Source organism: Bacillus sp. S14(2024), from assembly GCF_050473785.1.
Classification (GTDB): Bacteria; Bacillota; Bacilli; order Bacillales; family Bacillaceae_G; genus Bacillus_A; species Bacillus_A yunxiaonensis.
Genome location: NZ_JBFLUP010000006.1, coordinates 1,422,077 through 1,479,747, shown reverse-complemented (window position 1 = coordinate 1,479,747; position 57,671 = coordinate 1,422,077). Strand labels below are relative to the sequence as shown.

General features: G+C 36.0%; 65 protein-coding genes (1 of these 65 cut by a window edge). 19 read left to right on the top strand and 46 right to left on the bottom strand.

Annotation, left to right across the window (positions count from 1 at the left end):
* Positions 1-365 carry the 5' portion of a CAP domain-containing protein gene (locus AB1279_RS08000; RefSeq protein WP_429758363.1) on the bottom strand. Its footprint begins 667 nt before the window's first position, so 365 of the gene's 1,032 nt are visible here — the first part of the coding sequence; it begins with the start codon at positions 363-365; its stop codon lies off the left edge, out of view.
* 213 nt (positions 366-578) lie between these two features.
* On the opposite strand from AB1279_RS08000, the gene AB1279_RS07995 reads away from it, so the two are divergent.
* The gene (locus AB1279_RS07995; RefSeq protein WP_336483215.1) at positions 579-944 is read left to right on the top strand and encodes a YugN family protein; all 366 of its coding nucleotides are present in this window, start codon (positions 579-581) and stop codon (positions 942-944) included.
* 204 nt (positions 945-1,148) lie between these two features.
* Here AB1279_RS07995 and ctaG read toward each other — a convergent pair whose 3' ends face one another.
* The 6 genes from ctaG to cyoE all read right to left on the bottom strand — a co-directional run bounded on the left by ctaG (position 1,149) and on the right by cyoE (position 7,044).
* Positions 1,149-2,054 (bottom strand): cytochrome c oxidase assembly factor CtaG, encoded by a 906-nt coding sequence (ctaG, locus tag AB1279_RS07990; protein ID WP_429758362.1) that lies wholly within the window; start codon positions 2,052-2,054, stop codon positions 1,149-1,151.
* Positions 2,055-2,117: 63 nt separating this feature from the next.
* Complete coding sequence (gene ctaF, locus AB1279_RS07985; protein WP_429754119.1) at positions 2,118-2,456, bottom strand: cytochrome c oxidase subunit IVB; 339 nt, start codon at positions 2,454-2,456, stop codon at positions 2,118-2,120.
* A 3-nt stretch (positions 2,457-2,459) separates the two neighbouring features.
* Complete coding sequence (locus tag AB1279_RS07980) at positions 2,460-3,083, bottom strand: cytochrome (ubi)quinol oxidase subunit III (protein ID WP_429754118.1); 624 nt, start codon at positions 3,081-3,083, stop codon at positions 2,460-2,462.
* Positions 3,083-4,945, bottom strand: a complete 1,863-nt coding sequence (ctaD, locus tag AB1279_RS07975; RefSeq protein WP_429754117.1) for a cytochrome c oxidase subunit I — start codon at positions 4,943-4,945, stop codon at positions 3,083-3,085. The genes AB1279_RS07980 and ctaD overlap by 1 nt, the downstream gene beginning before the upstream one ends.
* 33 nt (positions 4,946-4,978) lie before the next feature.
* The gene (gene coxB / locus AB1279_RS07970; protein WP_429754116.1) at positions 4,979-6,028 is read right to left on the bottom strand and encodes a cytochrome c oxidase subunit II; all 1,050 of its coding nucleotides are present in this window, start codon (positions 6,026-6,028) and stop codon (positions 4,979-4,981) included.
* Between the two features lie 92 nt (positions 6,029-6,120).
* Complete coding sequence (cyoE, locus tag AB1279_RS07965) at positions 6,121-7,044, bottom strand: heme o synthase (RefSeq protein WP_429758361.1); 924 nt, start codon at positions 7,042-7,044, stop codon at positions 6,121-6,123.
* Positions 7,045-7,558: 514 nt separating this feature from the next.
* On the opposite strand from cyoE, the gene AB1279_RS07960 reads away from it, so the two are divergent.
* Positions 7,559-8,506 carry a COX15/CtaA family protein gene (locus tag AB1279_RS07960; protein ID WP_429758360.1) on the top strand — a complete coding sequence of 316 codons (948 nt, stop codon included), beginning with the start codon at positions 7,559-7,561 and terminating at the stop codon, positions 8,504-8,506.
* 184 nt (positions 8,507-8,690) lie between these two features.
* Here AB1279_RS07960 and pyc read toward each other — a convergent pair whose 3' ends face one another.
* The 4 genes from pyc to AB1279_RS07940 all read right to left on the bottom strand — a co-directional run bounded on the left by pyc (position 8,691) and on the right by AB1279_RS07940 (position 14,061).
* On the bottom strand, positions 8,691-12,137 hold the full coding sequence (gene pyc, locus AB1279_RS07955; protein WP_429758359.1) for a pyruvate carboxylase: 3,447 nt from the start codon (positions 12,135-12,137) through the stop codon (positions 8,691-8,693).
* Positions 12,097-12,240 carry a hypothetical protein gene (locus tag AB1279_RS07950; RefSeq protein WP_429758358.1) on the bottom strand — a complete coding sequence of 48 codons (144 nt, stop codon included), beginning with the start codon at positions 12,238-12,240 and terminating at the stop codon, positions 12,097-12,099. Before AB1279_RS07950 ends, pyc begins: the two co-directional genes overlap by 41 nt.
* 230 nt (positions 12,241-12,470) lie before the next feature.
* The gene (locus tag AB1279_RS07945; protein ID WP_429754113.1) at positions 12,471-13,637 is read right to left on the bottom strand and encodes an FtsW/RodA/SpoVE family cell cycle protein; all 1,167 of its coding nucleotides are present in this window, start codon (positions 13,635-13,637) and stop codon (positions 12,471-12,473) included.
* Between the two features lie 139 nt (positions 13,638-13,776).
* The gene (locus AB1279_RS07940; protein WP_429754112.1) at positions 13,777-14,061 is read right to left on the bottom strand and encodes a YlaN family protein; all 285 of its coding nucleotides are present in this window, start codon (positions 14,059-14,061) and stop codon (positions 13,777-13,779) included.
* Between the two features lie 153 nt (positions 14,062-14,214).
* Here AB1279_RS07940 and AB1279_RS07935 point away from each other — a divergent pair, with 153 nt between their 5' ends.
* Complete coding sequence (locus tag AB1279_RS07935) at positions 14,215-14,712, top strand: peptidyl-prolyl cis-trans isomerase (RefSeq protein WP_429754111.1); 498 nt, start codon at positions 14,215-14,217, stop codon at positions 14,710-14,712.
* Between the two features lie 278 nt (positions 14,713-14,990).
* Here AB1279_RS07935 and AB1279_RS07930 read toward each other — a convergent pair whose 3' ends face one another.
* Together AB1279_RS07930 and AB1279_RS07925 are read right to left on the bottom strand one after the other, a co-directional pair.
* Entirely contained in the window at positions 14,991-16,319 is a 1,329-nt protein-coding gene (locus AB1279_RS07930; protein ID WP_336483227.1) for a PhoH family protein, read from the bottom strand.
* 314 nt (positions 16,320-16,633) lie between these two features.
* On the bottom strand, positions 16,634-17,089 hold the full coding sequence (locus AB1279_RS07925; RefSeq protein WP_429758357.1) for a pyridoxamine 5'-phosphate oxidase family protein: 456 nt from the start codon (positions 17,087-17,089) through the stop codon (positions 16,634-16,636).
* A 257-nt stretch (positions 17,090-17,346) separates the two neighbouring features.
* On the opposite strand from AB1279_RS07925, the gene AB1279_RS07920 reads away from it, so the two are divergent.
* Positions 17,347-17,547 carry a YlaI family protein gene (locus tag AB1279_RS07920; protein ID WP_429758356.1) on the top strand — a complete coding sequence of 67 codons (201 nt, stop codon included), beginning with the start codon at positions 17,347-17,349 and terminating at the stop codon, positions 17,545-17,547.
* 372 nt (positions 17,548-17,919) lie between these two features.
* Here AB1279_RS07920 and AB1279_RS07915 read toward each other — a convergent pair whose 3' ends face one another.
* From AB1279_RS07915 to typA, 3 genes are all read right to left on the bottom strand, one after another.
* Positions 17,920-18,195, bottom strand: a complete 276-nt coding sequence (locus tag AB1279_RS07915) for a hypothetical protein (RefSeq protein ID WP_429754108.1) — start codon at positions 18,193-18,195, stop codon at positions 17,920-17,922.
* Between the two features lie 14 nt (positions 18,196-18,209).
* Entirely contained in the window at positions 18,210-18,512 is a 303-nt protein-coding gene (locus AB1279_RS07910; protein ID WP_429754107.1) for a YlaH-like family protein, read from the bottom strand.
* A gap of 174 nt (positions 18,513-18,686) precedes the next feature.
* Positions 18,687-20,531 (bottom strand): translational GTPase TypA, encoded by a 1,845-nt coding sequence (gene typA, locus AB1279_RS07905; RefSeq protein ID WP_429758355.1) that lies wholly within the window; start codon positions 20,529-20,531, stop codon positions 18,687-18,689.
* Between the two features lie 142 nt (positions 20,532-20,673).
* Between typA and AB1279_RS07900 the strand changes: the two genes are divergently transcribed.
* The gene (locus AB1279_RS07900) at positions 20,674-20,853 is read left to right on the top strand and encodes a DUF5325 family protein (RefSeq protein ID WP_336483232.1); all 180 of its coding nucleotides are present in this window, start codon (positions 20,674-20,676) and stop codon (positions 20,851-20,853) included.
* A 67-nt stretch (positions 20,854-20,920) separates the two neighbouring features.
* Here AB1279_RS07900 and AB1279_RS07895 read toward each other — a convergent pair whose 3' ends face one another.
* Both AB1279_RS07895 and AB1279_RS07890 read right to left on the bottom strand, forming a co-directional pair.
* Complete coding sequence (locus AB1279_RS07895) at positions 20,921-21,709, bottom strand: inositol monophosphatase family protein (RefSeq protein WP_429758354.1); 789 nt, start codon at positions 21,707-21,709, stop codon at positions 20,921-20,923.
* Between the two features lie 88 nt (positions 21,710-21,797).
* Complete coding sequence (locus AB1279_RS07890; protein ID WP_035429204.1) at positions 21,798-21,986, bottom strand: hypothetical protein; 189 nt, start codon at positions 21,984-21,986, stop codon at positions 21,798-21,800.
* Between the two features lie 206 nt (positions 21,987-22,192).
* Between AB1279_RS07890 and AB1279_RS07885 the strand changes: the two genes are divergently transcribed.
* Positions 22,193-22,819 carry a YktB family protein gene (locus tag AB1279_RS07885; protein WP_429758353.1) on the top strand — a complete coding sequence of 209 codons (627 nt, stop codon included), beginning with the start codon at positions 22,193-22,195 and terminating at the stop codon, positions 22,817-22,819.
* An 82-nt stretch (positions 22,820-22,901) separates the two neighbouring features.
* Here the strand turns inward: AB1279_RS07885 and AB1279_RS07880 are convergent, their stop codons facing one another.
* Positions 22,902-23,171, bottom strand: a complete 270-nt coding sequence (locus AB1279_RS07880) for a UPF0223 family protein (protein WP_336483235.1) — start codon at positions 23,169-23,171, stop codon at positions 22,902-22,904.
* Between the two features lie 566 nt (positions 23,172-23,737).
* Here AB1279_RS07880 and AB1279_RS07875 point away from each other — a divergent pair.
* Complete coding sequence (locus AB1279_RS07875; protein WP_429754103.1) at positions 23,738-25,222, top strand: aminotransferase class I/II-fold pyridoxal phosphate-dependent enzyme; 1,485 nt, start codon at positions 23,738-23,740, stop codon at positions 25,220-25,222.
* Between the two features lie 286 nt (positions 25,223-25,508).
* Positions 25,509-26,339 (top strand): protein-glutamine gamma-glutamyltransferase, encoded by an 831-nt coding sequence (locus AB1279_RS07870; protein WP_429758352.1) that lies wholly within the window; start codon positions 25,509-25,511, stop codon positions 26,337-26,339.
* Between the two features lie 31 nt (positions 26,340-26,370).
* Here the strand turns inward: AB1279_RS07870 and AB1279_RS07865 are convergent, their stop codons facing one another.
* Together AB1279_RS07865 and AB1279_RS07860 are read right to left on the bottom strand one after the other, a co-directional pair.
* Positions 26,371-26,502, bottom strand: a complete 132-nt coding sequence (locus AB1279_RS07865; protein WP_098305665.1) for a GapA-binding peptide SR1P — start codon at positions 26,500-26,502, stop codon at positions 26,371-26,373.
* Positions 26,503-26,702: 200 nt separating this feature from the next.
* Positions 26,703-26,999, bottom strand: coding sequence for a DUF3055 domain-containing protein (locus tag AB1279_RS07860; protein WP_429754101.1), 297 nt, complete (start codon positions 26,997-26,999; stop codon positions 26,703-26,705).
* Between the two features lie 136 nt (positions 27,000-27,135).
* On the opposite strand from AB1279_RS07860, the gene AB1279_RS07855 reads away from it, so the two are divergent.
* Complete coding sequence (locus AB1279_RS07855) at positions 27,136-27,528, top strand: DUF1885 family protein (protein WP_429754100.1); 393 nt, start codon at positions 27,136-27,138, stop codon at positions 27,526-27,528.
* On the opposite strand, the gene AB1279_RS07850 is transcribed toward AB1279_RS07855, so the two are convergent.
* On the bottom strand, positions 27,525-27,761 hold the full coding sequence (locus tag AB1279_RS07850) for a hypothetical protein (protein ID WP_429754099.1): 237 nt from the start codon (positions 27,759-27,761) through the stop codon (positions 27,525-27,527). The genes AB1279_RS07855 and AB1279_RS07850 overlap by 4 nt on opposite strands.
* Positions 27,762-27,978: 217 nt before the next feature.
* Here AB1279_RS07850 and AB1279_RS07845 point away from each other — a divergent pair, with 217 nt between their 5' ends.
* The 3 genes from AB1279_RS07845 to AB1279_RS07835 are packed head-to-tail and all read left to right on the top strand — an operon-like array spanning position 27,979 to position 29,304.
* Positions 27,979-28,116 carry a hypothetical protein gene (locus AB1279_RS07845; RefSeq protein ID WP_429754459.1) on the top strand — a complete coding sequence of 46 codons (138 nt, stop codon included), beginning with the start codon at positions 27,979-27,981 and terminating at the stop codon, positions 28,114-28,116.
* Complete coding sequence (locus AB1279_RS07840) at positions 28,073-28,294, top strand: DHHW family protein (protein WP_429758351.1); 222 nt, start codon at positions 28,073-28,075, stop codon at positions 28,292-28,294. Before AB1279_RS07845 ends, AB1279_RS07840 begins: the two co-directional genes overlap by 44 nt.
* Positions 28,291-29,304: an IS1595 family transposase gene (locus AB1279_RS07835; RefSeq protein WP_429758350.1), complete on the top strand. Its 1,014-nt coding sequence runs from the start codon at positions 28,291-28,293 to the stop codon at positions 29,302-29,304. Before AB1279_RS07840 ends, AB1279_RS07835 begins: the two co-directional genes overlap by 4 nt.
* A 28-nt stretch (positions 29,305-29,332) precedes the next feature.
* Here AB1279_RS07835 and AB1279_RS07830 read toward each other — a convergent pair whose 3' ends face one another.
* The 6 genes from AB1279_RS07830 to pdhA form a co-directional block, all read right to left on the bottom strand.
* Positions 29,333-29,734, bottom strand: coding sequence for a group-specific protein (locus tag AB1279_RS07830; RefSeq protein ID WP_429758349.1), 402 nt, complete (start codon positions 29,732-29,734; stop codon positions 29,333-29,335).
* A 185-nt stretch (positions 29,735-29,919) separates the two neighbouring features.
* Complete coding sequence (locus tag AB1279_RS07825) at positions 29,920-30,093, bottom strand: hypothetical protein (protein WP_429758348.1); 174 nt, start codon at positions 30,091-30,093, stop codon at positions 29,920-29,922.
* Positions 30,094-30,352: 259 nt separating this feature from the next.
* On the bottom strand, positions 30,353-31,765 hold the full coding sequence (gene lpdA, locus AB1279_RS07820) for a dihydrolipoyl dehydrogenase (RefSeq protein ID WP_429754094.1): 1,413 nt from the start codon (positions 31,763-31,765) through the stop codon (positions 30,353-30,355).
* A 6-nt stretch (positions 31,766-31,771) separates the two neighbouring features.
* A complete protein-coding gene (locus AB1279_RS07815; RefSeq protein ID WP_429754093.1) occupies positions 31,772-33,058 on the bottom strand; it encodes a dihydrolipoamide acetyltransferase family protein in 1,287 nt (428 codons plus the stop codon).
* Between the two features lie 95 nt (positions 33,059-33,153).
* A complete protein-coding gene (gene pdhB, locus AB1279_RS07810; RefSeq protein WP_429754092.1) occupies positions 33,154-34,131 on the bottom strand; it encodes a pyruvate dehydrogenase complex E1 component subunit beta in 978 nt (325 codons plus the stop codon).
* Positions 34,132-34,134: 3 nt separating this feature from the next.
* Positions 34,135-35,250: a pyruvate dehydrogenase E1 component subunit alpha gene (pdhA, locus tag AB1279_RS07805; protein WP_429754091.1), complete on the bottom strand. Its 1,116-nt coding sequence runs from the start codon at positions 35,248-35,250 to the stop codon at positions 34,135-34,137.
* A 511-nt stretch (positions 35,251-35,761) separates the two neighbouring features.
* On the opposite strand from pdhA, the gene AB1279_RS07800 reads away from it, so the two are divergent.
* Together AB1279_RS07800 and def are read left to right on the top strand one after the other, a co-directional pair.
* On the top strand, positions 35,762-35,929 hold the full coding sequence (locus AB1279_RS07800; protein WP_429758347.1) for a YjcZ family sporulation protein: 168 nt from the start codon (positions 35,762-35,764) through the stop codon (positions 35,927-35,929).
* A 108-nt stretch (positions 35,930-36,037) separates the two neighbouring features.
* Positions 36,038-36,592: a peptide deformylase gene (def, locus tag AB1279_RS07795; protein ID WP_429758346.1), complete on the top strand. Its 555-nt coding sequence runs from the start codon at positions 36,038-36,040 to the stop codon at positions 36,590-36,592.
* Positions 36,593-36,867: 275 nt separating this feature from the next.
* Here def and AB1279_RS07790 read toward each other — a convergent pair whose 3' ends face one another.
* Complete coding sequence (locus AB1279_RS07790; RefSeq protein WP_429758345.1) at positions 36,868-37,641, bottom strand: Cof-type HAD-IIB family hydrolase; 774 nt, start codon at positions 37,639-37,641, stop codon at positions 36,868-36,870.
* Positions 37,642-38,151: 510 nt separating this feature from the next.
* Here AB1279_RS07790 and AB1279_RS07785 point away from each other — a divergent pair.
* Positions 38,152-38,364: a DNA-dependent RNA polymerase subunit epsilon gene (locus tag AB1279_RS07785; protein WP_035429230.1), complete on the top strand. Its 213-nt coding sequence runs from the start codon at positions 38,152-38,154 to the stop codon at positions 38,362-38,364.
* Between the two features lie 3 nt (positions 38,365-38,367).
* Positions 38,368-40,035, top strand: a complete 1,668-nt coding sequence (gene rnjA, locus AB1279_RS07780; protein WP_429758344.1) for a ribonuclease J1 — start codon at positions 38,368-38,370, stop codon at positions 40,033-40,035.
* Between the two features lie 37 nt (positions 40,036-40,072).
* On the opposite strand, the gene AB1279_RS07775 is transcribed toward rnjA, so the two are convergent.
* The 12 genes from AB1279_RS07775 to AB1279_RS07720 form a co-directional block, all read right to left on the bottom strand.
* A complete protein-coding gene (locus tag AB1279_RS07775; protein ID WP_429758343.1) occupies positions 40,073-40,741 on the bottom strand; it encodes a potassium channel family protein in 669 nt (222 codons plus the stop codon).
* A 500-nt stretch (positions 40,742-41,241) separates the two neighbouring features.
* Positions 41,242-42,108: a cytochrome C oxidase assembly protein gene (locus AB1279_RS07770; RefSeq protein ID WP_429754087.1), complete on the bottom strand. Its 867-nt coding sequence runs from the start codon at positions 42,106-42,108 to the stop codon at positions 41,242-41,244.
* A 100-nt stretch (positions 42,109-42,208) separates the two neighbouring features.
* Entirely contained in the window at positions 42,209-42,667 is a 459-nt protein-coding gene (locus AB1279_RS07765; RefSeq protein WP_336481397.1) for a TlpA disulfide reductase family protein, read from the bottom strand.
* 75 nt (positions 42,668-42,742) lie between these two features.
* Entirely contained in the window at positions 42,743-43,291 is a 549-nt protein-coding gene (locus AB1279_RS07760) for a peroxiredoxin (RefSeq protein WP_090914271.1), read from the bottom strand.
* Positions 43,292-43,506: 215 nt separating this feature from the next.
* A complete protein-coding gene (locus tag AB1279_RS07755) occupies positions 43,507-44,637 on the bottom strand; it encodes an N-acetyldiaminopimelate deacetylase (protein WP_429758342.1) in 1,131 nt (376 codons plus the stop codon).
* Positions 44,638-44,694: 57 nt separating this feature from the next.
* Positions 44,695-45,417 carry a 2,3,4,5-tetrahydropyridine-2,6-dicarboxylate N-acetyltransferase gene (gene dapD, locus AB1279_RS07750; protein WP_429758341.1) on the bottom strand — a complete coding sequence of 241 codons (723 nt, stop codon included), beginning with the start codon at positions 45,415-45,417 and terminating at the stop codon, positions 44,695-44,697.
* A gap of 71 nt (positions 45,418-45,488) precedes the next feature.
* Entirely contained in the window at positions 45,489-46,346 is an 858-nt protein-coding gene (locus tag AB1279_RS07745; protein ID WP_336481400.1) for a LysR family transcriptional regulator, read from the bottom strand.
* A gap of 75 nt (positions 46,347-46,421) precedes the next feature.
* Positions 46,422-46,865, bottom strand: coding sequence for a cyclic-di-AMP-binding protein CbpB (gene cbpB / locus AB1279_RS07740; protein ID WP_429754085.1), 444 nt, complete (start codon positions 46,863-46,865; stop codon positions 46,422-46,424).
* A gap of 218 nt (positions 46,866-47,083) precedes the next feature.
* Positions 47,084-47,275: an antirepressor AbbA gene (gene abbA / locus AB1279_RS07735; RefSeq protein ID WP_336481402.1), complete on the bottom strand. Its 192-nt coding sequence runs from the start codon at positions 47,273-47,275 to the stop codon at positions 47,084-47,086.
* An 86-nt stretch (positions 47,276-47,361) separates the two neighbouring features.
* Positions 47,362-47,880, bottom strand: a complete 519-nt coding sequence (locus AB1279_RS07730) for a ribonuclease H-like YkuK family protein (RefSeq protein ID WP_336481403.1) — start codon at positions 47,878-47,880, stop codon at positions 47,362-47,364.
* Between the two features lie 74 nt (positions 47,881-47,954).
* The gene (locus tag AB1279_RS07725; protein WP_429754084.1) at positions 47,955-48,104 is read right to left on the bottom strand and encodes a hypothetical protein; all 150 of its coding nucleotides are present in this window, start codon (positions 48,102-48,104) and stop codon (positions 47,955-47,957) included.
* A gap of 163 nt (positions 48,105-48,267) precedes the next feature.
* Positions 48,268-48,504: a YkuJ family protein gene (locus tag AB1279_RS07720; protein ID WP_020059327.1), complete on the bottom strand. Its 237-nt coding sequence runs from the start codon at positions 48,502-48,504 to the stop codon at positions 48,268-48,270.
* 296 nt (positions 48,505-48,800) lie between these two features.
* Between AB1279_RS07720 and AB1279_RS07715 the strand changes: the two genes are divergently transcribed.
* The gene (locus AB1279_RS07715) at positions 48,801-49,040 is read left to right on the top strand and encodes a glutaredoxin domain-containing protein (RefSeq protein ID WP_429758340.1); all 240 of its coding nucleotides are present in this window, start codon (positions 48,801-48,803) and stop codon (positions 49,038-49,040) included.
* 89 nt (positions 49,041-49,129) lie between these two features.
* Here AB1279_RS07715 and AB1279_RS07710 read toward each other — a convergent pair whose 3' ends face one another.
* The 3 genes from AB1279_RS07710 to fadH all read right to left on the bottom strand — a co-directional run bounded on the left by AB1279_RS07710 (position 49,130) and on the right by fadH (position 52,011).
* Positions 49,130-49,621, bottom strand: a complete 492-nt coding sequence (locus AB1279_RS07710; RefSeq protein ID WP_429754083.1) for a DUF3993 domain-containing protein — start codon at positions 49,619-49,621, stop codon at positions 49,130-49,132.
* Between the two features lie 184 nt (positions 49,622-49,805).
* Positions 49,806-51,023, bottom strand: coding sequence for an EAL-associated domain-containing protein (locus AB1279_RS07705; protein WP_429754082.1), 1,218 nt, complete (start codon positions 51,021-51,023; stop codon positions 49,806-49,808).
* Between the two features lie 223 nt (positions 51,024-51,246).
* The gene (gene fadH, locus AB1279_RS07700) at positions 51,247-52,011 is read right to left on the bottom strand and encodes a 2,4-dienoyl-CoA reductase (RefSeq protein ID WP_098305717.1); all 765 of its coding nucleotides are present in this window, start codon (positions 52,009-52,011) and stop codon (positions 51,247-51,249) included.
* Positions 52,012-52,231: 220 nt separating this feature from the next.
* Between fadH and AB1279_RS07695 the strand changes: the two genes are divergently transcribed.
* Both AB1279_RS07695 and AB1279_RS07690 read left to right on the top strand, forming a co-directional pair.
* A complete protein-coding gene (locus AB1279_RS07695) occupies positions 52,232-53,098 on the top strand; it encodes a metallophosphoesterase (RefSeq protein WP_429758339.1) in 867 nt (288 codons plus the stop codon).
* Between the two features lie 107 nt (positions 53,099-53,205).
* Positions 53,206-53,412: a hypothetical protein gene (locus AB1279_RS07690; protein WP_429758338.1), complete on the top strand. Its 207-nt coding sequence runs from the start codon at positions 53,206-53,208 to the stop codon at positions 53,410-53,412.
* Positions 53,413-53,806: 394 nt separating this feature from the next.
* On the opposite strand, the gene AB1279_RS07685 is transcribed toward AB1279_RS07690, so the two are convergent.
* Both AB1279_RS07685 and AB1279_RS07680 read right to left on the bottom strand, forming a co-directional pair.
* A complete protein-coding gene (locus AB1279_RS07685; protein ID WP_429758337.1) occupies positions 53,807-55,915 on the bottom strand; it encodes an RNA degradosome polyphosphate kinase in 2,109 nt (702 codons plus the stop codon).
* 110 nt (positions 55,916-56,025) lie between these two features.
* Positions 56,026-57,564: an exopolyphosphatase gene (locus AB1279_RS07680; RefSeq protein ID WP_429758336.1), complete on the bottom strand. Its 1,539-nt coding sequence runs from the start codon at positions 57,562-57,564 to the stop codon at positions 56,026-56,028.
* Positions 57,565-57,671: the final 107 nt, after the last annotated feature.

Genomic DNA, 57,671 nt, shown 5'->3' with positions numbered 1-57,671 from the left:
ATACGAAATGGAGAAATATTCACTTTCTCTCCGCCAACATAAATCGTAACAATTTTATGATCCAAAATCCCAAATTGCACATATTGTGATAAATCTTGATTATATATCCACCATTCATAACCATATGCAGATGGTTCAATTCGCGCCGGTTCGCCCCACTTCACTAACAAATTTTCAGGGTCACTACCAAGTAACTGCGGAATTACTTCTGGCATACCTAGATTTTCTTTTTTCATTTTTACGATTTTATGCTCTGGTTTTGAATGCGGAGATTGTAATATATATTGAGAAACGAGTAATTTCCCGTATAAATCAATCGCTAAAATAAGAATAGTAATTACTATGATACGGAACAATTGTTTCAAATTATATACCTCCTGAATACCCATAAAATTGAGGTATACACAAACAAAACTGTTTTTCTCTATTTTGTGTGTACCACACTATGTTCACTATATCATATTTCTTGCATGAAAGTAGACATTATCCCTTTTCTCTCTATATGAATTGTATTTTCTTACTATTCGTACTATTATAAAATCGAGGGGATCTTACGTTTAAAATAAGGAGGATATTTCATGCGATTTACAAATACGAAACTTGAAGGTACAGTTGTTGACTTCACACTTCTAACTGAGGTAATGGACAAGCATCATTTTGTACTAGCCGGGCAATGGGATTACGAGCGGGTTACATACGACTATAAATTTGAAATGCTAAAAGATGTGTATTATTTACGTATACAAGGTTTTGCCATAGAAGGAGACATTGGAGGCAGACATGCCCATATTAAATTATTGACACCGCTTCTTGGTAAACATTATTATCCACATGGTGTAGAGTACGGGGAGGACGAAAATTTCCCGAAAAATGTTCTTCAAAAAAGTGAGCAGTTACTTCAAAATATCGAAAAAGAATTGCAAGATTTAGCGATTATAGAATAATAAAGCAAAAAGAAGGTGTACACAATGATACACCTTCTTTTTGCTTTGTAAATTCACCTCACTATTCGTAGACAATAAACTCCCAACTCAAGACTCAGGAAAAACAAAGAAAATATGTCAGAGATAACTACTGACATGAGCTCAATAGGTAAGAAGTCTCCATCAATGGAGGGTGACAAACCTCCCACTGAAAGAAGTTTCATTTTATTTTGTCTGCAAATACGGGGGTAATGCATGAAGCTGTTCTGCATCCTTTTTTCGTTCTTTACGTGCCCACGAGAAGAAAACATATCCAATCACTGTGCCGTTCACAATTTCTTGTATAATCTTCATTACAATACCTCCTGTTTCTTGATCCTCTAAAGCAGGAAGCCAATGCAAGAAATCAGGACCTGTAATATTTAAGTTAGATAATGTTCCAGCTGGTACACAAAGTTCCATTGCCTTCATCCATGCACTTGGATCTGTATAGGTAGCAAACAATGGCCCTGTGGCAAAAATAATAAGTGCACAAGATGGCGTTAATAACATACCATTGGCAAACATATAACCAATTTTTTGAATATCACTTAATGTTTGATATTCTGGTAATGGATTAAATATAGGCCACCATAGCATCATTGCCATAAAGAATAATAGGGCAAGAGCGACTGGATGCCCTATTTGGCTTTGCTTTACTGCATCAAATACGACAGGCAAGTGATACATAGAAAATAGCCCGTTAAAAACAAATAAAGCTACAATAGGATTTGCCCATATACGTAACATCATACGAATAAATCGAAATGATGTTATGTATTGAAACAACCAATCCGGTAATCCAAGTAATAACAGTGGAGGTACAACGATACACATGATTGCCATTTCTAACATATGTGCGCTAAACGTAATATGTCCAAGTAAATCAATTGGCCCCCCCTTAACAAAATACAAAAGGAACATACCACTTATAAAATAAAAAATTTTTCGTTTACTTACTTTTTCTCCATTCGGAAAGCGATGTCGATACTTTCCAATAATTAAAAGATAACCAATCACAATAGCTAACATAAAAAGAAAAAAGAATGGGCTCCACAGTGCTTCAAAACCGAATATCCATAAGTTGCTCACTTTTTTTCACCCTCCCTTTCATATGTAAAAGGGGATTGATGAAACATTCAATCCCCTTTCTTTTTAAAGCCAAACAATTGTCATAAAAGCTAAAATTGTAATTAAGCCGACTATCAGACCAGCATACAAGAAAAATGTAGGTGCTTCATGCCCTTTATGGCTCATATGCATAAAATAATACAATTGAAAAATAACTTGCACAACAGCTAACAATATAATAAATGGTACGGAAAAAAGCGGACCAAATGTTTTAGGATATGCGACTGCTGCAAATGCAATGACTGTTAAAAAAATCATTAATCCGAAAGTAACGACTTGATGCTTCATTTCTTCCGCACTTTTTTTTCTGCGATAAGCAAGATCGACTTTAGGATTACTTATATTTGTTTGTTTAATTGCCATTGTTTATCCCACCATTCCCATTAAATATACTACAGTGAAAATAAACACCCAAACTACATCGATAAAGTGCCAGTAAATTGATGCCACGTAAAACTTTGGAGCATTGTATAAATTTAAACCACGCTTCGCATTACGGATTACTAAAGTTGAAATCCAAAGTAATCCAAATAGTACGTGTAACCCGTGCGTACCAACTAACGCATAAAATGCAGAACCGAATGCACTACTTCTCATCGTATGTTTAAACTCATGAACATAATGATTAAATTCATAAATCTCAAAACTTAAAAATCCAATCCCAAGCAATACAGTGACAATAAGCCAAAGCTGCATTTGCTTAAAGTTAAAATTCTTCATATGATACATTGCATATACACTAGTTAAACTACTCGTTAACAGAAGCATTGTCATAATGAACACAAGCGGCATTTGAAACATCTCTTGTGATGACGCTCCACCATTTGTTGAATTTTTCAGTGTTAAATATGTTCCAAATAAGGACGCAAACAGTACTGTCTCGCCTCCTAGAAACAACCAAAATCCAATAAATTTATTCTTTCCCTCAAGGGTTGCTTTTTCAGGCTCTGCTGGAAAGGTTTCATTTGTTAATTTTTCCTCTGCATGCATTATGCCTTGCCCCCTTTATCTTCTAAATCTTCTTTATGAATATGGTATCCATGATCATCAATTACAGATCGTAAGAGCATTGCTCCAAAAGTAATAATCAGACCAATAATCGCTACTACTAGCCACATTTTCTCTTTCCCCGCATGCATATACATCGCTCCAAATGCTGCAATAAATAAGCCTAAAGAGATGACAAATGGCAGGAAAGATGCATTTGGCATGTGAATATCACCAATCGGTTCTGCTGGTGTCATTTCGTTTTTCCCTTCACGTTTTTCAATCCATAATGGATCCAATCCACGCACAAACGGTAATTGCTTAAAGTTATACTCAGGTGTCGGCGCTGGAATTGACCATTCTAATGTACGACCATCCCAAGGGTCGCGACCAGCTTGTTTTTTAGAAAAGGATGTTTTTACAACATTAGCTAGCAGTACAATTGTTCCGAGAGCCATAAATACTGCCCCTACTGAACTAATTAAGTTACCTACTTCTAATCCTTGTCCTGGCAAATACGTAAAATAGCGACGCGGCATACCCATTAAACCAAGGAAGTGCTGAATAAAGAACGTTAAATGAAAGCCAATAAAGAACAACCAAAATGTAATTTTACCAAGTGTCTCATTTAAAACTTTATTAAACATAAGTGGCCAATAATAATGAGCACCTGCAAATAAGCCAAATACAACACCACCAACAATTACATAATGGAAGTGAGCTACAACGAAATAATTATCATGAAATTGATAATCAGCAGGAGCTGATGCAAGCATAACGCCTGTTACACCACCCATAACAAATGATGGAATAAAACCAACAGCCCACATCATTGGTGTTGTAAAGCGAATACTTCCACCCCACATCGTAAAGAGCCAGTTGAAAATTTTAATACCTGTTGGAACAGCAATTGCCATTGTAGCTACAGAAAAAATTGCATTCGCTACTGGTCCAAGACCTACTGTGAACATATGATGTGCCCAAACCATGAATCCTAAAAATCCAATTAATACCGTTGCAAAGACCATAGATGAATATCCGAATAAACGTTTTTTAGAGAATGTAGCGAAGATTTCTGAGAATATTCCGAAAACAGGGAGTATAAGAATGTATACCTCTGGATGACCGAAGATCCAGAATAAATGCTCCCATATAATCGTATTCCCTCCTAGAGCTGGGTTAAAGAAGCTTGTGCCAAATAAACGATCCAACATTAACAAAGCTAGACCTACTGTAAGCGGTGGGAATGCAAATAAAATAAGTGAAGATGTTACAAAAGTAGTCCATGTAAACATCGGCATCCGCATATATGTCATCCCAGGTGCCCGCATATTAATAATAGTAACAAGGAAGTTGATTCCTCCTATTAATGTACCAATACCTGCAATTTGCAGACCAAGAACATAGAAATCAATACCGTGTCCTTTGGATGCGAGTGATAACGATGCATATGATGTCCACCCTGCATCAGGCGCCCCGCCTAAAAACCAACTTAAGTTTAAAAATACGCCTCCAAAGAAAAATAACCAAAATCCAAGAGCATTAATAAATGGAAACGCAACGTCTCGTGCACCAATTTGAAGTGGTACCGCCGCATTCATCATTGCAAATATAAGTGGCATTGCTGCTAAGAAAATCATTGTTGTTCCATGCATTGTTAACACTTGGTTGTACATATCTCCAACGAGAAAATCATTGTTTGGAATCGCTAATTGAAGCCGAATAAATAATGCTTCTATTCCTCCGATGATAAAAAATAACCCACCTGCAATTAAATAGAGAATGGCAATTTTTTTATGGTCTACTGTCGTTAAATAATCCCAAATTACAGAACCCACTCCCTGTTTTTTTGCTACAGAACTCACGTTTTCAACCTCCCCTTCGCAAATAGTTTCTCTTTACTTTTCAACTTTTAATGTTTGTAAATACGCATTTAATGCATCTACTTGATCGTCAGTAAGATTACCATACTTTCCAGCCATTTTGTTGCCTGGTTTCATGCTTTCAGGGTCTTTTAACCATTTCTTCACATTTTCTTCATTATTTTCAGCAATACCTGCAACCATATCACGATCTGCGAAGTTGGCTAAATTCGGTGCAATACGTGCAGAAGGTGGTCTGTTATCGTTTGATCCAACAGCATGACAACCGATACAACTCTTTTCAAAAATTTGTTTACCTTCCTGCTCTTGCGTAGAAGCAACAGCTTTCTTACCATCTAAGTCTTTCATACTAGCAACCCATTTTTTGTACTCGCTTTCATCAACAGCTTTCACTTTAAACTGCATTAAAGCATGAGAAGGTCCACAAAATTCTGCACAAAAACCATTATATGTGCCTGATTTATCCGCTTTAATCCACATTTTGTTTGTATTATCTGGATTTGTATCCATTTTTCCAGCTAAAGACGGAACCCAAAATGAATGTTTAATATCAGAACCCTTTAAATTTAAATACACTTTTTTACCTGTAGGGATGACTAAATCTTGCGAAGTTACTAATTTTTCATTATTGTAAGAAAATTCCCACCAATAAAGATTCGCTGTTACATCAACAACGATTGTGTCTTTATCAATATTCTTTTTCTCAATAGCACTAACGTCAGCAAGTTTAAACGTATATGTAACAGTAGGGACAGCCAATACCAATAGAAGTAAAATTGGAATGACTGTCCATATAATTTCTAGCTTGTGATTTCCTTCTACTTGCTTCGGAATATAGTTTTCCTGTCCCTTTCTTTGACGGAAACGCACAATTACATACAAGAAAATAATCGTAACAACAAGAACGACACCAATCATGATTGCACTGGCTAACAACAATAAATCGTATTGCATTTTTGCTACTTCACCTTGTGGAATCAAAGTAGATTGAAAGGCTTTACCGCATCCCCCTAACAGTAAAGCCACTAGTGAAACGAGCGAAAGCAATCGCCACTGTTTCTTCATGCAAACAACCCCCACTTTCTTTGTTAATTAGATTGTACTTTATAGTAAGTAAAGTAAATCTCAACGTAAAGAAGTCTCTTGATGTCGTTGTCTTAGAAGAATGTTACAACAATCATTGAAATAAATAAGATTGTTAAGTAATTCAAGGAGTATACAAACATTTGCACGGACCATTTGATGTCGTCTTTCTTACGGAAGCCATAAAACCCTAACGCGATCCAACCGATGTTAAGCACTGTTGCAATTACCATAAATGTTACTCCAAGCGCACTCATATAAAATGGAAGTGGCAATAAGCAGACTGTCCAAATCATAATTTGACGTTTTGTTATATCAAATCCATATACTACAGGAAGCATTGGAATACCTGCATTACGATATTCTTCAACACGTTTCATCGCAAGAGCGAGGAAGTGTGGAATTTGCCATATAAACATAATTAAGAATAACATCCAAGCAATAGGATGATCCAAACTTGGATCAATAGCTGCCCAACCAATTAAAGGTGGAACCGCTCCTGATACACTACCTACTACTGTATTAAGCGTATATGCTCTCTTTGTCCATAATGAATAAAGAACAACATATGTGAATGCTCCAATAAAACCAATAATTGCAGCCATCGGCGTTGTAAGAAGCAAGAATACGAAACCTAATAGTAATAATACAATACCAAATGTTAATACAAAACTCGGTTTCATTTTCCCGGTTACTGTCGGACGATTTTTTGTTCGTTCCATTAAATGATCAATATCACGATCAATGTAGTTATTCAAACTACATGATCCTGCCATAATAAGTGCAGAACCAACAATTGTGAAAAACATTTTATCCAGCTGATCCACAAAGTTTAATCCATTAAAATGTAGAGCCAACCAAAAACCTGTAAATACCGTTAATGTATTTGAATTTACAATTCCCATTTTTACAAGCGCTAATAAATCTTGTACACGACTTGTTTCCGGCACATCCGTTACGGTTGATTCCTCATGCAATTGACTTGTTGCATGGCTCATCGTTTCAACCCCCTCTAAAACTTTCATCATAATTACTCTGCAATGAGCATTCTCTTTGAAATAAAACGCTCTTTAGCTTCTATATAGCAATATTATTACAGTAGAAATGTTGTTTTTTGCTTCTGCTATTAATATACACTTCTCACTCGAATATATTAAAACATATTTCATGAAAAATTTGTGAAGAAAACATGAACTTTTTGTGTCTGTCATTAAAAAGTTTTTCCCTACTCTCTTCATAATAGCACGTAATTACCTTTTATAATAAACCATTTTGTCAAATTTCGCATGTATTTCCGTTTATTTATTTATAAAATCCGCTGTTTTTGTTAAAATCAGTAATTTATTTTCTGGATTTTAGTATTATTTTATCCCATCTTCCCCTTTGCCGTCCGCCTTTGCTATTTTATAAGATTTTATATATCATAGGACTGTAGTGCAGTTCAGTTTCTATAATATTTATTTCATCAAAATATTGCACAATAACTTTAGAATAGAAAGCTGGTGAAAAGGATTGCAACGTTTTATAAAATGGTTAGCAGTCATTACGAGTCTTGATTTATTCCTTGTTCTTCTTGGCGGAGCATTGGTTACTAAGACTGGTTCAGGACAAGGGTGTGGTAAATCTTGGCCGCTATGCAATGGGCAACTTATTCCCTCGGACCTATCAATACAAACAATTATTGAGCTGAGTCATCGCCTTACTTCAGGTTCTGCAGGAGTTCTTGTTACACTACTATGTGTCTTAGCTTGGAAATACTACGGGCACGTTCGTGAAACAAAAACCCTTGCCATTCTGTCTTTCGCATTTTTAGTAGCTCAAGCACTTATGGGAGCAGCTGCAGTTGTATGGGGACAAGTTCCGGCTGTATTAGCAATTCACTTCGGTATCTCTCTTATTTCGTTTGCTGCTGTTATTTTATTGACACTCCTTATCTTTGAAATTGATAAAAAGTTTGATGTCCACTCACTTAATATTGATAAGAAGATGAGATTTCATATTTACGGTGTAACAATTTACAGTTACATTGTTGTCTATACAGGAGCATTGGTGCGCCATGAACACGCAAGCTTAGCATGTCCAACTTTTCCATTATGCAGCAAAAACAGTCCATTTCCAACGCAATTTCATGAATGGGTACAAATGGGACATCGATTTGCCGCTACATTAATTTTTGTTTGGATTTTATACGCAATGATTATAGCTATCCGGCAATATAAACAACAAGCTGTTATATATTATGGATGGATTACTGCATTTAGCCTTGTGATGTGTCAAGCAATCTCTGGTATTTTAGTTGTATTCACAGATGCAAGCTTAGTCATGTCACTTCTTCATTCACTCTTTATAGCATGCTTGTTTGCTGTATTATGCTATTTAGTTATGCTAGTAACACGCAGTAAAACAAACATACAAAAAACAGAAATGAATCGTACTACACAGCAAAAGAAACTATTATAATAACTTTCCTATTACGACAAGCTATTACTTTCAAAAAAAAACAAAAAGAGCTGCTTTCATGCAGCTCTTTTTGTTTTTTGAAATAATCCTGAATGAGAACGGTGTGTAAAAAAACTGACTAACAGCTGTTCTATCCCGCATTAACGGACAGTAAGAATCCAACTGACGGAAGTTTCACTTTATATTATTGTTCCAATTCAATTAGCAAATCACCTGTTTGAATTGCCTCTCCATCTTTCACATATACTTTTTTCACAGTACCAGTAAATGGGGCTTGTACAGTTGTTTCCATTTTCATCGCCTCTGTAATTGCCATGGAATCACCTTTTTTCACTGTATCTCCTTCATTTACTACTACTTTAATTACAGTCCCTGGCATTGTTGCATTAATATGATTTGGATTTTCGCGATTCCCTTTCACTCGTTGGGAAACTGTCGCTTTAACACTTTCATCTTTTATAACAATTTCACGAGGCTGTCCGTTAAATTCAAAATATACAACACGTGTACCATCTAATTGTGGTTCTCCAATCGAAATTAATTTCACAATTAGTGTTTTACCACGTTCAATTTCTACACCAATCTCCTCACCCAGTCTCATACCATAGAAGAATGTTGGTGTGTCAAGAACAGAAATATTTCCATATTGGTCTGCAACTTTTTGATAATCCATAAATACTTTCGGATATAACGCATACGATACAATATCAAACATCGTTACTTCACGACCTAGTTTATGGAATAACTCTTCTTTTACCCCTTCAAAATCAATTGGTTCTAACAATTCACCTGGTCTTACCGTTAAAGGCTCTTTTCCTTTTAAAATAATTTCCTGTAACTCTTTCGGGAAACCACCATACGGTTGTCCAAGGTCGCCAGAGAACATTTCCACAACTGATCCTGGGAAATCTAATGCATGACCACGCTCATAAATATCTTTCTCTGTTAAATGATTTTGTACCATAAATAGGGCCATATCACCCACTACTTTTGACGATGGAGTTACTTTAACAATATCACCAAACATATCATTAACGCGGCGATACATTACTTTCACTTCATCAAAACGATCTCCTAAACCGACAGCTTTTGCTTGTTGTTGTAGATTGCTATATTGGCCACCTGGCATTTCATGCATGTACACTTCTGTATGCGGTGCATTCATGCCACTTTCAAATGAAGAATAATATTTACGAACATCTTCCCAATAATGAGAGAGCTTCTCTAAAGATTTCACATCCACATTCGGTTGTCTTTCATTTCCTTCTAATGCATAGAACAACGTATTAGCGCTTGGTTGAGATGTTAATCCTGCCATAGAGCTTACCGCAACGTCTACAATATCAACTCCAGCTTCAATTGCTTTCGCATATGTTAATACACCGTTTCCGCTCGTATCATGCGTATGAAGATGGACTGGAATCGATACCGCCTCTTTTAATGCAGATACTAAGTCATATGCTGCATTTGGTTTTAATAATCCCGCCATATCTTTAATCCCTAAAATATGCGCACCTGATGCCTCTAGCTCTTTTGCTAAGTTTTTATAATAATTCAAATCATATTTACTGCGCATCGGATCATGGATATCACCTGTATAACACATTGTTGCCTCTGCAATCTTACCACTTTGACGCACAGCATCAATCGCAACACGCATACCTTCTACCCAGTTTAGACTATCAAAAATACGGAATACATCAATACCAGCTTGTGCAGAACACTCTACAAATTTTTGAATTAAGTTATCTGGATAGTTTTTATATCCTACTGCATTTGATGCACGCAGAAGCATTTGGAATAATACATTTGGCATTCTCTCACGTAATTGTAATAAACGTTCCCATGGATCTTCTTTCAAGAAACGATACGCAACATCAAACGTTGCTCCTCCCCACATTTCCGCTGAAAATAAGTTCGGCAACATTCTCGCTGTTGGTTCAGCAATGTGTTTTAGCTCTTGTGTACGAATACGCGTTGCTAATAATGACTGATGCGCATCACGAAATGTAGTATCCGTTAACAAAACTTGTTTTTGTTCTTGAACCCATTTTACTAACCCATCGGCTCCGCGCTCATCTAAAATTTGCTTCGTACCAGTTGGAAACGGTTCAGAATATTCAACATTTGGAATGCGAGCTTCTGCAAAAATCGGCTTTTCTTGTTTTCCCACTCCAGGAAATCCATTTACCGTTACTGTGCCAATATACGATAGCATTTTTGTACCGCGGTCTTTTCGTTTTGGAAATACGAATAGTTCTGGTGAAGAATCGATAAACGATGTATCATATTTTCCTGTTAAAAAGTTTTTGTGCTTCACAACATTCTCCAGAAATGGAATGTTTGTTTTAATACCACGAATACGGAATTCTTTTAAATTACGTTCCATTTTGGCTGCTGCTTGTTCAAACGTTAACGCCCAAGTGGTTACTTTTACAAGTAATGAGTCATAATATGGTGTAATAACTGCACCTTGGAAGCTGTTTCCTGTATCTAAACGTACACCAAAACCACCACCAGAACGATATGCCATAATTTTCCCTGTATCTGGCATGAAGTTATTAAGCGGATCTTCTGTTGTCACACGCGATTGAATCGCAAATCCGTGTGTAATTATATCTTCTTGTTCTGGAATACTTACTTTTTCGCTATGTAAAGCATAGCCATCAGCAATCAAAATTTGTGATTGAACAATATCAATACCTGTAATCATTTCTGTAATCGTATGTTCAACTTGGACACGTGGATTTACTTCAATAAAATAGAAATTGTTTCCTTTTACAAGAAACTCAACTGTCCCCGCGTTCACATAATCGACATTTTTCGTTAATTGAACTGCAGCTTCACAAATACGATTGCGAAGTTCTTCTGGAAGAGACACACTTGGTGCTATTTCTACAACCTTTTGATGACGGCGCTGCACTGAACAATCTCTCTCATATAAATGAACGACATTACCATGTTCGTCTGCTAATATTTGTACTTCAATATGCTTTGGATTCTCAACAAACTTTTCAACATATACTTCATCATTACCAAACGCTGCTTTCGCCTCGGATTTCGCACGGTCATACGCTTCTTTTAATTCATCTGCGCTGCGTACGATACGCATTCCTCGACCGCCGCCACCAAGAGCTGCTTTAATTATAATCGGGTAATCATATGTTTTAGCAAAGCTTTCTACTTCTTCAATTCCACTTATTGGGCCATCGCTACCAGGAATGACAGGAATATTCGCTAGTTGCGCTTGTGTTCTTGCCTTCACTTTATCTCCAAACATATCTAAATGCTTACTCTTTGGACCAATAAAGATAATGCCTTCTTCTTCACAACGTTTTGAAAATTGGATATTTTCTGATAAAAAACCGTATCCTGGGTGAATCGCATCAACATGATTACGTTTTGCAATATCAATAATACCTTCAATATCAAGATATGCATCGATTGGTTTTTTACCTTCTCCTACCAGATACGCTTCATCTGCTTTATATCGATGATATGAACCGCTATCCTCTTTAGAGTAAATCGCAACTGTGCGTAGTCCTAATTCTGTACAAGCACGAAACACACGAATCGCAATTTCACCGCGGTTAGCTACTAATACTTTTTGAATACGTTGCAGCTTTTTCATGATTTTCCCCCTCTATTTTCCTACCATTCATAGCAGCAAAGATTTGCCCTGCTTTAGCAGAAATAAGTACTTCACTTCTAGCAGTGTGATATTCACTATCCAAAAGCTTCACCTTATTTTTATTCATCATACCTTATTTTTTGGCAAATGATAAGCTTTCTGTTCAATTTGTCTCACAAAATTAGTATAGCATAAATTTCAAGAAGCAACCAAGCTTTTTGTAAACACATTCGATTAAATGTGACATACTTTTTGTTAAAAACCATCTAAATAAGTTCTTTTTTTGTGAAATTTTGCAAAAAAAGAAGCTTTGTACACTTATACAAAGCTTCTTTATTTTACAACAACGAGATGTCTCTCTTGTTTAGGCTGTTGCTCAACTCTTATTTCTTGTTGTTTTACAGAACTAGCTACATTTAACAAAATCCCCATTGCTAGTAAATTCGCTAATAAAGAACTTCCTCCGAAACTGATAAACGGAACCGGTACACCAGTAAGAGGCAATAACCCTGTAATTCCACCTAAATTTACAACAGTTTGCACACCTATCATACTTCCTATACCAATCGCCAAAAAACTCCCAAATGGATCTTTACATTTTTGAGCAATTCGGAAAGAACGAATTACAATCACTAATAATGCGATTAAGATAATCGCCACGCCTATAAAACCAAGTTCTTCCGAAACGATTGCCATAATAAAATCTGTATGCGGCTCTGGTAAATAGCCGTACTTTTGAATGCTATTTCCTAATCCTCGTCCACCAACTCCACCTGAAGCAATTGCAACAAATGAATTAACCAATTGGAAGCCTTTACCTTGCGGATCATTAAAGGGATTGATTGCTGTTGTAATTCGGGCAATCTGAACAGGTGATAAACTATGTTTACCAATAAAATATAATAGCGGTGCCCAAATAACAGATGAAAAAGTCACACGCTTTAGCCAGCGTCCAATTTGTATACCCGAACAGAGGAACATAATTCCAACTGTCCCTAAAATTAACAAAGCTGTTCCTAAATCTGGCTGCTTATAAATTAATAAAAAGGTTAAAAGTAAAAAAATAGCCGTACTACCTGCTCCATGCCAAATTGGTGTATTCGTCTCTTGACGTTTTGCCAAAAAGCGAGCTGATACAATGATAACACCAACTTTAATAAACTCAGCTGGTTGCATTCCAAATATCCATGCTTGAGCATTGTTTACAACCTTTCCTTTCCACAATACTAAACAGAGCATTAGAATACTACCAAAAACAATAAAAACGTTAACAATTCGTTTTCTCCAGAATTGAAAAGGAAGGGACATAACAACACATAATATGATTGTCCCTAGTATTTGTTTATTAAGCTGCGAACGAAAAAAGTAATCGCTCGCGTATCCATATTTTGTAATCGCAACGATAGAACTGGCACTATACACCATAATGACTCCGAGCACGCATACGATAACAAGAGGAAGCACTAAAGAATAATCTATGGACTTCCAAACTCTTTTCATTCAAAATCCTCTTTCTCTTTTCTTTTTTAACAGTTGTATTCCATATGTATTTGTGTTCTTCCTGCTTTTCAGGAAAATCATTTTTTGCACAAAAAAAGCTCAAACTGATTCAGTTTGAGCTCCTTATTTGAACCAGCTATTATTGTTTGTTTGTAAAAGCTTCATGCAGTGCCGATAGCTCTCGTTCTAATTCTCCTAATATTTCCTTACCTTGATCTTCCGCAATGAGACCAAGACGAACCGCAAAATCAACTTCACGGGATAAGCCAAACATTTGTGTATCGAGCACTTCTTCGTATAATGGACATTGCGGCATCGTAAGGTGATCCATTTGCACCTTAATAAGTCTTAGAATTTTCTCTGCATCAGCTTGTAGAAGGGCAAGTGCCTTTTCCTGATGATTTGTTACTGTCTCAGACGTCAAATTGATTCCCTCCGTTTCCGTCCTACTCTCCTATCCTATCTACTAATATTAGCGATAGTTTTCATAAATTGCAATAGAAACATTTCCTGTGACAATTGTCCTTAGTCCTATTATACTGAAAAGTGGGAGTATAAGACAAATGGGGGAACAATAATGAGTGAAATATTATTTATTAACGGAAATGTACGCTTTCCAATTACAATTGATCCAAGTGTCTGGATTTTTGATGATCGAAAAGTAGACTTAACAACATACTTTACAAATCCACAAGAAACAAAAAATGAATTAGCACATTATACTGAGCAAGCATCTAAACATTGGGATCGTGAAATTAGAGAAGGAGCTATTTTCCCGCCTGTCAATAAAAGCATTGCAAGATTTGAAAAAGAGAAAATTATTACAGGGACATTCGGTATACCATTCTTACCTTTTTTACAAAATACTGAAATTTCCAGCGATGCAACTCATGTAGAAATTCATACAGAAACCGGCATTACAACTATTCCATTACAAAAAGCAAAGGATGCTATTCTCGGCTTTTCTAAAAACGGAAAACCGCTAAAAGAAGATGGTCCTGTTCATCTTTATTTTGGAGATAGCTCTAATGTCAATGATCCAATTCGATATATCCGAAAGTTTACCATTGTGTAAAGTGAAACTTCCATCAGTGGGGTTTTTTTATTCCCCACTGATGGTTAGCTCTCACCAATCGGGCGCATGCCAGCAGTTATCCCCCACCTATCTTCTGTAGAAAAGCGTAAGCGGCTCGCCCAGAATCGCAGGACGCCCGCCTCCTCGGACGAGGCGAAACAATCGAAGATTTTAGTCACTAGGGCCGGACAACGATCTTCTCTCATCCTTGAGGTGGGGGGGCTTACTGCCAGTTAATGTGGGATAAACAAAAAAGAGTGGCTTTTCACCACTCTCCCCTACAATAAATCCGCTGCTAGTTGTGCTAAATTAGAACGCTCACCTTTCACAAATTTCACATGTCCACTAATTTTTTGTTCTTTAAACTTTTCTACCACATATGTTAAGCCGTTATTATATTCGTCTAAGTATGGATGGTCAATTTGTTGCGGATCTCCCATTAAAACAATTTTACTTTTCTCTCCAACACGCGTTAGGATTGTCTTTACTTCATGTTTTGTTAAATTTTGAGCTTCGTCTATAATAATAAACTGCTCTGGGATACTCCGTCCGCGAATATATGTTAAAGCTTCCACTTCAATAGAACCCATCCCCGCTAAAATTGCATCTAATTCTCCAGGTTTTTTTGTATTAAATAAATATTCTAAATTATCGTGAATAGGTTGCATCCAAGGCCTTAACTTCTCTTCTTTCTCTCCTGGTAAATATCCAATATCTTTTCCAACTGGAACAATCGGTCTTGCTACAAGTAGCTTTTTATACATCCCCAAATCTTCTGTTTGCATAAGCCCCGCAGCTAATGCTAATAATGTCTTCCCGGTTCCTGCTTTTCCAGTCAATGTAACAAGAGGAATATCTTCACGTAGTAATAATTCCATCCCCATAATTTGCTGTACATTTCGAGGACGAATCCCCCAAATTTGCTCATTCGGAAAAATAAGCTTTTTCATTTTTTTCCCCGAATGATCAACAATGCCAAGAGCTGAACTAGATCCCCCTAAAGCATCCTTCATCACAATGAATTGATTTGGATAAAAAGGGTGATTTGCAATTTCAGAAAGAGGTAGTTCTCCTTTTTCATAAAAACGATTTAAAATCTCTTTTTGTATGTAATACTCTAAGAAACCCGTATATATATTTTCTACTTCAGTAACGCGATCACTCAAGTAATCTTCAGCTTGTAAACCTAGCGCATCAGCTTTCACTCTTACAAGCACATCTTTACTTACAAGGATGACAGATTTTCCATCTTCTTTTTCTTGCTCTTCTAATGATAAATTTTTGGCAACAGCTAAAATACGATTATCATTTGTTTTCTCTACGAAAATATCTTGTAACTGAACAAATGAACGATGATTTAGCTCAATCCGAAACGTCCCCCCGTTTTCGAGAGGAATACTTTCATGCAGTTTTCCAAGTTCGCGAAATTTATCTATTAGTTTTGATACGTAGCGTGCATTTCTTCCCACTTCATCCATATAACGTTTCTTTGAATCTACTTCTTCTAGCACAACAGCTGGGATGACTACATCATTATTTTCAAAAGAAAAAATAGATAACGGATCCTGCAAAAGCACATTCGTATCTAACACATAAATTTTATTCAACCTTTCCCCCCCTGACTCCACCATAAAATTTGTAGAACAAGGGTTTCATCCATATTATGGACGAACCATTGTTATAATTATATGTACGGTACAAACGAGATAGAATAGAAATCACTTGAAATATAAAGTGAAACTTCCATAAATGGATTTTTTCACCCCCCACTTATAGTGAGTTGAACAAATCAGATGTATGCTAGCAGGTACCTCACCTACCTTCTTCGTTTTCTCAAAACCTTAAAGCAAGAGACTTACTATCCGCGATTAATGGGATAAAGAAAAAGGATGAACAACTTTCTTTGCTGCCCACCCTTTTTTCACACATCTTTCATCGCTGATAAAACTTGGTTATCTAATTTTGCTGCAGCGCGAAGATCGTATGTTTTTTCATATTTTGGTTCAATAGCAAGTTTCGCACCGTAAAACATTACGTCACGCACCTCTTGCACAGAAACTTCAATTAACGTTAATTTAAGCGGCACACCTTCCATCCGCTCTGATTTTATAATCGCTTCACCACTAATAGAATATACAGATTCATTCGCCATAACGGTAAGAACCAGTCCTGCATGATGACGTAAATTCTCTACAATGCGCGAGCGTTGATCCACTGCAAAACGGATAGATTTTTCATCCATTGCATATACCCATGAAATTGCATTTACATTTGGAACACCTTTTTCAAAATCAGTCGTTGCAATTGTTACAATACGTTCTTCACGCAACACTTGCATTAAGATAGCTGTTAATGTTGGTTCTACTATGTTTGCCATATTTCCACCTCCATAATCATCTATACTGATTCCGCTCTAACAGGCAAGAAGACTCCCACTACAAGAAGGTGGGACTATACCTATACGGTTCAACTAACCATCAGCAAGAATTCAAGCTCCTTGCTAATAGTTGTTTCACTTTATATAATAACCTATTTTTCGAATTGCGAAAATATTTATTTTTTCTTCTATAGTTCAAAAATATCTAACACACATGATATACTAAAGTACGATAGAACTTGTGCTGAGGTGACGAAATGAGAGTCAAATGTATTCTTTGTGATAAAAAAGAAGATTTAAATGACGAAAATCCAATAGCGAAACGGATTCGTAACCGTCCTATTCATACATATATGTGCAAACAATGTACCGATCGTATTACAGAACGTACTTTGGAACGAAAAGCAACAGGGCACTTTAGACTGTATCGCGATAAAACAATAGAGGATGAATGGTAATCTACTAAAAGGAGTATATGCTGTAATTACAAGTAGAATAACTATAGAAATTTTACTAAAAATAATTGCGCATATCATATAATACCTGTCTTTATTGTAGACTTTATTCCTATCGTTAGGGCCATTCGTTTTCCTAGATAACTTTTCTCTTTACCACCTTTCTCTATTCCTCTTAAACAATGGTAATAATAAAATGAAACTTCCATCAGTAGTTTTTTCATCCCTCACTAATGGTTAGTTGGACCACTCAGGCCCTTGCTATCCGAAATATAAAAACAAACATCACTCTATAGTAGACTGATGGCCATTTACTATGTGACGCGATAACTATGTGCACCATATAAATAAGCTCTTATCAAATATGATAAGAGCTTATTTATATTTTTCTGGCTCACGGTTCATCTGGTCTAAAAAACAATCAATCAGTTCAAGTGGAAACCGAGTTGATTTCTTTTCCCCTTCTTTTTCATATGTAACAAAATACATATCTTCTTTTTTTTCTACCGTAACATGTTTCAACTGATAATCTTCAAGTAACATATTATGAAAAAACATATATGTTTCTTGCGCAGCCTCATCATATGGGCGAGCTTCTGCAACAATTTTAATCGTTAACCAATTATATAATGCATCTTGCACAAAACGCATTTTACATTACCCCTTTAGCTTGCTTTTTGTTGTTTCGCTTGACGTAAACGTAATTTATACATACCAAGTATAATAATTGCTACAACAAGTCCCTCTCCTATTGGTAGAAAGATAGCAAAAAACGTTAAAATAGTACAACCAAGTATTAATACAGTATAAATTACTACATTCTTTAATAAAGGTAATTTTCTAGCAAACCCTAAATTATAAACAATAATGCTAAATATAATAATGGTACCGTAAAGCAACCACATCCCCACTTCTGGATTGACATCTACATTGTACAACTTTGCAAAAAATGACATTTTTTCAAACACTACACTTTCCCCCTTACTCACGCAGATGAATAACAACTTTTTCTATTTCATTTCCAATTTACCTACTATAAGAGTACCCTGCAAAAAAAGTACTGTCCACAACAAAAATCGAATTTTCAAAAAAATAATCACAATAAAAGAGCTGCCTTTTATCAAAAGGCAGCTCTACATTACTTAAGCTTCTACAGATTTCTTTTTCTTAGCAGCTCTTTCGCGCTCACTCTTATCAAGAATCTTTTTACGAAGACGAATTGATTCTGGAGTTACTTCACAGAACTCATCCTCGTTTAAGTACTCTAATGACTCTTCTAAAGTCATTAAGCGTGGTTTTTTCATTGTTGAAGTTTGATCTTTCGTCGCAGAACGAATGTTAGTTTGTTGTTTCATTTTTACAACGTTAACTGTTAAATCATTCTCACGTGTATGTTCTCCGACAATCATACCAGCATATACTTCTGTACCTGGTTCAACGAAGATTACACCGCGATCTTCAACTTGCATAATACCGTATTGTGATGCTTTTCCTGTTTCAAGTGAAACAAGAACACCTTGGCGACGTCCACCCACTTGTCCAGCATGTACTGGTTGGTAGCAATCGAATGTATGGTTTAAAATACCATAACCACGAGTTAATGTTAGGAATTCTGTCGTGTAACCAATTAAACCACGTGCTGGAACCATGAAAGTAAGGCGAACTTGACCGTTTCCGTTATTCACCATATCTAACATTTCACCTTTACGTGCACCCATTGATTCCATAATAGAACCAGTGTATTCTTCAGGAACATCGATTTGTACGCGCTCTACAGGCTCACATCTTACGCCATCAACATCTTTAATAATTACTTCAGGCTTAGATACTTGTAGTTCATAACCTTCACGACGCATATTTTCAATTAAGATAGATAAATGTAATTCCCCACGTCCAGATACGATCCATGCATCAGGAGAATCTGTATTATCTACACGTAAACTTACATCTGTTTCTAATTGTGAACGAAGACGCTCTTCAATTTTACGAGATGTAATATATTTACCTTCACGACCTGCAAATGGGCTGTTATTTACAAGGAATGTCATTTGTAGTGTCGGCTCATCAATACGTAATAACGGCAATGCCTCTTGATGTTCAACTGGACATACCGTTTCACCTACGTTAATGTCTTCCATACCAGAAACAGCTACTAGGTCTCCAGCTTTTGCTTCTTCAATTTCTTGACGTTTTAATCCCATGTAACCAAATAATTTTGTTACACGGAATTGTTTTACACTTCCATCAACCTTCATTAATGCAACTTGTTGTCCTACTTTCATTGTACCGCGGAATACACGACCAACTCCGATACGACCTACATAATCATTATAATCAAGAAGTGCTACTTGGAATTGAAGTGGCTCTTCGCTGTTATCAACTGGTGCTGGAATATGTTCAATGATTGTGTCAAATAATGATTTCATATTCTCTTCTTGGTTTGCTGGATTTGAATCTAAGCTTGCTGTTCCGTTCATTGCTGATGCAAATACAACCGGGAACTCTAATTGATCTTCGTTTGCACCAAGTTCAATGAATAAGTCGACTACTTCATCAACTACTTCATCAGGGCGAGCGAAGTCACGGTCAATTTTGTTTACAACAACGATTGGCGTTAAGTTTTGCTCAAGAGCTTTCTTTAAAACAAATCGTGTTTGTGGCATACAACCTTCATATGCATCAACAACAAGTAGAACACCATCAACCATTTTCATGATACGTTCTACTTCTCCACCGAAGTCAGCGTGACCAGGTGTATCTAAAATGTTAATTCTTTTATCTTCATAGTGAATCGCAGTATTCTTCGCTAAAATTGTAATACCACGTTCTCTTTCTAGATCATTTGAGTCCATTGCGCGTTCTTCAATGTGTTCATTCGCACGGAACGTCCCCGCTTGACGTAATAACTGGTCAACAAGTGTTGTTTTACCATGGTCAACGTGGGCGATAATTGCTATATTTCGTAAATCTTCTCGTTTTTTCAACATGTCCAACTCCTAGTGTCTTTTTAATCCTTCTCTATTATAAGAGCGAAGGGGATACAATGGCAATCAAAATAAAATCAAGAATGAAAATATAGTTGTATTCTCACTTTTGTGAAAGTACAATGAAATTTGGAGGGTGAAATATATGGAACAGATTCAGTATCGCTTTTTATTCACAGCTATCATTGGCGTTATTTTTATGATTGGTATTGGAATTATGATTGCTGAGAACAGCCCAATCGGTGCTATTATTTGCATTATCGGTACGATTTTTACAATCGGATACGGATTTATAACAAAACGAAAAATGCGTAAACTACGATAACAACAAAAAGTAAGAAGCGATTTTCTATGCCTCTTACTTTTTTGTTTTTTCTATGGATTTTATACTCTTATTGTACATATTGCAATACCTCTTCATATACGCCTGGTCTTGCAACGAGAACGCTGCTCTTCTCAATAATTCGAAGTGGATCGCCATTAAAGGTCGTTACTTTGCCTCCAACCTCTTCTACAATAATCATTCCTCCGCCGAAATCCCATGGAGATAAACGAGGCGTCACATACGCATCCAATCTCCCTGTCGCTACATATACCATTTCAAGTGCTGCACAACCATACGAACGTGTTCCTCTTGCCCTTTTTACAAGCTGTGCCATCTTTCTCATATCAAGACGAGGATTATCAGTAAGCCACGTTGCATTTACAGCAACAACCCCTAAAGACACTTGACTTGGCTGCAATAATGGAATTTCTATATCATTACAAAATGCTCCTGCACCTTTTTGCGCATGATATAACTCATCATGAACTGGATCATATACGAGACCAATTTTTCCGATACCGTTCTCATATACGCCGATTGAAATTGCAAAATTTCGCTTTTGATGAACAAAATTCATCGTGCCATCAATCGGATCAATTAACCACACAACCCCATCTGATGAAGCTAACTCATCTCCATATCCTTCTTCTCCAAGAATATAATGTTCTGGAAAGGTATCTTTAATTTTCTCGATAAAAAACTGTTCAATTTCCCGATCCATATTCGTTACTAAATCTGAGGCATTTGACTTCGTTTCGATAATAAGAGATTGCTTCAGCGATGAAACAAGGTGTCGTCCAGCTTCTTTTATCCATTGTTTTGCATGTACATCAATTTCTTTCCACACCTCTTGCATATTTAAACACTCCGATCTGTACAATTCACAGAAAAAACGAACCCTTTATAAGGTTCGCACCAACTAAATTTTTATACATACACTATTATTACGCCTCTAACCGAATCATTTCAAGTCTTAACACTTCTAATTTTTTCATACATTCTTCTTTTTTCATATCATCATTTTCCATCATCGCATCATATAGAGTTGCTAATTCATAATCTAATTCTAAACGCAGCACCGGAATTCTCTTCTCCGCATCTGTTCTTTTTAATGCATTAATTACCTGTCTCATATTCGTTTGCCTCCTCCCAATATTCGTTTGCCCTCAACTAAAATTTACTTAATTTTCTGATTTTTTGTTTTATACTATATTATGTGGGATAAATCATCTATGCAACTAATTTATATTTTTATCTGAAAATTTTTTATAAGCTTCTTTTTTATGAATTGTACAAGCTATGCTAGAATAGAAACAAACTAGGAGTTGGAGGAACAACCATGACATCAAAAACTTTCAAAGAAAAAGATTTTACAGTGTTCTCTGTGGATGGTCTAGAAGAAAGAATGGCTGGAATTAAAATGAACATTCATCCGAAGTTAGAAGCACTCGGTGAACAATTTGCTCATTTCTTAACGAAAGAAACAGGTGAATCCTTTTTCTATCATGTAGCAAAACACGCACGTCGTAAAGTCAATCCACCAAACGATACTTGGGTTGCATTTTCAACAAATAAACGCGGATATAAAATGTTGCCACATTTTCAAATTGGATTATGGGGTACACATGCTTTTATATACTTTGGATTAATTTATGAGTGCCCACAAAAAATGGAAGCGGCTCATGCCTTTTTAAAACATTTAAATGATTTAAAAACGAATATACCAAATGATTTCGTTTGGTCCATTGACCATACTAAGCCTGATGTAAAATTTCATGATACCCTTCAATTAGAAGAGTTACAGGAAATGATCGAGCGGCTATCTACCGTAAAAAAGGCAGAGTTATTAGTAGGAATTCATATGCCTCCAGAAGAGTTTACAAATCTTACTGATGAACAATTTATTAAAAAAATCGAAACGACGCTGCACTCACTCCTTCCTTTATATAAAATTTGTAATCGATAAAGCAAAACGGACAATACATGTATTGTCCGTTTTTAGTTGTTATTACATTATAACACTTCATAATTTATTTTTCAAAATTTTTTTACATTTTCACAATATCTTCTTCTTCTAAATTTTTCGCCTTTTGAATTGTTCGATAGATGGAATAACCACTCACTTCTTGAAATTCTTTGTCGATTTTCTTTTCTTCTGCTTTCCCTGGTACAATCTCTTTAAAATTGCGATACAAGCTCATAAGATTTTCTCTCTTTAATCCTTTCTCATAAGCTTGTTCAATTGCTTCATAAAATTTAATTACTGCAACCATTTCTTCCGTTGACCAATCATAATCAATTGGATATTGATATTCCATGATAACACCTCATTTATTCCATTTCGCCCTAATTTGTATTTGTTCCTCTTCATAATCATAGGTACTATAAAGCGAAACTTTAGTTCGAGCTTTTACGAGCAATAGCTCATATAGCCCCTCTTTATTTTCTCAAAACCATTTGATTTTGGGTATTACTATTGTCGAATGTCATGATAAATTCTTGCCCAGTTGGGATATCTTTCATTCTTTCCATCACTTATCTAACCCATACAAGATCATCTTGCTCTATGCTTTAGTACTCCAAGCCATTCAACTCTTCTGCATCATCCAAGTTAATACACCTAAATTCCTTTTCATAGCAACCCCTCTTTGCATTATACACTATTTCCTGTTTTGCCACGCGTTGATCTTCCTACGTAAAAATGATAATTACCATTATTATTTTTCTATACATCTTTCGATATAGGTGATATAATGCTTTTGTTTTGTAGAACATAAAGTGATCCTTCAATTAGTAGTATAGATCTTCTCTCTACTATCGTTTAGTAAAACAGGATAAACATAAAACAAAACTAATAAATATTAATAATAATTAAGAAGAAGGGGTGTATAAGTTGTCCCAATACGAAACACCATTGTTTACTGCTTTAATAGAGCACAGCAAGCGCAATCCAATCCAATTCCATATCCCAGGCCATAAGAAAGGTCAAGGAATGGATCCTGAATTCCGCGAATTTATTGGGCATAATGCATTATCAATTGATTTAATTAATATTGCACCGCTCGATGATTTACATCACCCAAAAGGTATGATTAAACAAGCGCAAGATTTAGCCGCGAAGGCATTTGGCGCTGATCATACATTTTTTTCCGTACAAGGAACAAGCGGAGCAATTATGACAATGGTGATGAGTGTTTGTGGTCCTGGCGATAAAATTCTTGTACCACGTAACGTTCATAAATCTGTTATGTCAGCGATTATTTTTTCAGGTGCAAAACCGATTTTTATTCATCCAGAAATTGATCCAACATTAGGAATTTCACATGGAATTACAATTCCTTCTGTAAAAAAAGCACTTGAAGAGCATCCTGATGCAAAAGGATTACTTGTCATTAATCCAACATATTTTGGTTTTGCAGCCGACTTGCAACAAATTGTCGAGTTAACTCATTCCTATAATATACCTGTTTTAGTGGACGAAGCTCATGGTGTTCATATTCATTTTCATGATGAACTACCAATGTCAGCAATGCAAGCTGGTGCCGATATGGCAGCAACGAGTGTTCATAAATTAGGCGGTTCATTAACACAAAGCTCTATTTTGAATGTAAAAGAAGGGCTTGTAAATGTAAAGCATGTTCAATCTATTATTAGTATGCTTACAACAACTTCAACGTCTTACATTTTACTAGCTTCGCTGGATGTTGCAAGAAAGCGTCTTGCAACAGAAGGACGTGAGATTATTACAAAAACAATTCAATTAGCAGAAAAAGTTCGAAAACAAGTAAATGAGATTGAACATCTATATTGTCCTGGTAAAGAACTACTAGGAACAGATGCCACTTTTAATTACGATCCAACAAAGCTCATCATCTCTGTAAAAGAATTAGGAATTACAGGTCACGATGCCGAGCTATGGTTAAGAGAGCATTATAATATAGAGGTAGAGCTTTCTGATTTATATAATATCTTGTGCCTTGTTACACTTGGAGATACAGCAGAAGAAACAAATTTATTGGTTCACGCTCTGCATGATTTGTCAACTACATTTAAAGATAGTGCAGAAAAAGGCGTACAAGTACAAGTCGAAATTCCAGCAATTCCTGTTCTTGCATTATCTCCACGTGATGCCTTTTATTCTGAAACAGAAGTTGTTCCTTTTGCAGAAGCTGCAGGCCGCATTATAGCAGATTTCGTTATGGTCTATCCACCAGGCATCCCAATTTTTACTCCTGGTGAAATTATTACACAAGAAAACTTAGACTATATTCAAAAAAACTTAGAAGCAGGATTACCAGTACAAGGCCCTGAAGATATGACATTACAAACATTACGTGTTATTAAAGAATATAAACCAATTAGCGAATAACACCCACCCCACTTCATATTTTTGAAGTGGGATTTTTTCTTTACAATCATATCCCTCTTTGTTTTCACAGTATTTTTCTTATGCACTCTTTACCCGCCTATTCATACGATATAAGGTGAAACTTCCATCAGTTTGTTTTTTTTCTGATGGTTAGCCCTACCAATGGGACTCTTACAGGCAATGTCTCTCCTACCTAACTTCTTTATCACATTAAAATTTTGAGGTGGGAGTCTTTACTGTATGTGAGTACAAAAGAAAAAGAACGTAAACGTATAGGTGGGATCTTATGATTGTAATTGGGCGTTCCATTGTACATCCATATATAAAAAATGAAACCGAACCATTCTTTTCGGAAAAACAAAAAATTTTAGAGATAATGACAGGAAATCAAGAAGTATATAACTTTCAAACATTAGACGAGTTAAATTTTGATATAAACATTCGTGTTTATATCATCACTTCTGCCCTAGAGTTATTTCAAAGCGGACTTCAATTCCGTACATTTGGGCAATCTTACTGTAATCCTGAATTTTGGGAACGCACTCATTTAGGGGGATTTCAACTTCGCCCTAATGTGCTACCCTCTTTCGCAATTCGTGATATTTTTGCAAATGGTAAAAAATACGGAACAGAATGTGCAACTGCGATGATTATTATCTTCTATAAGTCACTATTAGCACTATACGATGAAGGAACGTTTAATCGTTTATTTGCAAACTTGCTTTTATATACGTGGGACTATGATAAGGATTTGAAACTAATTACAAAAACCGGAGGAGAAATTGTTCCCGGTGACCTTGTTTATTTTAAAAACCCACAAGTAAACCCGGCAACAATTGAATGGCAAGGAGAGAATGCAATTTACTTAGGAAATTTCTTTTTTTATGGGCATGGTGTCGGTGTAAAAACAGAAAATCAAGTTATTGATTTGCTTAATCAACGACGTATTCCTTTCGCTTTTTTATCAGCATACTTAACAGACTTTCTAACACGTATAGATAGCCGTATGATGAGTCAATTTGCTTCTGCGAAGAAAATACAAACACAACTTGAACTCATTCCGATTCGAGATGATGCCATTATTGCAACAGTTGGGCATACAACTTCAATTCACTAAAAAACGCCTGCATATGCAGGCGCTTCCTTATTTATTGGGCTTTAGTATGCTCTTTATGCTCACAATCGCATTTAGAGCTACATTTTCCGTATAATACCGTTACTTTTTCATCCTCAAAATGTGCAATTGTGCTCTCACAAACTTGACATACGATAGTTCCCATTTTAAATTTCCCCCTATTATTGTAATCCCCAAGACCTTTTTTGTAACCGCTTAACTTTCTGTCTTTATTTTAATATGTTATACTTTTTTCGTCAATAGTTTTTAAGTATGACACATTGATTATTTTTTAATTTTATTAGTATGAAACATTTATAATTAAAAAGCAGCCGCATATTTTAAATTACGACTGCTTTTTAACAATTATTCCTCATATTCAGCATGCACAGATGTTGGTGGCAGCAGAAACTTAAAAAACTCCGCAAGATCCGTTGCTTCTTCACTCGTTTTTAATTTAAAGACAGCTTGTAAATGTTGCACATCCTCAATATCATCCTGTCCAAGGAGGGTTGATCGACCAGTTTGCATACAAACAACAAGTGGTTTACCAAAAAACATAGTTGTATACACTACACCAAAATCATACCGAGTCTCATTTGTCATGAAACCAAGAAAGCGGACTTTTGCTTTTTCATGTTCATCATATAATTTCTCAAACACCGTCTCTCGCTCTCCTTTCTTCTTGGTCTTTCCATATTGTATATATTAAACAAAAAAAGGGATATCCCTTTTCAATTGTAAAAAAATTCATAATAATGTTAAAATAGTGATATATCATGTCATTAGGAGGCTTATTATGCAAGACGCATTCATTAAACTTGTCCCAAAGTCAAAACAACAATCTATCTCATTAGACGATGTAAAACAACTCTTTCATTATTATAAAACGATTACAGCTCAAACAGGCCAACAAATAGGCTTTACATACTCAAGTACTGCCTTTCCATACGAAATAGTTGATACATCTGAGACAACTCTCTATTTAAAAGCTAATCATGAACGCTATCATTCTATTTATGTAGGAATAGGTATAGAAAACGAACAATCTTTTGTGCAAATTACATTGCCGCCTTCTGCAACATTTGGGGATAAAGGAAAAGCTAATGAATTTTCTAGATTTCTAGCAAAAAAATTAGAAGGGGAATTACAACTTTTTAATGGAAGAACAATGTACTTTTATAAACGTTAACTAGTAAAAAAGAATAGCTTACTTATAAAAAAAAGCATGCTATTTGCAATAGTGAAAAAAAATGCCTTTTTTCTAGCGTGCAATATAATATGAGCAATAACATAAGCTAAATAAAAAAATACAAAAAAGAGCAACACTTTGTAATGCAACTTATCACGGTCCGATAATAATAACACAATTGAAAATCCGCTCCATATAATGAAATGGAGGAATGAAACCACTGTTATTCTCATGGCATTGCCTCCTTTCGCACGTCCTATTATATTACAATATATGGGCACCATATGAAATCATTACATAATATAAAGAAACACACCTTAACTATCCTAAAAATAAGGACAAGTAAGGTGTTTTTTACTTTTTTAATCTAACTATCATATGTAACTAACAGTATATACAGGATTAAAATAAAGTGAAATTTTCATCAGTGATGATACCCATCCCCCGCTGATGAATAACTCTGCAAATTGGATACATGAATTAGTTGCTGGACCAATTGTTCGTTATAATACAATTTCTCATCAATTACATACACGAACTGTTGATGCAGATAAATTCTCCGAAGGAATTCGTCGTTTTATTAATTGATATTCTTCCATTTTTCCAGAAAGAATTTAATCATGAAGAACTAGAAAGTTTATATTTTAAAACAGATCATCATTGGAATATGAGAGGTGCATTTTATGCATATGAATATACAATGAATTATATATCTAATCACTCAAAAATATATAAAAATGATACGGTAAAGGGACGTCATATATGAATTTGAAAGATGCATATGAGTTTGTGAGCCAACTTTCCTTAGAGGAACAAAAGAAATTGTACTTAGCATTAGGGCATGATTTCGAAGATACGGACCCACCAAGTTCCCAATTGATTCGAGACATTCGGGAAACGCGTTTTCATGACAGTCTAGCCTGTGTGCATTGTGGAAGTAAAGCTGTGAAACGTAATGGAACGTATCGTGCTCGCCAACGTTATCTCTGTCATGATTGCGGTCGCAGCTTCAATGACTGCACCAAAAGTCCAATGGCAGGCACTCGTTATCCAAACAAATGGTTGGCTTACATTCAATACATGGTCGAAGGAATCTCTCTTCGAAAGATTGCGGAACATCTTGATATTCATCTTTCCACCGCCTTTTATTGGCGTCATAAGGTATTGTATGCCCTTCGATTGATAGGCTTTCAGCCGTTGCAAGGAATTGTAGAGTCGGACGAAACCTATTTCTTAGATTCAGAGAAAGGAAAACGTGACATTTCTCATCGAAAAGCACGGAAACGTGGCGGAAGTGCATCCAAACGCGGTATCAGTAAGGAACAAGTTTGCGTATTGGTCGCACATGACCGTAATGGCACCCTCTTGTCTAAAAGGGCAGGATACGGACGCATTACAGCAACGGAAATTGATGAAGTCATGGGTCATCTGTTAGGTGGCTCTCTTTCCCTATGTAGGGATGAAGCTACCAACTACAAACGGTTTGCGGAGCTAAAAGGCTTGGAACACCACACAATTAATACTCGCAAGAAAGAATATGTGAAACGTGGCTTGTACCATATACAACATGTCAATAGCTACCATAACCAATTGAAAGGATGGTTGTTCCGTTTTCGCGGGGTAGCGACGAAATATCTAGATAACTATCTCTACTGGCATCAATTCTTATATAGACGGAAGAAAGCCAAGAAACAAATACAGACAGAGGATATGTTCTTAGAGGGATTCCGACGTGCATCAGGGGTAACAGTAGAAAAAATGGGGAGAATTGCATAATAGAGATGGCAAAGTCCATCTCTGGGATTTAACGATTGATAATGTTCTGTTCTGATAATACCAAATCAATAAAAGACGATAATTCACCGACAAATGTTTTAACTCCCTTCACATGATAAAAGGTGCTAGTCGTTTCAAAGTCAAGTATGTCAGTATGTTCAGAGTATAAGTAAATTGGTTTTCCTACCCCTAGAGCAATACCGAGCTCTATGTGGCTTCCTTTACCTGCTGGACTCAAAACAATGAGAAAATCGGAATCTAGAACGGCTTGTTTTTCCTGTTCTCCGATTTCTATCAAATCTTTCAATGTATTTGCTCGTTGATTCTTTGTCCAATCATATGTTTGAACAAACCCTTTTTCATTTAATGAGGAAGCAACTGACCTTACTGTATGTATGTTTCCGAAGCTTGAAGCTACATAATATTTCATATCGATGCCTCCTAATAATGAAAAATTCTCCTTTTATTTTAACATATAAATCTATTCTCCTAAAGCAACAATCTTTAAGAACAGATCCTATTTTTAACATATTTCCGAAAGAAGCCCCCATCTTCAAGCGCGTGACGGGCAAAGGCCCAGCGGTAAGGAGGGGATGCATTTCGGTTAGGCATAGCCTAACTGATTTGTAAGAACCGCCAATTGTTCGTATAGTGTATACGCTCCATATCTGACATCTTCACTTGCTCATAGGATTTAGAAGGGTTTTGTATGTACTGTCCATGTATATCTTGTATGTATACCACTTTTCCTGTAAATCCTGTCACAAATCCTACTTGTCCAAATAACATTTATTGATCTTCATTATCCAACAAAAAAGGTGCTCAATAACAGTTAGTCGAACAAAAAGCTGATATAGTAACGTTTTTATATAATAATACAAATGTTTTGGATGGTATGCTCAAATTCCAAACCATTAAGTAAATAAAATATAAAACAATTTTAATAGAATATTACTGCCTCAATCTGAAATTAGACTTAGACTCATTTTTTCTAAATAAAACAACCGCCTCCTAGATACTAGGGGACGGTTGTTTTATTTATCTTATATTATTTTACAATGTGAATTGGCATTCCAAGAGCAACTTCAGCTGCTTCCATTGTGATTTCACCTAATGTTGGGTGAGCGTGGATTGTTTGAGCGATATCTTCAGCTGTCATTCCAGCTTCGATAGCTAAACCAATCTCAGAAATAATATCAGAAGCGCCTGCGCCTGCAACTTGTGCACCTACAAGAAGACCATCTTCTTTACGTGTTACAAGTTGTACGAAACCGTCTGTGCTGTTTAATGATAATGCACGACCGTTTGCAGCGAATGGGAATTTAGACACTGCTACGCTCATTCCAGCTTCTTCAGCTTGTTTCTTAGTGTAACCAACAGATGCTAATTCTGGATCAGTGAAGCATACTGCTGGAATTCCGATGTAATCGATTGCCGCTGCGTGACCGCTAATTGCTTCAACAGCTACTTTACCTTCGTAAGAAGCTTTGTGAGCTAATGGTGGTCCAGGAACGATATCACCAATTGCATAGATATTTGGTACGTTTGTACGGCATTGCTCATCGATTTCGATTAGACCGCGGTCAGTCATTTTAACTCCAACTTGCTCAAGACCAATTTCTTGAGTGTTTGGACGACGACCTACAGTTACTAATACGTAATCTGCTTCTACAGTTTGTACTTCGCCTTTAACTTCGAAGCTAACTTTTACGCCGTTTTCAGTTTCTTCAACGCCTTTAGCCATAGCTTTCGTATGGATTGTTACGTTACCTTTTTTCTGAAGAGCGCGTTTAACAACTGTGCTCATTGCTTTTTCGAAACCAGCTAAGATTTCATCGCCAGCTTCTACTACAGTAACTTCTGTACCGAAGTTAGCATATGCAGTTCCTAATTCCATACCGATGTAACCGCCGCCGATTACAACAAGTTTCTTCGGAATTTCAGGTAAGCTTAATGCGCCTGTAGAGTTAATAACACGTTTAGAATATTTGAATCCAGGAATTTCAATTGGTGTAGAACCTGTTGCAAGAACAGCATTTTTAAACGTATACGTTTGAGCTGCATCTTCAGTCATTACGCGTAATGTGTTTGCATCTACGAAGTAAGCTTCACCGCGAATGATTTCAACTTTGTTACCTTTTAGAAGGCCTTCTACACCGCCAGTTAATTTCTTAACTACGCCGTTTTTCCATTCTTGAACTTTTGTGAAGTCAACTGTTACGTTTTCTGCCATAATACCCATGTCATCAGAATGTTTTGCATTCTCATAACGATGACCTGCATTGATTAATGCTTTAGATGGAATACATCCAACGTTTAAGCATACACCACCAAGGTTAGCTTTTTCAATAATAGCTACTTTTTGTCCTAATTGTGCTGCACGAATTGCTGCAACATATCCACCAGGACCTGCACCAACAACGACTGTATCTAATTCAATTGGGAAATCTCCTACTACCATTGTTTATTACGCCTCCATTACTAATAATTGTGGGTCGTTTAATAGACGTTTAATTTGGTTTAATGCTTTCTGAGCAGTTGCACCGTCGATTAAGCGATGGTCAAAGCTTAAAGATAATGCTAATACTGGAGCTGCAACGATTTCACCGTTTTTCACAACTGCTTTCTCAGCAATACGGCCGATACCAAGAATTGCTACTTCTGGGTGGTTAATAACTGGAGTGAACCATTGTCCACCTGCAGAACCAATGTTTGTGATTGTGCAAGAAGCACCTTTCATCTCTGCTGGAGCTAAGCGACCTTCACGTGCTTTAGTTGCAAGCTCATTGATCTCGTTAGAGATAGTGAAGATAGATTTACGATCAGCATCTTTTACAACTGGTACTAAAAGACCTTTGTCTGTATCAGCAGCGATACCAATGTTGAAGTAATGCTTGTGAACGATCTCTTGAGATGCATCATCTAAAGAAGTGTTCATCATTGGGTATTCACGTAATGCAGATGTTAATGCTTTTACAACGTATGGAAGGTAAGTTAATTTAATACCTTTTTCAGCTGCAACAGCTTTGAATTTCTTGCGATGAGCAACAAGTTCAGTTACATCTACTTCGTCCATTAATGTTACGTGAGGAGCTGTATGTTTAGAGTTAACCATTGCTTTTGCAATCGCTTTACGGATACCGCTCATTTTCTCACGAGTTTCTGGGAATTCACCAACTGGAATTGGTTGTGCTTTTGGAGCTTCTTCTTTCGCTGCTGCTGGAGCTTCTTTCGCTACTGGAGCTTCAGTTGCTGCTGCTACTTGTCCACCGTTTGCAAATGCATCGATGTCAGCTTTTACAACACGACCGTTTTTACCAGTACCAGCTACTAGACGAATGTCTACACCTTTTTCGCGTGCATATTTACGAATAGATGGCATAGCAATTACGCGCTCGTTAACTACTTCTGCAGTTGCTGCTGGAGTAGCCGCTGCTGCTGGAGCTTCTTCTTTTACTTCTTCAGCTTTTGGAGCTTCGTCATGATCGTCACCTTTAAATTTAAGGTTTTCATAACCAGGAGCGTCAAATTTAACAAGAACATCTCCTACTACTGCTACTGTACCTTCTTCTACAAGAATGTCAAGTACTTTACCTTTAACTGGAGAAGGAATTTCTACAACAGCTTTATCATTTTGTACTTCAAGAAGTACATCATCTTCGTTTACTTCATCGCCTGGTTTAACAAACCATTTTACGATTTCACCTTCGTGGATACCTTCACCGATATCTGGTAGTTTAAATTCAAATGCCACGGAATTCAGCCCCCTGATTCATATCATTATTATTAAGTATCGCAAAAGAAATCAGCATGCGCTGACTTCTTTTGCACATAAAAGTAAAATTAAAATTAGAAGTTCATTACTTTGTTAACAGCTTCAACAATATCCTTGTGGTTTGGTAACCATACGCTCTCTGCTTGAGAGAATGGGAATACTGTATCAGCAGCTGCAACACGTACAACTGGAGCTTCTAAGTTTAAGATTGCACGATCATTGATTTCTGCTACAACATTAGCTGCAATACCAGCTTGTTTTTGAGCTTCTTGAACTACAACAACGCGGCCTGTTTTTTCAACAGAAGCAATAATTGTTTCGATATCTAATGGTTGAACTGTACGTAAGTCAACAACCTCTAAAGAGATGCCTTCTTTTTCTAGTTCTTCAGCAGCTTTTAATGCAGCATGTACCATTGCACCGTATGTGATAACAGATACATCTGTACCTTCACGTTTTACATCAGCTTTACCAAGGTCAATTGTGTATTCACCTTCTGGTACTTCTTGACGGAAAGAACGGTATAATTTCATGTGCTCTAAGTAAATAACTGGATCGTTATCACGAATTGCAGAAATTAAAAGACCTTTCGCATCGTATGGAGTAGATGGAATTACAACTTTTAAACCTGGTTGTTGTGTCATTAATCCTTCTAAGCTGTCAGCGTGTAATTCTGGCGTATGAACACCACCACCGAAAGGAGAACGAACTGTAATTGGAGCAGTCCAACGTCCACCAGAACGGTAGCGCATACGAGCCATTTGACCAGAAATAGAATCCATTACTTCGAAAACGAAACCGAAGAATTGAATTTCAGGAACTGGACGGAAGCCCTCAAGTGCTAAACCAACTGCAAGTCCACCGATACCAGACTCTGCAAGTGGAGTATCCATTACACGGTCTTCACCGAATTCAGCTTGCAAACCTTCAGTAGCACGGAATACACCGCCGTTTACACCAACGTCTTCACCAAACACAAGTACGTTAGGATCATTTTTCATTTCAACGCGTAAAGCATCAGTGATTGCTTGAATCATTGTCATTTGAGCCATGGCTTACTTCGACTCCTTTTCTTTGTAAATTTCATATTGTTCAGCTAAGTTGTAAGGCATTGTTTCGTACATGATTTCCATTAAATCAGTAACTTTTTGTTTTGGAGCTTGGTCTGCTTTAGCAATCGCTTCTTTAATATCTTCTTTAGCCTGTTCGATTACTTTTTCTTCTTCTTCTTGAGACCAGATGCCTTTGTTTTCTAAGAACGCACGGAAACGTACGATTGGGTCTTTTTGTTCCCATTCGTTTTCGATATCTTTTGTACGGTAACGAGTTGGGTCATCACCAGCCATTGTATGTGGACCGTAACGGAATGTTAAAGTCTCGATTAAAGTAGGGCCTTCACCGTTTACTGCGCGCTCACGAGCAAAAGCAGTTGCTGCGTATACAGCTAATGGGTCCATACCGTCTACTTGAATTCCATAAATACCTGCTGCAACTGCTTTTTGTGCTACAGTTTTTGCTGCAGATTGTTTTTCTACTGGAGTAGAGATTGCATAACGGTTGTTTTGAACAACGAAGATTGCTGGAGCTTTAAATGCACCCGCAAAGTTCATACCTTCGTAGAAGTCACCTTGAGACGCTCCGCCGTCACCAGTGTAAGTAATTGCAACAGATTTTTTACCACGTAATTTCATACCTAACGCAACACCAGCAGTTTGGATGATTTGCGCACCGATAATAATTTGTGGAGAAAGTGCATTTACATCTGCAGGCATTTGGTTACCCATGAAATGTCCGCGAGAGAATAAGAATGCTTGGTATAGTGGTAAACCGTGCCATACTAATTGTGGAACATCACGGTACCCTGGTAAGATGAAATCTTCTTTTTCAAGAGCAAAATGACTTGCTAATTGAGAAGCTTCTTGTCCAGCTGTTGGCGCATAGAAACCTAAGCGACCTTGACGGTTTAAAGAAATAGAACGTTGGTCTAATACGCGAGTATACACCATACGACGCATTAATTCTTTTAATTGATCATCAGTTAATTCTGGCATAGCTGCTTCATTCACAACTTCGCCTTTTTCATTTAAGATTTGTAATGTTTCAAATTGAGCTGCGATAGCTTTCATTTGCTCATCAACATTAAATAGGGCCTTTTTTGTTTTAGTACCCATTCCGTTCACCTCTTCCTCTCTTGAACCATATTCTTAAACGCTTTCACTAGCACCTTGCTAAGATAAAAGCATAAGCGCGAAAACTGACGCACCATTCGTCAGTTATTGAATAATTTGTGCACCTAACAATCTGTACTAATGTTTTTATTTAAACAAATTAATACAATCTTGATCACGTTTTTAAGTTTACAACTATTCTAATCACCCTGTCAATCACTTTGATTTCGAAATTTTTTCGGAATTTAACGAGGTTTTCTTAACAAATACACATTTTCAAAATACTATCTGTATTAGTGAGTGAACCTCACCTGTTATATTATTCCCTTTTCACACATATTTTGATCATAGAATAATATGTAAACGATTTATTTCACTCTTATCTTTTGTCCCATTTTAATAAAAATATGCAGCTCTTATCGCCTTTTAGGCAAATAACTATAACATTTTTCTTCTTTCTTCCATACATTATATTAACCGCAGCATTCGCGGAAATGGTAAAGGAGGTTACACCATGTACGGATACACTCATTGTTATTACCCAACTGCTTGCGCATGTCCTACGTATGGATATGGTGGATATGGTGGATATGGTGGTTGCGGCGGATTCGGACACGGATTTGCTATAATCGTTGTATTGTTTATACTTTTAATTATCGTCGGTGCTTCTTGCATCTGTTAATGTAAAATGAAACAATTATAAAAGAACAAGGCGGTTTGACTACCTTGTTCTTTGTCATGACTTTTCCCACGACCTTTGGTAGACTAAAGATGAAAGGAGAGATTGCATATGCTTACAATGAATGATGTGATTCGTGAAGGAAATCCAATTTTACGAGCAGTAGCTGAGGAGATAGCTCTACCAGCGAGCGAAGAAGATGTACATATATTACGAAAAATGATCGAATTTGTTATTAATAGTCAAAACCCCGAAATGGTTGAAAAATATAATTTACGTCCTGGAATTGGTTTAGCAGCTCCTCAAATTGGTGTTTCTAAAAAAATGATTGCTGTTCATGTAACCGATAGAGATGGAACGTTATATAGCTACGCTTTATTTAACCCGAAAATTATCAGTCACTCTGTAGAACGTACGTACCTATCAGGTGGCGAAGGTTGTCTATCGGTAGATCGCGAAGTCCCTGGCTATGTGCCTCGTTACACTCGCATCACTGTAAAAGGAACAACAATAGACGGTGTAGAAGTGACACTACGTTTAAAAGGTTTACCAGCTATTGTCTTCCAACATGAAATTGATCACTTAAACGGTGTTATGTTTTATGACCATATTAATAAAGACAATCCATTTTTAATCCCAGAAAATACAACACCTTTAGAAAGATAAAATGAAACTTCCAACAGTGTTTTTTCATCCCCCACTGTTGGAAGCTCTCACCAATCGGGCTTTTACGAGCAGTTATCCCTCACCATATCTTCCTCGTTTCTATTTCAATCTTAAGGTGGGGGTCTTACTGCCCGCGAATAGCGGGATAAAATGCAACTCCTATCAGTAAGGGCCTTTGCTGTCCGCCAATAGAAGGATAAAAAAATTAGTCTGTTTTCATTAAACTTAATGAAAACAGACTAATTTTTACATGAAATGGTTTTCATACTGATCCTTTACAATAATCCTGCCCACTGCAATCCATGAAGGATACCATCTTCTGCAACATCTTTCGTTACATAATTAGCAAGTTTCTTCAAATCTTCATGTCCATTTCCCATAGCAATTCCTGTCCCTACAGTTTCAATCATTTCGAAATCATTTAACCCGTCCCCAAATGCATAAACCTGTTCTCGAGTGAATCCAAGCTTTTCAATAAATTTTTCAATTCCTTTCGCTTTCGATCCCCCCATCGGAATAATGTCCATAGAATAAGCATGCCAGCGAATAAAATGAAATTGCGGATAGTCGTTGATAAACTTTTCTTCTTCCCCTGCTTTACAAAATAGAAGCGTTTGATAGATGTCACGCTTTTCATAAAAACTAGGTTCAAACACGGGATGACTCATGCGAAGACTAGCAAAGCTTTCTGCTACATAATTATGTGATGCCACTGTCGCCTTCATGTCTTGATGATCCAAATAAACAAGAGGATAGCCTTCCTCTTCTGAAAACTTCGTGAAGGCATGTAATGTATCTGGGTGTAAAGGATTTTTATATACAACTTCATCTTCAAATACAACATACTGTCCATTAAAACTTACGTAATTATGAATATTTAGCTCTTTACGAATATCTTCAAACATAAATGGTGCACGTCCTGTTGCAATTGCTACATGTACCCCATTTTCTTGAAGGCGACGTACAGCTTCTCTTGTAGATTGTGGTATTTCCTTGTTATGATCTAGTAATGTTCCGTCAATATCAAAAAAGACAATTTTATCATTCATTTACATAATCCTTTCTACTACATCAAGTTAAACATCTCACTTCATCGTTTAAATCTCTTCTCAAATACTAAAAAAGTATAACATATAAAACATCTATGAAGAAAGCGCTCAGCATCTAACCATCTTACCTAACTATGCATATACTGAAATAAAAACGGCACTGCAATTCAACACATGAATTTTCTTTTCTATTCTATCTCATACTATAATTTGAACGAAATATCTTCTTAATAGTAGTTCATTTTCTAAAATTCACTTCTTATTGCACATTAGAATAAGATTACATGCATGTTTTGAACGAAGAAAGGAAGGGACAATCGTGCTAAAGAAACTGAAGAAAAAGTTAAAAGTATATTGGAACGATTTACTTCGTAAAAAAACAATTGCTTAAATCGTGCCCATTTCGGGCTTTTTTCTTCATTCTTATTCGAAAAAACATGAAAATCATAACCGTTTGCTTTATAATAGGTAAAAGATAGCCTAAAACATAAACAAGGAGAGATTGTTTTAATGATTTTTAAAGTATTTTATCAAGAAAAAATGCTAGAGGTACCTGTACGTGAAAATACTAAGGTACTTTATCTAGAAGCTGGGTCTGAAAGAGAAGTTCGCACAAAGTTACACAAGTTCGCATATAATATCGAGTTTATCCAGTCTGTAACTGGTGCTCATCTTGAATATGAAAAGCAATATGCAGATTTCAAATTAGCGGAGAACGTCTAATTTATGAAATTCTTAAAAAATGATCAAACTGCTGTTTTCGCGCTTGGCGGACTCGGTGAAATCGGCAAAAATACATATGCTGTCCAATTTCAAGATGAAATTATTATTATTGACGCTGGGATTAAATTCCCAGAAGACGAACTTCTCGGGATTGATTACGTCATCCCTGACTACACGTATTTGGTACGTAACGAAGAAAAAATTAAAGGACTCTTTATTACACATGGTCACGAAGATCATATCGGTGGAATCCCTTATTTATTGCGTCAAGTAAACATTCCAATTTATGGTGGAAAACTTGCGCTCGGACTGATTAAAAATAAACTAGAAGAGCACGGATTACTACGAAAAGCACAACTGTATGAGATTAAAGAAGACGATGTAATTAAATTCAAAAAAACATCCGTTTCTTTCTTCCGCACGACGCATAGCATCCCAGATTCGTACGGTATCGTCGTGAAAACACCACAGGGTCAGGTTGTTCATACAGGAGACTTTAAATTTGATTTCACACCAGTTGGTGAACCAGCAAACTTAACAAAAATGGCTGAAATCGGAAAAGAAGGTGTCCTTTGCTTGCTATCTGATAGCACGAATAGTGAAGTCCCTCACTTTACAATGTCCGAACGCCGCGTAGGCGATAGCATTCAGGATATTTTCCGTAAAGTAGAAGGCCGTATTATATTCGCAACGTTTGCTTCAAATATCCATCGACTGCAACAAGTGGTAGAAGCTGCAGTAGCAAACAATCGAAAGATTGCTGTTTTTGGCCGAAGCATGGAAGCAGCAATGGAAATCGGACAAAATCTTGGCTACATTCGCTGTCCGAAAGATACAATTATTGAACCATCACAACTAAATCGTATACCAGCAAACCAAGTTGTGATTTTATGTACAGGAAGTCAAGGTGAACCAATGGCTGCATTATCTCGCATTGCCAATGGTACCCACCGTCAAATTCAAATTATCCCTGGTGATACCGTCGTATTCTCGTCCTCTCCGATTCCTGGGAACACGGTAAGTGTAAGCCGTACAATCAACATGTTGTATCGTGCAGGTGCTGATGTAATTCACGGACCACTGACTGACATTCATACAAGCGGACATGGTGGACAAGAAGAACAGAAATTAATGCTGCGTCTCATTAAACCAAAATATTTCATGCCAATTCACGGTGAATATCGTATGCAACGTATGCATGCAAAATTAGCGAATGATTGTGGTATTCCTGAAGAAAATTGCTTCATAATTGATAACGGTGATGTACTTGCGCTTCGTGAAGATGAAGCAACAATTGCAGGAAAGATCCCTTCTGGTTCTGTTTATATCGACGGAAACGGCATTGGTGATATTGGTAATATCGTACTTCGAGACCGCCGTATTCTTTCAGAAGAAGGACTTGTTATCGTTGTTGTTAGCATCGATATGAAGGAATTCAAAGTGGCAGCTGGACCAGATATTATTTCTCGCGGATTCGTTTATATGCGTGAAAGCAGTGATTTAATTAACGATGCACAGACATTGATTACAAATCATTTAGAAAAAGTAATGGAGCGCAAAACGACACAATGGTCTGAAATCAAAAATGAAATTACAGATACGTTAGCTCCATTCTTATACGAAAAAACAAAACGTCGTCCAATGATCTTACCAATCATTATGGAAATTTAAATAAAAAGGACAATGCCAAGCTGCATTGTCCTTTTTATTATTTTGCTAAAAACATTTCAAAGCGATCCACATCATTATCATGACCAATGACTATCAAAATATCTCCCATTTGAATATTTTCTGTCGCACGCGGTGAAACAAGAACTTCCTTTCCGCGTTTAATTGCCACAATGTTTAATCCAAACTTCGCACGAATATCTAATTCAATTAACGAATGACCATCAATCTTTTCATTCGCAATAATCTCAACGATGCTATGTTCATCTGAGAGTTCTAAATAGTCTAAGACACTACTTGAGGCAATATTATTCGCAATTCGTTTCCCCATATCACGCTCAGGATGAACAATATGATCGGCACCAATTTTAGTTAAAACTTTTTCATGATAATCGTTTTGTGCTTTCACAGTAATATTTTTCACGCCTAATTCTTTTAAAATAAGAGTCGTTAAAATACTTGCATTCAGATTATCACCAATCGCTACCACAACATGATCAAAATTACGGATTCCTAAACTTTTTAATACCATTTCATCTGTAGAATCGGCAATTACAGCATGGGATGCAATATTTGCAAATTCATTTACACGGTCTTCATTCATATCAATCGCCATAACTTCTATTCCTAGCTGCGCTAATTCCCGGCAAATGCTGCCGCCAAATCGGCCAAGACCAATAACAGCAAACTCTTTTTCCTTCGTACTCACACAAATTCCTCCAATAATATCGAATCGTATAAAGTAAATCCTCCATCAGTGTTTTTCATCTCCCACTCATGGTTAATTGAACGAATCAAGCTCTTATAAGCAGTTATTCTCTTATTCATTCTTTTTCTCTTTAAAAACTAGATACAAAGACTTTACTGCCGTTTAATTAGGATCAACTATCATTGTAGCATACTTTATAAAGTGAAACTTCCCTCAGAGGGGATTTTCTTCCTCTCCCTCTGAGGGAAAGCTCTCGCCAATCGGGCGCATGCCAGCAGTTATCCCCCACCTATCTTCTGTAGAAAAGCGGAAGCGACTCGCCCAGAATCGCAGGACGCCCGCACCTAAGACAGAGAGGTGTTTTTTACCTCGTAGGAAGAAGTGAAGCCACCGAACATTCTAGCCACTGGAACTGGACAATGCTTTCGCCGAATCTTGAAGTGGAGGTCTTACTGCTCCCAAATAGCGGGATAAACGTTACAACAATTTCCTTTCTATCTTTATTTTTGTTTTTGAATATAGAAAAATTGTTGTAAATAAAACGCAAGCATACATATTAACATACCGAAAATAAATACATTTCCAAATGAACTAAACGTCTGAAATACAAATACTAAAGTTTCTTGTCCAAAAAAAGCAAATAATAACTGTATAAAAGCAAATAACAATGCAAATTGATAGTGCTGCTGATGAAATAAATAATGAGTAGCTCCTAAAAAACCAATAAAAGAAACAATAAATACCCACCATATTTCAATCATTTTTTGCCACCCTGTTAGCTCATATCCGTTCACAATAATAGCAATTGCTCCTATAACAAACATTGTTGGAACACTCCAAAACAAAGCCCACTTTCGAAAGAGTAATACCGCTTGCCTGTCTTCTCGTTTATACGCGCAATACGTTAAAAAAGCCGCACTTATATATAAAAGCGATACAATTGTCAGAACAATAATTAACCAAAAATGAAGCTGATAATACTCATTTTCTATATTTGTAACAATTGCAGCTATCAAACCTGGGATACATATACCAGTATATCCTTCAACTAGAGCTTTGTTCCAAAACACCATATTACCAATTCGAATTCCTAATAACATAAAAATAATGGCACCAAGGATAAATAAAGTCATTTTATTTCCAACTAAGCTCGTTGAAAAAGCAATCAATCCAACAAATAAGAATAGTACAAACGCATTCATAATTTCTACAACAGGCGATAAATACAATCTCATCCACTCATATGTGCTTGCATAGCTTTCTTTTTTTGCTAAACAATATGTATAGAAACTAACACCGAAATATGTCGCAGCTATGATTACATATGTATATAAAAAGAAACATAGTATAGTACTTCCGATTTGCACACTATCCCCTACCCTTTTTCTCTATATAACAAATTGATTTTACACATTTTGTATATGAAATGTAAACTAAAAACCTCCCTATCACGAGGGAGGTTTTCTATTATTCAGCTGTTTTTTCAGCTTCATCAAGAACACGATTAACTCGTTTTGTTAGCATTTGCATGCCGCTACCACCAGCTTGGAAATGACGCAGCACACCATTTTTATCAAAAACATAATATGCTGGCACATATTGATTTTCAAAGGAATCTGTAATTGCATGCTTATTGTCTACTAAAATCGGCTGTACAATACCGTGCTCCTCTGCCACTTCTTTCACTTTTTCAAGATCTAAATCTTCTTCTGAACGCGGCATATGTACAGCAATTACATTTAATTTGTCTTTATAATCATCACGGAATTCGTTAATGCTCGGCATCGCTTCTTTACATAAATGACAACTAACAGACCAAAAATGAATCAATGTTGGTTTATCGCCAATTAGCGCTTCCCTTACTACTTCTCCATTTAGTACAGTTGTTGCTCCTTCTAAGGAAGGCATTGGTTCACGTAACTTCATTACATTTCCTCCTTATGTATGTAGAGAAAGGCCTAACAACGATTTGTTAGACCTTTTTTTCACTCAGTCAAAAAATTAAACGTTTAAAGTTGCTTGACCTGGTTTCCAGTTTGCTGGGCAAAGTCCACCAGTTTGAAGAGCTTGAAGAACGCGGATTACTTCGTCAACTTCACGTCCAATGTTATTATGATGTACAACTTGATACATTAATTCGCCTTCTGGGCTAATGATGAATAGACCGCGAAGTGCGATACCCTCTTCTTCAAGTAATACGCCATATTCACGAGATACTACATGATTTGTATCAGCAGCTAATGGATATTTTAATTCACCTAAGCCGTTTTTCGTACGGTCAGTGTTAATCCATGCTAAATGAGTATGGATTGTATCAGTTGATACACCAATTACTTCTGCATCTAAGTCTTCAAACTCATCATAACGATCAGAAAGTGCGATGATTTCTGTTGGACATACGAAAGTGAAGTCCATTGGATAGAAGAAAAGCACTGTCCATTTATCTTGTTTCATAACCTCTTCAAGGCTTACTTTACCAAATTCTTTGTTTGGCATAACAGCATCCATCTCAAAGCGTGGAGCCTGTTTTGCTACCATACGTTCTGCCATATGTATCAACCTCCGTTAAATTTTTTGTCATATGTTATCTACTCTTGTATTATATATGAAGAATTAGTTTTTAGTCAATGTTATTTAATAATTATTATAAAATAACTAACTATTAACTTTTTCCTCTACCTACCATTATAAAGTATTGTGCTAGAATTACAAAAAAAATGCACGATAGATCATAAAAATTTTCTTATATAAAAAGGGAACACGCATTACGCTCTGTTCCCTTTCCATTTTACGTATGTTGTTAAAAAAGTAATCGCTTTTTCAATCGCCAACTCATTCGGCTGTAATTTCGCATGATGTAGACCATATTCAGATTCTACTCCGAGCCAAAACATAAAACCTGGAATATCACGAAGCATGTATCCAAAATCCTCTCCTGTCATCGCTTCCGTACAGGTAATAACATCCATATCTGTATGTTCGGACGTAAATTTCATAAATTCCTGCGTTAACATTTCATGATTATATACTTGGTGATACATCGCTCCATAATCAATATGCGCTGTACATTGAAAAGACGCTTCAATCCCTCCAACAATTGCTTCAATGCGTTCCTTCACTCGTTTCATAGACTCAACAGATAATGTACGAATCGTTCCTTCTAAACGAGCCTTTTCCGCAATAATATTTTGTACTGTCCCACCTGTAATTTTCCCAATTGTAATAACTGCGCTATCTAGCGGATTCACATTTCGACTAATAACAGATTGGAGCTGTGTAACAAGGTGGCTTGCCGCAACAATCATATCATTAGCTGTGTGTGGATATGCTGCATGCCCACCTTTACCTTTCAAATCAATGTATAACTCCGATGTATTTGCAAAAAGCAACCCTTCCTTTGTTGCAATTGATCCAATTGGATATTCAGGTGCAATATGAAGCCCAAGAATCATATCCGGCTTCCATGCTTGAAATTCTTCACTTTGCAATAACGGAAGAGCACCGCCCGGCCCTTCCTCAGCTGGTTGAAAAATAAAAACGAGATGATCGTCAATTCGCTCTGTTACAAAAGCTGTTAATAATCCAAGACCGATCGTTGTATGAACATCGTGGCCGCATGCGTGCATCATACCTTCATGTAATGAAGCAAATTCATATCCTGTCTCTTCCGTAATCGGAAGCCCATCAATATCAGCACGGTAGCCAATTGTTTTTTCCGGATTTCGACCATGTACTTTTACAATGACACCCGTTTTCCACGTTTTTACTTCCATATATTCACTTGGAAGAGTATTTATATAATTTAAAATATATTGTTGTGTTTTCCACTCTTGAAAACCAATCTCTGGAATTTGGTGTAAATCTCTGCGCATTTGTATAAATTTATTTATCATCATCTTTTCACCACCATTGATAAAAAGCGTAAGAGCTCGCAAGCTCTTACGCTTTCTTTTTTATTTTTCTGGATTAAGTTGACGAAGTTCTTGTTTAATTTCTGTTTTCGCTTTTGTTTTTTCGTCAATTTCTTTAATAACGCGTGCTGGTGTTCCTGCAACAACTGTGTATGGCGGTACATCTTCTGTTACAACTGCACCTGCTGCAACAACTGCACCTTTACCTACTGTAACACCTTCTAGAACTACTACATTTGCACCAATTACAACATCATCTTCAACGATAACCGGTTTTGCAGAAGGCGGCTCGATAACGCCTGCAAGTACAGCTCCAGCTCCGACGTGACAATTTTTACCCACTGTTGCACGTCCACCAAGTACTGCATTCATATCAATCATTGAACCTGCACCAATTACAGCACCAATGTTGATTGTTGCATTCATCATAATAACTGCATTATCACCAATTTCAACATGGTCACGAATAATTGCACCTGGTTCAATACGTGCTTTAATGCCTTTTAAGTCAAGCATTGGAATTGCAGAGTTACGACGATCATTTTCTACAACATAATCTAGAACATGCTTTTTATTTTCATCAAGAATTGCCTTAATGTCAGACCATTCTCCAAATAATACACCTGATTTTTTATTTACAAATGCTTGTACTGTTTCTGGGAATGTAATTTCTTTTAAATCCCCTTTTATGTATACCTTTACAGGAGTTTTCTTCTCACTTTTTTGAATAAACGAAATAATCTCGTTTGCATCCATCATTTTCATGCTTGTTGCCTCCTAAATCCATTTATAATGTTACTCTACCAAACGAAAAGGCTCCTCGCAAGATAATAATCTTATTTTCCCTCTTGAATTTCTTCAATAATTTCTAAAAATGCCTGCACTTGTTTTAACTGTCTAGCCGATTCACTTGTTAATAGCCATGTTTCTCTAGTCAGTTGTACTGGAGTTTTATATGTTTTTTGCTTCACTTCTTTTAAAACAGTAGAGGGCAAAAGGGCATAACCAATACCATTTAAAACAAGCTGCTTACACGTTTCAATTTGATCGACAACAATTGTACGTTTAGGCGGATTAGAAAATAAACCATACCACCAATTCTGTATTTGTCCATAATATGTCGAATCACTTTTAAATTGAATGAACGGTCTATTCGTATCTTTTAACATGGAAATATCCTTAATCTCCGTATCAACTAAATATAACTCATCTTCAAATAATTGTTGTTTATATCCTTTATATTCTTGTGTTCCTCGCAAAATTGCAACGTGAACGTCACCTTCGTAAAAATGATTTTGCACTTCACTACTCCAACCTGTAAAAAGAGAAATTTTCACAAATGGATACCTTTGTACAAACATCTTTAAAACTGGCGGTAACCAGTATTGTCCAATAACAGAAGCCACAGCAAGTTTTAAAGTACCATATGTTTCCGTCTGAAATGTTGCTAATTCACTTTTAATTGCTTCTTCTCTCTGTAACATATCTTTAGCATAATTCGCTACTTTCTCGCCTTCTGGTGTAATCGTTAAGCCTTTTTGTGAGCGAATAAAAAATTTCATCCCCCATTGTTTTTCCATCGATTGGAGTCTTTGACTAAGCGCTGGTTGTGACACAAATAAGCGCTCAGAAGCTTTTCGCATATTTAGCTCTTGGGCTAAGATAACCATCATTTGAAAATCATCAATTTGCAATGTTTTCTCCTTTCTTCGTTACAACTGAACGATAAAAGCGACTTCTTCTTTCATTTGAAGTCGCCTTTTTCAAAGTTATCGATTAAACCGTCTTACCATTTTATTTAGTAATTTTAAGATTGCACGTCGCGTCAAAATCCCTTCAAAATATCCTTCCTCATTTTCAACACATACAAACGGATGATCAATCGTAATCTCTAATGCTTTTGCAAATGAATCCTGTAACTTTAGGCGTGGAATATCACCTTTCATCACACTTTCTACTTTCATGTCCTCTAACTTTTCAAATTCAATACGTTCTAGTCCCAAAATACCATCTAGAATCATTGCCGTACTCACTAATCCATGCAATTTGTACATCGGATTTAGTACTGGAATAGCAGAATAGCCAGACTTCACCAAGACAAGCAAAGCATGCTCAAGATTATTTCCAATTTGAACATGTGCTACTTTTTCAGATGAAATCATTAAGTCTTTTACAAAAACTTGCTGAAACTCCTCTTTTGGAATACTAATCATATTGTTATCCCTCACTTTATCCCATTCTAACAAGTAGCAATTGTAAACTAATCGTAAAAAACCAATTCATTCAAGTAATTCTTTATTTTCTCACTTCTATTTTCAGTTTATGACAACGTTTACATATTATTATTTGTCCTTTTGTTTCTCATATAAAATAAATAACCACAGTTCATTTTACCATAGAAACAAAAGAAAAGACTACCATTCTGGCAGCCTTAATATCCTTCATTTTTTAGACGAGCAAATAAGTTTGTGATTTGTTTGTAATGAGATATATCTGTTTTCTTTCGCCCAGTTTCGATATCAGAAAGTTCAACGGCAAGTATTTCACTCGCATAATTTTGCCGAAACAAAACATCTAACAATAAGCTTTGTTCCTCTTTTGTTAAATCAATTTCTCTACTCATTTTCTCCTCTCCTTATTCAACTGTCCTTATTCCTTATTATATAAAATATTTCCCCTATTTAATAGATTGAAAATTCAGTACAGAAATTATTTCGTGTACCGATTTGCATAGCTAGACGCCGCATATGCATCAGGCTTAATTTTAGGCGTTAACCCCATCGCTGTAATTTTATTTGTCATATCTAAAATAAACTCTCTCGTCAAACCGTCTTTCCCAATATCTAAATGAATTTCCATAACAAATTCAGCACCTTCTCCGCGGTACGGATAAAGAAGTTCCCACAACTGTTGTATTCGCTCAGGTGTAAATAAACAAGCAATCTCTTGACTAAACTGTGTTTCTAAATAGATTTTTTCTCGCAAACTCGGGGGCTTTCTCCGGATTGTCTGATGGTATAAACAACCCCACGCTCCTTTTCCAACACGGTGCAGATGAATTGCTGTAATAAAACGAGTATCATTTTGATGCACTTGTGAATCTGTTCCAATTGACAATCGATACATATTACGCGGTGCACTTTGAATAAAATGACAAATTCGTGAGAATACAGTCTCAAAGTTCATATGGCGCTCTGACAAATTGTAAAATTGATATTTTCCGTCCATACAGTCACGTCCCTTCTCATAGACAGACTTTCGTATTCTCATTGTATGGGACAGAATAACAAAATATGTCTTACTTATCCTTTACTCGTTTCGATATTCCGGATCAAATATGTACAAAATGGACATTTGAAAATAACATTTTGATTAGATTGCGCTGTTAATACATGTGTAATTTCTGACTCCCTATGACATTCCGGACATACAACAACAGGTATTTTCTTCATTTTTCTCACCTCTTTATCTCACTCATCGTGGACAATAAGAGTCCAATTGATAAAAGTTTCATTTTCTAGAATGCATTATCAGTGTAGGAACAGAGAGCTAATATTATTCAGCTTACATAAAAAAAGAAGATGCCTTTATTCTCAGGCACCTTCTTTTTATGTATCAAGAAAGAATATCGTAAATCTCGATTGCAACCATATCAATATTATCAAATTGATATACTTGTGGTTTTTCTCCTTGTTGATACACTTCTAGCTCGTACATATCGCTTTTATCAAAATATTTAACGCTACATTTGCGTTCACCGTTCACTTCAAAATAGCGTTGTGCTACTTCGCCGCTTTCAGCTTGTTCTTTTAGACTAACAAGACGAGTTAAAATTCCTTGGAGCAGAGACATGAAATCTCCCCTTTCTCTAATCTTCCTACGAATAGGTTTTGCAGCAATACTCATTCTATCCGTCATAACTGAAAAAATGTCCCACACACTAGGATAATGGTTATGAGCAAGAAACTCAACTAAAATTTGTCGAAAAAACGTACAAAAGGCCGAAATAAATGCCTTTATTCCGTTTCTCCCACGCTCAACAGCCAAAAAACTTTATCTCAATGCGCTTCTATTTAAGGAAATTTCACTTTATTGAAGTTTTTTACACACGAGAATATAATAGAAATGAGTTGAAGAGGAGGATTTACATGAAGAAAGTAGATGTATATACACAACCAGATTGTCCACCATGTCAAATTATAAAAGAATTTTTAAAACATAATCATATTACATTTACAGAATATGACGTGAAAAAAGATACTGCGGCTCGCAATCGCCTTCTCTATGATTACAATTCCTATTCTACCCCTACTGTTGTTGTAGATGGAGAAGTTGTAGCAGGCTTTCAAATTGAAAAATTACAACAGCTTTTAGAACTAGAACAATAAAGTGAAACTTCCATGAGTGGGGGTTTTCTTCATCCCCCACTCATGGAAAGCTCTCGCCAATCGGACTTTTACGTGCAGTAAGTCCCTTTTTATTCTTTTTCAAATTGTCTAATCTCAGATAAAAGCTGTTTATTTTCGTGATACCCTGCTAACTTCCATTTATCACCATCTTTTTGCAGTGTGATAATTTGATATTGGTCATTTGTTATATTATGTTCATACACATATAACAAATTATACTCTTGATTGTATACAATTTTTGTTTTTGATGAAAAAGTAAATGGCGCTTCTTTTGTAGGCAATAAATATTGAGCACTTCGTTTTTCATCCTGACTATTTTCATCCGTAAAAACTTGAAGGAAATTTTCTGTGAAATAAGGAGATAATGTATCAATCATTTTATCCATTGACAGTCGCTTACCACGAATAGAAAATTGTGCTTCATATCCCTTTCGAATCGTTTCAAATATTTCATTTTGATCAAATTTTGTTTCTTCTTTTCCAAGAACAGTTGTTACACTTTGTCCAATTACAAATGCAACAAAAAGAAATAGCACAATCCAAATCCCATACTTTTTCATTCTCGCACCCTCCTTGTAAAAAGAGCTTGTCCTTCTAGTATTCATTGTAGCAATGATTATATAATGACAGCGTACCTTTCGTTCGTAAAATCTTTACAACGATAGACATCATTCTTATCATAGTTGTCACTATTACCAATTTATGATAAAAACAAACAAAAAAATGCACGAAATATTTCGTACATTATAATAAAACATCTTCTTCATATAAAAATTCATAAGACAAATCAATAAATAAATAATGCTCATCATCAATAGGAAACGAGAATGTTCGAACCAATTCACCCGTTTCAAGATCCCCATATAAATCAGACAATCTTCCTTTTTGTTCAAAGCGCAGTTTCATAATGTTTTCTAAAAAGTATGGACGCCAACTCCAATTCTTCATATAATATTCTGGCATTAACACCCATTCTCCGTCTTTTTTCATGACGTTTCCTGACTGTTGAAAGCCATCTTCATTACAAATATAGGTACGGAAGCTGCAATGTGTTACTTGTTGACTAAAATTCACTAGCCATTTATTAAAATCTTCTATTTTTCTTTGTTTTGCTAATACATTTCCAACATATTCTCGAAGCGTTTCAGTCAGTTTATAAACTTTTTGCAATTTTCGTTTTTCATGCTGAATAAATTGATGACACTCATTGCCAAGACGCTCTTTCAAGATGTCTTTATCGATCAAATTTTCAGAAAATTCTTTTAAGTAATCCCCTTGATAGTATCTCCCACCATTTTTCCAAGCGTATTGCAACTGATAGAACGCATCAATATCTTCATACAATAATGTTGCACCAATACGTCTCGCTAGGAGTGATAATGAATATAAAATATCCTGATACGATTGTAATAGTGCCGTTTGACGTAAATTTGTTAAATCTACTTTTAAAATATCAGGAGCTAGCACACTAATTCTTTCAAGGTTACTTGTTCCTGTTCCTACTTTATTAATTGCAACCTGAATCCCATATGTACGATAATACATAAGTAAATGATTAAATTGTTCAATATCTTCTTTAAAGTCATGTTCTGTTATTTCTAGTACGATACGATTTAAACGTAATCCTTTCTTTTCATACGTTAATAATAAGTGTAGTAAACTTTCACTTTCATCGCTCATCAGTATATTTGCATTACGATGCAAAAATAATAAAAATGATTGATCTGTTTCTAAATATCGATCTAATGCTTTTCCTGAAATAATATTATCTACTTCAAGTTGAAACTCACCTGGAATCGAATCATCATGAAAGAAGGAAGCAAGACTGTGAATTCCTTCTTCTGTTTGTATGCGTCCTACTACTTCATATCCAATTACAGTATGTTCATCTGCACTAAAAATAGCTTGATAATAAGGAAGGACTTGATCCAAATTACTCATCACATCTAATGCATCTACCATAGTACTCCCTCCTTTTACTTTTCAAAAATTATAACACGTTATGTAGAAAAAATAACAAAAAAATCCCTTCAGTTTTCCTGAAGGGATTAGAGGGGTAAAATGCTAAGGGGAATTAGCAATTCTACTATGAAGAAAAAAGAGGTCTTAAATATACCCTATAAACAAGTTCCTTGTAAAGGCCATATTTCTATATGTCACAAATTTGTCACAAATATCCCATCCCTTAAAACGGATATTGATGTAAATGTTGGCCACCATCCATTGTGATGCAAGCCCCATTTATGTACGCAGCTTCTTCAGAGCATAAATAAAAAGCCAAACCAGCAATTTCTTCTGGTGTTCCAAGTCTTCCTAGCGGCACACTTTGCAATGTTCGCTTTGCTGCTTCTTCAGATATCCATAGCTTGTCAGCCCCACCTGTACGCTCAATTGGCCCTGGAGCAATTGCATTAACACGAATGCCATATTTACGTCCCCACTCAACAGCAAGCGTTCTTGTCATCGCTAATACACCAGCTTTAGCTGATGCAGAATGAATAACACCAGGACCTGCATCCCATGCGTAAGTTGCAACCATATTAATAATTGTTCCTTTTATCCCTTTTTCAATCCAATACTTCCCGATTGCTTGACTACAATAAAATGTACCATTTAACACAATATTAATAACAGCATTCCAACCATTTGGCGATAAATCTTCAGCCGGACAAAGAAAATTTCCCGCTGCATTATTTACGAGTACATCGATGCGTCCAAATTCTTCATCGATTTTTTCAATCATTCTTTTTATATCCTCAGTATTACGCACATCCATTTGTACAGGTAATACTTGTCCTTCAAATTGTTCAATTTCTTTCTTTGCCTCTTCTAATCGTTCTATTGTGCGTCCTGTAATAACAACACGCGCTCCCTCTTTGGCAAAACGAGTCGCCATTCCTTTGCCCATTCCACTTGAACCACCTGTAATTACAACTACTTTTTCTTTCACAATATCCCCTCCCAAAAATGAATACATATTCATTTTATCACTTTATTCACCAGAATTCTTTATAAATTTTAATTTTTCTGATATATTTTAATAAAATATACTATTCTATCGTTAACAATGAAAGGAGAGAAAATAAGTAGCGACTCATTCTAACAAATCACACCTTTCTACTACGATTATTTCCTATCATCTCGCTCATATTAATATGAATCATATAAACATGAATCATATAACAAGAAGAAACTTTATCAAAAAAGGTATTCGCACACTATTATATACTTGTATAACGGCCGGAACGGGTTACTATTATGCAAAATATATTGAACCATCCCTTCTCTCTTTTACGTATCATACGATTCGTTCTCCACTTATCCCACGTGGATTTAACGGTGTTAAAATGGTTCAATTTAGTGATTTACATTTAGGATATTACTACTCGCTTCAACAACTTTCTAAGGTAGTAACAAAAATAAATGAAAAAAAGCCTGATATCGTGTTTTTTACTGGAGATTTAATCGATAATTATCAAACATATGAAGATACTCCACTTGTTGCATCAATTTTGCAAAATATCATTGCTCCGCTTGGTAAATTTGCAATTTTCGGCAATCATGATCATGGTGGATATGGGACTGATTACTATCATCACATCATGACGCAATCTGGTTTTGAAATATTACAAAATATTGAAAAACGTATCCACCTATTAGATGGAAGTGAAATTTCCATTTTTGGTATTGACGATATCTTGCTTGGAAAACCTGACATACACGGAACCTTACAACAAGCACAAAATAATCTGTATACAATTGCTCTCGTGCATGAACCTGATATCGCACCGCATATTGCAAATTTCCCTGTCAATTTACTACTCTCTGGACATAGTCATGGTGGACAAGTACAACTCCCTTTCTTTGGCGCCATTATCACCCCTACATTTGCAAAACATTATATTGAAGGTTTTTATCATATCAAACAAAACTATGACTTGTTATTGTATGTTAATCGAGGTCTTGGAACAACCCGTGTACCATTTCGATTTTTAGCAAAACCGGAAATTACGCTCTTCACATTACAATCGACATAATATCCGAACTTATTTCGCCTATTTTCCGCACCATTCTCTCTTGTACTCGCTCATCTATGTTATCTTTTCCATATGATAACAATGAGTTCAATGAAGGAGGTTTTAACATGTATCCACAATACCAGCCGATTCCGTTCCGCTCAGCACCAGTTGTTCCAATTGGAGACTCACGATTTCTACCATTTTTCGGATTCCCTTTTTTAGCTGGTCTTGCAGGAGGTTTAATCGGCGGAGCATTGGCATTTGGCCCTAGACCATATTATCCTTGCTATGGCTATGGCGGCTTTCCTTGTCCAACACCGTATTTTTACTAATGTAAATAGAAACAACTATGGAAAAAGGCCTCATATTGAGGCCTTTTCTCTATATTATATAAACAGCTTCAAAATATAAAAATATAAGGATATACATCTATTGTTTCGCTACTTTTAGACAGTAAAACTCCTATCTCGAGATTGTAAGAAATCCGAGAAGATAGGTAAGAGTTAATTGCTAATATGCGCCTAATTGGTGAAAACTTTTAATCAATAGAGAATTCAACATCCACTGTTGGGGGTTTCACTTTATCCCGCATTAACGGGCAGTAAGACCCCCCGCCTCAAGATGCAGAGAAAAGCGAAGAAGAGACGTGGGGATAACTGCCCGTAAAAGCCCGATTGGTTCAACTAACCTTCTGGGAAAAAAATGCTCCCAGAAAGAAGTTTCACTTTATTCTTCCTCTGTGTGTGTATATGCCATTTGAAAGAGTCTCATTTGACTTTCCATTTCTTGCGTATCATCATTTACTACATAATGATATTCTCCATACTCATCTTGTTCACGCGCTTTTACATTATCATCTAAAATGAGTTGTAAAATATCTTTAATTCGCGCTTTCATATCGAACCCTAAAATCGGAAATGAAATTTCCACACGTTTTTCCATATTGCGCGTCATCCAGTCGGCTGACGACAAAAATAACTTTTCTTCTCCGTTATGGTGAAAATAGTAAATGCGGCTATGTTCTAAATAACGGCCTACTACACTAATGACACGAATATTTTCACTTACACCTGGAATTTGGGGACGTAAACAACAAGTTCCCCTTACAATGAGGTCAACTTTCACGCCAGCTTGTGATGCTTCATATAGCTTTTGAATAAGCGGCTTATCTGTTAACGAATTCATTTTCGCAATAATATAACCATTTCCATATTGTTTATGATAACGAATCTCTTCATCAATGAGTTCAATAAATTGCTCACGAATATCAAACGGAGCAACGGATAATTGATGAAAATGGGGTTTCATGGTATACCCACTTAAATAATTAAAAAAGTTTGTCGCATCAATACCGAAATCTTTACGTGATGTAATGTATCCAAAATCAGTATATAATTTCGCTGTTGCGTCATTATAATTACCTGTGCCTAAATGAACAAAACGTTCAATCTTCCCATATTTTCGTCTTACAACAAGCGTAATCTTACTATGTGTTTTCAAATGACTAACACCATAAATCACATGACAACCTGCTTTTTCTAATTCTTTTGCCCAGTGAACGTTATTTTCTTCATCAAAACGAGCCTTTAACTCTACAAGTACTGTCACTTGCTTCCCATTTTCTGCCGCTGTTTTTAAAGCTTTAATAACGGGGGAATCTCCACTTACACGATACAGCGTTTGTTTAATCGCTAACACATCAGGATCTTCTGCTGCATCTGCTACAAAATCAATGACAGGTTGAAATGATTCAAATGGATGATGCAATAGGATATCTTGTTCTAGAGCTTTTTCAAACACATCTTCTTCATCACCTAAATCTTGAGGTGGCTGTGGAATAAGTGCTGGATAGATTAAATTGTCATATGTAGATGCTAACTTCTTATAAAGCGCAAATAAACATGTTAAATCAAGTGGGCCATCAATCATATATACATCTTCATCTTTTACTTCTAACGCTTCGTATAATAAAGATAATACTCGTTCATCTAAGTTATCTGTTCCTACCTCTAAACGAACCGCTGCGCCCCATTTTCGTTTTTTTAATTCTTTCTCAATTACTTTTAATAAATCACGTGCTCCTTCTTCATGGATAGTCAAATCCGCATTACGTGTAATGCGAAAACGCGTAACAGCAGATACCATATATCCCGTAAATAATTTATGAGTAAAGTTACTAATCACATCTTCTAAAGAAATGAATTTTTGCCTATTATCTTCATTCGGTAAAAAAATAAAGCGCTCTAATAATGATGGAACTTGAACGATGCCAAGCTTGGTTCGATTTTCTTCTACTGTTTGTCTTTCATCATATAAAATAGCAGCTAAATTTAAGCTTTTATTCAATAACATTGGAAACGGTCGGTACGCATCAATTGCCACAGGTGTTAACACTGGAAAAATCTGCTCATCAAAATATTCTTCAATAAATTCCCGTTGTTCTTTCGTTAAATCGTGAAAAGATAATAATTCTATTCCTTCTTCCTTCAACGCAGGAAGTACAATATTTTGATAGGTATCATACTGTACTTTCATTAATTCATGTGCCTTAGTTGAAATCTTTTTCAACTGTTGTTTCGGCGTTAATCCAGCTTTATTTTCTGGTTGATTAAATCCAGCTCTTACCTGATCTTTCAATCCTGCAACACGCACCATAAAAAACTCATCTAAATTTGAGCTGAAAATACTGATAAACTTTAATCTCTCTAATAATGGATTACAGTCACCTTGCGCTTCTTGTAATACTCGCTCATTAAAGGCAAGCCAACTTAATTCACGATTGTTATAATAAGCCGTATCATTGAAGTTTATAAGACTATTCTTCACCGTTTCCATCTCCCCATCACACTTCCCTCTAAAGCTTTATCAATATAATTTTATTATATTCATTTTACCAAATATCCTTTGAAAGAAATGTAAATTTTTTGTAAAGAAGTTCGTACAAATTAACGTTTTTCGTGAAAATATAGTTCAATGTTTGCTTTTAAAGCTTTTTCCAGCTGTTTTTTCTGTTTTTCCGCCTGTACTTTTTCGGATAATGCTGATTGCTTACAGCAAATATAAAAAGCAAGAGCATCTTCGTTATTTACAATATGAATGGATTCGACAAGATTACGATTTGTCACATTTAATGCTGCAGAAAATTGTAAAATAGACCCTAATAATCGTATTTTTCTTTGTTCATCTTTTTCAAACCAATCTGTAAATGGTTCGATACATTGTTTAAACAACAATTTCGATTTATATGAAGCAATTAATGCTAATTTAATTCTTTCTTTATGCATCATGCCATCTATTGTTTTATTTGCTAACAAATAAAACGTATGCTGGCTGCTTGACTCTTCATCAATATATTTTCCAATATTAAATACTTTTGCTGCCCTATGAAGCAGAGTCCAATCTTCTTGCGTAAAGGAAATAACCCCTTTTTTTCCTAATTCTTTGCAAATAGTCATGGCATTTTTCATAAGTTGCATCACAACATTCATATCCATCTCATATTCATAAGAAAGTAAATGTAAACTTTCTTCCACAACATTGGGATAATAAGTAATCCCAAGTGAATTTGTTAATTCTTCATAAAAAACACCTTCTCGTAGTCCTTTTCTACTTAACGCAAAAGATGGTGCTTCTATAATAGTTGTTAACATCCTAAACACTTCTACCGCTGAAATAATGGTATCAGCTCGATCTTTTGCAAGACCCTCTAACTTTTGCAGTTCTGTAAATGAAAGCCTTAATAAATGTTCGTGCACATGTTCAATATCAGCTGGCTTCATCTTATATAAATGTAATCCAGAAATCGGATAAGAGATTAGATTCTGGTGAATGTTCACCATATTCCGTGCACTACCTCCAATTGCAATTAACGGTAATTTCTTACCTTTGAGCCATGGAAGCGATTGAAACTCATACCATAAATAATTTCTTAATTCCTCAAGTTCTTCTGAAGTTGGTGTATCATCACGAATGAATTGTTGCTTTAATGATAACGCTCCAAACGGAAAACTATAATATTCGATAATTTCTCGATTTTGGAAATAAGTAACTTCTGTACTTCCGCCTCCAATATCAACAGTAATTCCTTCTGTGAAAGAGGTGGAGTTCATAACCGCCATATATCCATAACGTGCTTCTTCATACTCAGACAATACCCGAATCTGAAAATCAGTGTGTTCTTCAACAAGACGTTTAATTTCCATTTGATTTTTAGCTTGCCGAACTGTTGCGGTTGCTACGCACAATACTTTATGTAACTGGTGAAACCGTGTGCTTTCTTGAAACTGCAGCAAAGTATGTAACAATACATGGATTCCTTCTTCAGTTAGAACACCATCTACTAAATAGTTGCGTAAGCGAGCAACTACCTTCGTATTTTCAATTTCTTTGTAAAAGCCACCATTTTGTTTTTCATAAATAACTAATCTCATCGTATTTGATCCAATATCAATAATCCCATATTGTTGTTTCAACACTCTCGTCATCCTTTTCTCTGTATCATTATATCATCATTTAAAGTTTTAAAGGCCTGTCCAACATAGCGTAAGAGCACTTAAGTTCATGAATAAGAGATTCTTCCAGATATTTTCCT

What these genes read in the sequence shown, in the direction of transcription:
- AB1279_RS07995 (WP_336483215.1), top strand. Translation starts at nt 579, where the DNA reads ATGCGATTTACAAATACGAAACTTGAAGGTACAGTTGTTGACTTCACA.
- ctaF (WP_429754119.1), bottom strand. Translation starts at nt 2,456, where the DNA reads ATGGCAATTAAACAAACAAATATAAGTAATCCTAAAGTCGATCTTGCT.
- AB1279_RS07980 (WP_429754118.1), bottom strand. Translation starts at nt 3,083, where the DNA reads ATGCATGCAGAGGAAAAATTAACAAATGAAACCTTTCCAGCAGAGCCT.
- coxB (WP_429754116.1), bottom strand. Translation starts at nt 6,028, where the DNA reads ATGAAGAAACAGTGGCGATTGCTTTCGCTCGTTTCACTAGTGGCTTTA.
- cyoE (WP_429758361.1), bottom strand. Translation starts at nt 7,044, where the DNA reads ATGAGCCATGCAACAAGTCAATTGCATGAGGAATCAACCGTAACGGAT.
- pyc (WP_429758359.1), bottom strand. Translation starts at nt 12,137, where the DNA reads ATGAAAAAGCTGCAACGTATTCAAAAAGTATTAGTAGCTAACCGCGGT.
- AB1279_RS07945 (WP_429754113.1), bottom strand. Translation starts at nt 13,637, where the DNA reads ATGAAAAGAGTTTGGAAGTCCATAGATTATTCTTTAGTGCTTCCTCTT.
- AB1279_RS07935 (WP_429754111.1), top strand. Translation starts at nt 14,215, where the DNA reads ATGAGTGAAATATTATTTATTAACGGAAATGTACGCTTTCCAATTACA.
- AB1279_RS07925 (WP_429758357.1), bottom strand. Translation starts at nt 17,089, where the DNA reads ATGGCAAACATAGTAGAACCAACATTAACAGCTATCTTAATGCAAGTG.
- AB1279_RS07920 (WP_429758356.1), top strand. Translation starts at nt 17,347, where the DNA reads ATGAGAGTCAAATGTATTCTTTGTGATAAAAAAGAAGATTTAAATGAC.
- AB1279_RS07915 (WP_429754108.1), bottom strand. Translation starts at nt 18,195, where the DNA reads ATGCGTTTTGTGCAAGATGCATTATATAATTGGTTAACGATTAAAATT.
- typA (WP_429758355.1), bottom strand. Translation starts at nt 20,531, where the DNA reads ATGTTGAAAAAACGAGAAGATTTACGAAATATAGCAATTATCGCCCAC.
- AB1279_RS07900 (WP_336483232.1), top strand. Translation starts at nt 20,674, where the DNA reads ATGGAACAGATTCAGTATCGCTTTTTATTCACAGCTATCATTGGCGTT.
- AB1279_RS07895 (WP_429758354.1), bottom strand. Translation starts at nt 21,709, where the DNA reads ATGCAAGAGGTGTGGAAAGAAATTGATGTACATGCAAAACAATGGATA.
- AB1279_RS07890 (WP_035429204.1), bottom strand. Translation starts at nt 21,986, where the DNA reads ATGAGACAGGTAATTAATGCATTAAAAAGAACAGATGCGGAGAAGAGA.
- AB1279_RS07885 (WP_429758353.1), top strand. Translation starts at nt 22,193, where the DNA reads ATGACATCAAAAACTTTCAAAGAAAAAGATTTTACAGTGTTCTCTGTG.
- AB1279_RS07880 (WP_336483235.1), bottom strand. Translation starts at nt 23,171, where the DNA reads ATGGAATATCAATATCCAATTGATTATGATTGGTCAACGGAAGAAATG.
- AB1279_RS07870 (WP_429758352.1), top strand. Translation starts at nt 25,509, where the DNA reads ATGATTGTAATTGGGCGTTCCATTGTACATCCATATATAAAAAATGAA.
- AB1279_RS07865 (WP_098305665.1), bottom strand. Translation starts at nt 26,502, where the DNA reads ATGGGAACTATCGTATGTCAAGTTTGTGAGAGCACAATTGCACATTTT.
- AB1279_RS07855 (WP_429754100.1), top strand. Translation starts at nt 27,136, where the DNA reads ATGCAAGACGCATTCATTAAACTTGTCCCAAAGTCAAAACAACAATCT.
- AB1279_RS07850 (WP_429754099.1), bottom strand. Translation starts at nt 27,761, where the DNA reads ATGAGAATAACAGTGGTTTCATTCCTCCATTTCATTATATGGAGCGGA.
- AB1279_RS07845 (WP_429754459.1), top strand. Translation starts at nt 27,979, where the DNA reads ATGAATAACTCTGCAAATTGGATACATGAATTAGTTGCTGGACCAATT.
- AB1279_RS07840 (WP_429758351.1), top strand. Translation starts at nt 28,073, where the DNA reads ATGCAGATAAATTCTCCGAAGGAATTCGTCGTTTTATTAATTGATATT.
- AB1279_RS07835 (WP_429758350.1), top strand. Translation starts at nt 28,291, where the DNA reads ATGAATTTGAAAGATGCATATGAGTTTGTGAGCCAACTTTCCTTAGAG.
- AB1279_RS07830 (WP_429758349.1), bottom strand. Translation starts at nt 29,734, where the DNA reads ATGAAATATTATGTAGCTTCAAGCTTCGGAAACATACATACAGTAAGG.
- AB1279_RS07825 (WP_429758348.1), bottom strand. Translation starts at nt 30,093, where the DNA reads ATGTTATTTGGACAAGTAGGATTTGTGACAGGATTTACAGGAAAAGTG.
- lpdA (WP_429754094.1), bottom strand. Translation starts at nt 31,765, where the DNA reads ATGGTAGTAGGAGATTTCCCAATTGAATTAGATACAGTCGTTGTTGGT.
- pdhB (WP_429754092.1), bottom strand. Translation starts at nt 34,131, where the DNA reads ATGGCTCAAATGACAATGATTCAAGCAATCACTGATGCTTTACGCGTT.
- pdhA (WP_429754091.1), bottom strand. Translation starts at nt 35,250, where the DNA reads ATGGGTACTAAAACAAAAAAGGCCCTATTTAATGTTGATGAGCAAATG.
- AB1279_RS07800 (WP_429758347.1), top strand. Translation starts at nt 35,762, where the DNA reads ATGTACGGATACACTCATTGTTATTACCCAACTGCTTGCGCATGTCCT.
- def (WP_429758346.1), top strand. Translation starts at nt 36,038, where the DNA reads ATGCTTACAATGAATGATGTGATTCGTGAAGGAAATCCAATTTTACGA.
- AB1279_RS07790 (WP_429758345.1), bottom strand. Translation starts at nt 37,641, where the DNA reads ATGAATGATAAAATTGTCTTTTTTGATATTGACGGAACATTACTAGAT.
- AB1279_RS07785 (WP_035429230.1), top strand. Translation starts at nt 38,152, where the DNA reads ATGATTTTTAAAGTATTTTATCAAGAAAAAATGCTAGAGGTACCTGTA.
- rnjA (WP_429758344.1), top strand. Translation starts at nt 38,368, where the DNA reads ATGAAATTCTTAAAAAATGATCAAACTGCTGTTTTCGCGCTTGGCGGA.
- AB1279_RS07765 (WP_336481397.1), bottom strand. Translation starts at nt 42,667, where the DNA reads ATGAAGTTACGTGAACCAATGCCTTCCTTAGAAGGAGCAACAACTGTA.
- AB1279_RS07760 (WP_090914271.1), bottom strand. Translation starts at nt 43,291, where the DNA reads ATGGCAGAACGTATGGTAGCAAAACAGGCTCCACGCTTTGAGATGGAT.
- AB1279_RS07755 (WP_429758342.1), bottom strand. Translation starts at nt 44,637, where the DNA reads ATGATGATAAATAAATTTATACAAATGCGCAGAGATTTACACCAAATT.
- dapD (WP_429758341.1), bottom strand. Translation starts at nt 45,417, where the DNA reads ATGAAAATGATGGATGCAAACGAGATTATTTCGTTTATTCAAAAAAGT.
- cbpB (WP_429754085.1), bottom strand. Translation starts at nt 46,865, where the DNA reads ATGATTAGTATTCCAAAAGAGGAGTTTCAGCAAGTTTTTGTAAAAGAC.
- abbA (WP_336481402.1), bottom strand. Translation starts at nt 47,275, where the DNA reads ATGAGTAGAGAAATTGATTTAACAAAAGAGGAACAAAGCTTATTGTTA.
- AB1279_RS07730 (WP_336481403.1), bottom strand. Translation starts at nt 47,880, where the DNA reads ATGGACGGAAAATATCAATTTTACAATTTGTCAGAGCGCCATATGAAC.
- AB1279_RS07725 (WP_429754084.1), bottom strand. Translation starts at nt 48,104, where the DNA reads ATGAAGAAAATACCTGTTGTTGTATGTCCGGAATGTCATAGGGAGTCA.
- AB1279_RS07720 (WP_020059327.1), bottom strand. Translation starts at nt 48,504, where the DNA reads ATGTCTCTGCTCCAAGGAATTTTAACTCGTCTTGTTAGTCTAAAAGAA.
- AB1279_RS07715 (WP_429758340.1), top strand. Translation starts at nt 48,801, where the DNA reads ATGAAGAAAGTAGATGTATATACACAACCAGATTGTCCACCATGTCAA.
- AB1279_RS07710 (WP_429754083.1), bottom strand. Translation starts at nt 49,621, where the DNA reads ATGAAAAAGTATGGGATTTGGATTGTGCTATTTCTTTTTGTTGCATTT.
- AB1279_RS07705 (WP_429754082.1), bottom strand. Translation starts at nt 51,023, where the DNA reads ATGGTAGATGCATTAGATGTGATGAGTAATTTGGATCAAGTCCTTCCT.
- AB1279_RS07695 (WP_429758339.1), top strand. Translation starts at nt 52,232, where the DNA reads ATGAATCATATAACAAGAAGAAACTTTATCAAAAAAGGTATTCGCACA.
- AB1279_RS07690 (WP_429758338.1), top strand. Translation starts at nt 53,206, where the DNA reads ATGTATCCACAATACCAGCCGATTCCGTTCCGCTCAGCACCAGTTGTT.
- AB1279_RS07685 (WP_429758337.1), bottom strand. Translation starts at nt 55,915, where the DNA reads ATGGAAACGGTGAAGAATAGTCTTATAAACTTCAATGATACGGCTTAT.
- AB1279_RS07680 (WP_429758336.1), bottom strand. Translation starts at nt 57,564, where the DNA reads ATGACGAGAGTGTTGAAACAACAATATGGGATTATTGATATTGGATCA.